General features: G+C 40.2%; 50 protein-coding genes (1 of these 50 running past the window's edge). 26 read left to right on the top strand and 24 right to left on the bottom strand.

The features are described from left to right. The 4 genes from ACTHN6_RS10815 to ACTHN6_RS10800 form a co-directional block, all read left to right on the top strand. Nucleotides 1-362: the 3' portion of a DinB family protein gene (locus tag ACTHN6_RS10815; RefSeq protein ID WP_440435775.1), read on the top strand. Its footprint begins 121 nt before the window's first position; the window shows 362 of its 483 coding nt (coding positions 122-483); the start codon falls outside the window, past its left edge; the stop codon is at nucleotides 360-362. Nucleotides 363-399: 37 nt separating this feature from the next. Next, nucleotides 400-1899, top strand: coding sequence for a lipopolysaccharide biosynthesis protein (locus ACTHN6_RS10810; protein WP_440435774.1), 1500 nt, complete (start codon nucleotides 400-402; stop codon nucleotides 1897-1899). 85 nt (nucleotides 1900-1984) lie between these two features. Next, entirely contained in the window at nucleotides 1985-2299 is a 315-nt protein-coding gene (locus ACTHN6_RS10805) for a DUF1360 domain-containing protein (RefSeq protein ID WP_440435773.1), read from the top strand. An 83-nt stretch (nucleotides 2300-2382) separates the two neighbouring features. Then, entirely contained in the window at nucleotides 2383-2652 is a 270-nt protein-coding gene (locus tag ACTHN6_RS10800; RefSeq protein WP_440435772.1) for a hypothetical protein, read from the top strand. A 17-nt stretch (nucleotides 2653-2669) separates the two neighbouring features. On the opposite strand, the gene ACTHN6_RS10795 is transcribed toward ACTHN6_RS10800, so the two are convergent. Further along, nucleotides 2670-3347, bottom strand: a complete 678-nt coding sequence (locus ACTHN6_RS10795; protein ID WP_440435771.1) for a C40 family peptidase — start codon at nucleotides 3345-3347, stop codon at nucleotides 2670-2672. A 209-nt stretch (nucleotides 3348-3556) separates the two neighbouring features. On the opposite strand from ACTHN6_RS10795, the gene dnaE reads away from it, so the two are divergent. From dnaE to ACTHN6_RS10775, 4 genes are all read left to right on the top strand, one after another. After that, a complete protein-coding gene (dnaE, locus tag ACTHN6_RS10790) occupies nucleotides 3557-7234 on the top strand; it encodes a DNA polymerase III subunit alpha (protein WP_440435770.1) in 3678 nt (1225 codons plus the stop codon). Nucleotides 7235-7550: 316 nt separating this feature from the next. Further along, complete coding sequence (locus ACTHN6_RS10785; RefSeq protein WP_440435769.1) at nucleotides 7551-8489, top strand: hypothetical protein; 939 nt, start codon at nucleotides 7551-7553, stop codon at nucleotides 8487-8489. 59 nt (nucleotides 8490-8548) lie between these two features. Beyond that, the gene (locus tag ACTHN6_RS10780) at nucleotides 8549-8989 is read left to right on the top strand and encodes an FKBP-type peptidyl-prolyl cis-trans isomerase (protein ID WP_440435768.1); all 441 of its coding nucleotides are present in this window, start codon (nucleotides 8549-8551) and stop codon (nucleotides 8987-8989) included. A 61-nt stretch (nucleotides 8990-9050) separates the two neighbouring features. Further along, the gene (locus ACTHN6_RS10775; RefSeq protein ID WP_440435767.1) at nucleotides 9051-10364 is read left to right on the top strand and encodes a D-alanyl-D-alanine carboxypeptidase/D-alanyl-D-alanine-endopeptidase; all 1314 of its coding nucleotides are present in this window, start codon (nucleotides 9051-9053) and stop codon (nucleotides 10362-10364) included. A 21-nt stretch (nucleotides 10365-10385) separates the two neighbouring features. Here the strand turns inward: ACTHN6_RS10775 and rnr are convergent, their stop codons facing one another. From rnr to ACTHN6_RS10745, 6 genes are all read right to left on the bottom strand, one after another. Beyond that, complete coding sequence (rnr, locus tag ACTHN6_RS10770) at nucleotides 10386-12383, bottom strand: ribonuclease R (protein WP_440435766.1); 1998 nt, start codon at nucleotides 12381-12383, stop codon at nucleotides 10386-10388. Between the two features lie 228 nt (nucleotides 12384-12611). After that, nucleotides 12612-13703 carry a tetraacyldisaccharide 4'-kinase gene (lpxK, locus tag ACTHN6_RS10765; protein ID WP_440435765.1) on the bottom strand — a complete coding sequence of 364 codons (1092 nt, stop codon included), beginning with the start codon at nucleotides 13701-13703 and terminating at the stop codon, nucleotides 12612-12614. Nucleotides 13704-13771: 68 nt separating this feature from the next. Further along, a complete protein-coding gene (gene bioD / locus ACTHN6_RS10760) occupies nucleotides 13772-14416 on the bottom strand; it encodes a dethiobiotin synthase (protein ID WP_440435764.1) in 645 nt (214 codons plus the stop codon). A 138-nt stretch (nucleotides 14417-14554) separates the two neighbouring features. Beyond that, entirely contained in the window at nucleotides 14555-15097 is a 543-nt protein-coding gene (locus tag ACTHN6_RS10755; RefSeq protein ID WP_440435763.1) for an RsmD family RNA methyltransferase, read from the bottom strand. Further along, on the bottom strand, nucleotides 15094-15906 hold the full coding sequence (locus ACTHN6_RS10750) for a DUF3822 family protein (RefSeq protein ID WP_440435762.1): 813 nt from the start codon (nucleotides 15904-15906) through the stop codon (nucleotides 15094-15096). Before ACTHN6_RS10750 ends, ACTHN6_RS10755 begins: the two co-directional genes overlap by 4 nt. Nucleotides 15907-16045: 139 nt before the next feature. Next, nucleotides 16046-16246 (bottom strand): hypothetical protein, encoded by a 201-nt coding sequence (locus ACTHN6_RS10745; protein WP_090653676.1) that lies wholly within the window; start codon nucleotides 16244-16246, stop codon nucleotides 16046-16048. A gap of 259 nt (nucleotides 16247-16505) precedes the next feature. Between ACTHN6_RS10745 and ACTHN6_RS10740 the strand changes: the two genes are divergently transcribed. The 3 genes from ACTHN6_RS10740 (at nucleotide 16506) to ACTHN6_RS10730 (ending at nucleotide 20766) form a co-directional block, all read left to right on the top strand. Then, the gene (locus ACTHN6_RS10740; RefSeq protein WP_440435761.1) at nucleotides 16506-18923 is read left to right on the top strand and encodes a TonB-dependent siderophore receptor; all 2418 of its coding nucleotides are present in this window, start codon (nucleotides 16506-16508) and stop codon (nucleotides 18921-18923) included. A gap of 136 nt (nucleotides 18924-19059) precedes the next feature. Beyond that, on the top strand, nucleotides 19060-19305 hold the full coding sequence (locus ACTHN6_RS10735; protein WP_440435760.1) for a 4a-hydroxytetrahydrobiopterin dehydratase: 246 nt from the start codon (nucleotides 19060-19062) through the stop codon (nucleotides 19303-19305). Between the two features lie 174 nt (nucleotides 19306-19479). Next, the gene (locus ACTHN6_RS10730; RefSeq protein ID WP_440435759.1) at nucleotides 19480-20766 is read left to right on the top strand and encodes an acetyl-CoA hydrolase/transferase family protein; all 1287 of its coding nucleotides are present in this window, start codon (nucleotides 19480-19482) and stop codon (nucleotides 20764-20766) included. A gap of 72 nt (nucleotides 20767-20838) precedes the next feature. On the opposite strand, the gene fusA is transcribed toward ACTHN6_RS10730, so the two are convergent. Together fusA and ACTHN6_RS10720 are read right to left on the bottom strand one after the other, a co-directional pair. Further along, the gene (fusA, locus tag ACTHN6_RS10725; protein ID WP_440435758.1) at nucleotides 20839-22989 is read right to left on the bottom strand and encodes an elongation factor G; all 2151 of its coding nucleotides are present in this window, start codon (nucleotides 22987-22989) and stop codon (nucleotides 20839-20841) included. Between the two features lie 166 nt (nucleotides 22990-23155). Next, nucleotides 23156-24700: an OmpA family protein gene (locus tag ACTHN6_RS10720; protein ID WP_440435757.1), complete on the bottom strand. Its 1545-nt coding sequence runs from the start codon at nucleotides 24698-24700 to the stop codon at nucleotides 23156-23158. 197 nt (nucleotides 24701-24897) lie between these two features. Between ACTHN6_RS10720 and ACTHN6_RS10715 the strand changes: the two genes are divergently transcribed. From ACTHN6_RS10715 to ACTHN6_RS10705, 3 genes are read left to right on the top strand one after another with little or no spacing between them, the layout of a single operon-like run. Beyond that, nucleotides 24898-25860 (top strand): polyprenyl synthetase family protein, encoded by a 963-nt coding sequence (locus ACTHN6_RS10715; RefSeq protein WP_440435756.1) that lies wholly within the window; start codon nucleotides 24898-24900, stop codon nucleotides 25858-25860. 10 nt (nucleotides 25861-25870) lie between these two features. Continuing rightward, the gene (recJ, locus tag ACTHN6_RS10710) at nucleotides 25871-27568 is read left to right on the top strand and encodes a single-stranded-DNA-specific exonuclease RecJ (RefSeq protein ID WP_440435755.1); all 1698 of its coding nucleotides are present in this window, start codon (nucleotides 25871-25873) and stop codon (nucleotides 27566-27568) included. A gap of 26 nt (nucleotides 27569-27594) precedes the next feature. After that, entirely contained in the window at nucleotides 27595-28656 is a 1062-nt protein-coding gene (locus ACTHN6_RS10705; RefSeq protein ID WP_440435754.1) for a glycosyltransferase, read from the top strand. A gap of 18 nt (nucleotides 28657-28674) precedes the next feature. Here ACTHN6_RS10705 and ACTHN6_RS10700 read toward each other — a convergent pair whose 3' ends face one another. Further along, nucleotides 28675-29244: a pentapeptide repeat-containing protein gene (locus ACTHN6_RS10700; protein ID WP_440435753.1), complete on the bottom strand. Its 570-nt coding sequence runs from the start codon at nucleotides 29242-29244 to the stop codon at nucleotides 28675-28677. 20 nt (nucleotides 29245-29264) lie between these two features. Next, nucleotides 29265-31706: a M1 family metallopeptidase gene (locus ACTHN6_RS10695; protein ID WP_440435752.1), complete on the bottom strand. Its 2442-nt coding sequence runs from the start codon at nucleotides 31704-31706 to the stop codon at nucleotides 29265-29267. Nucleotides 31707-31987: 281 nt separating this feature from the next. Here ACTHN6_RS10695 and ACTHN6_RS10690 point away from each other — a divergent pair, with 281 nt between their 5' ends. From ACTHN6_RS10690 to ACTHN6_RS10660, 7 genes are all read left to right on the top strand, one after another. Continuing rightward, nucleotides 31988-33247 carry a DUF4476 domain-containing protein gene (locus tag ACTHN6_RS10690; protein ID WP_440435751.1) on the top strand — a complete coding sequence of 420 codons (1260 nt, stop codon included), beginning with the start codon at nucleotides 31988-31990 and terminating at the stop codon, nucleotides 33245-33247. A 15-nt stretch (nucleotides 33248-33262) separates the two neighbouring features. Next, complete coding sequence (truA, locus tag ACTHN6_RS10685) at nucleotides 33263-34015, top strand: tRNA pseudouridine(38-40) synthase TruA (RefSeq protein ID WP_440435750.1); 753 nt, start codon at nucleotides 33263-33265, stop codon at nucleotides 34013-34015. Nucleotides 34016-34127: 112 nt separating this feature from the next. Continuing rightward, nucleotides 34128-34898, top strand: a complete 771-nt coding sequence (locus tag ACTHN6_RS10680) for an AMP nucleosidase (RefSeq protein WP_440435749.1) — start codon at nucleotides 34128-34130, stop codon at nucleotides 34896-34898. A gap of 34 nt (nucleotides 34899-34932) precedes the next feature. Continuing rightward, on the top strand, nucleotides 34933-35643 hold the full coding sequence (locus ACTHN6_RS10675) for a DUF4412 domain-containing protein (protein WP_440435748.1): 711 nt from the start codon (nucleotides 34933-34935) through the stop codon (nucleotides 35641-35643). Between the two features lie 402 nt (nucleotides 35644-36045). After that, a complete protein-coding gene (locus tag ACTHN6_RS10670) occupies nucleotides 36046-36234 on the top strand; it encodes a hypothetical protein (RefSeq protein ID WP_440435747.1) in 189 nt (62 codons plus the stop codon). Nucleotides 36235-36265: 31 nt separating this feature from the next. Continuing rightward, nucleotides 36266-36454, top strand: a complete 189-nt coding sequence (locus tag ACTHN6_RS10665; RefSeq protein ID WP_440435746.1) for a hypothetical protein — start codon at nucleotides 36266-36268, stop codon at nucleotides 36452-36454. Nucleotides 36455-36486: 32 nt separating this feature from the next. Then, nucleotides 36487-36681, top strand: a complete 195-nt coding sequence (locus tag ACTHN6_RS10660) for a hypothetical protein (RefSeq protein ID WP_440435745.1) — start codon at nucleotides 36487-36489, stop codon at nucleotides 36679-36681. 73 nt (nucleotides 36682-36754) lie between these two features. Here ACTHN6_RS10660 and ACTHN6_RS10655 read toward each other — a convergent pair whose 3' ends face one another. The 3 genes from ACTHN6_RS10655 to dnaG all read right to left on the bottom strand — a co-directional run bounded on the left by ACTHN6_RS10655 (nucleotide 36755) and on the right by dnaG (nucleotide 41471). Further along, nucleotides 36755-37633: an inositol oxygenase family protein gene (locus ACTHN6_RS10655; protein WP_440435744.1), complete on the bottom strand. Its 879-nt coding sequence runs from the start codon at nucleotides 37631-37633 to the stop codon at nucleotides 36755-36757. Nucleotides 37634-37801: 168 nt separating this feature from the next. Beyond that, nucleotides 37802-39430, bottom strand: a complete 1629-nt coding sequence (locus tag ACTHN6_RS10650) for a sodium/sugar symporter (protein ID WP_440435743.1) — start codon at nucleotides 39428-39430, stop codon at nucleotides 37802-37804. 121 nt (nucleotides 39431-39551) lie between these two features. After that, nucleotides 39552-41471 (bottom strand): DNA primase, encoded by a 1920-nt coding sequence (gene dnaG / locus ACTHN6_RS10645; RefSeq protein WP_440435742.1) that lies wholly within the window; start codon nucleotides 41469-41471, stop codon nucleotides 39552-39554. Between the two features lie 91 nt (nucleotides 41472-41562). On the opposite strand from dnaG, the gene ACTHN6_RS10640 reads away from it, so the two are divergent. Next, nucleotides 41563-42450, top strand: coding sequence for a DUF6263 family protein (locus ACTHN6_RS10640; RefSeq protein ID WP_440435740.1), 888 nt, complete (start codon nucleotides 41563-41565; stop codon nucleotides 42448-42450). A 79-nt stretch (nucleotides 42451-42529) separates the two neighbouring features. Here ACTHN6_RS10640 and treA read toward each other — a convergent pair whose 3' ends face one another. Next, nucleotides 42530-44038, bottom strand: a complete 1509-nt coding sequence (gene treA / locus ACTHN6_RS10635; RefSeq protein ID WP_440435739.1) for an alpha,alpha-trehalase TreA — start codon at nucleotides 44036-44038, stop codon at nucleotides 42530-42532. A 142-nt stretch (nucleotides 44039-44180) separates the two neighbouring features. On the opposite strand from treA, the gene rpiA reads away from it, so the two are divergent. Beyond that, nucleotides 44181-44864 carry a ribose-5-phosphate isomerase RpiA gene (gene rpiA, locus ACTHN6_RS10630; protein ID WP_440435738.1) on the top strand — a complete coding sequence of 228 codons (684 nt, stop codon included), beginning with the start codon at nucleotides 44181-44183 and terminating at the stop codon, nucleotides 44862-44864. Here rpiA and ACTHN6_RS10625 read toward each other — a convergent pair. Beyond that, nucleotides 44861-45016: a DUF1328 domain-containing protein gene (locus ACTHN6_RS10625; RefSeq protein ID WP_440435737.1), complete on the bottom strand. Its 156-nt coding sequence runs from the start codon at nucleotides 45014-45016 to the stop codon at nucleotides 44861-44863. The two genes, rpiA and ACTHN6_RS10625, sit on opposite strands and share 4 nt — an antisense overlap. Before the next feature lie 106 nt (nucleotides 45017-45122). Here ACTHN6_RS10625 and ACTHN6_RS10620 point away from each other — a divergent pair, with 106 nt between their 5' ends. From ACTHN6_RS10620 to ACTHN6_RS10610, 3 genes are all read left to right on the top strand, one after another. Further along, nucleotides 45123-46742, top strand: a complete 1620-nt coding sequence (locus tag ACTHN6_RS10620; RefSeq protein WP_440435736.1) for an amidase — start codon at nucleotides 45123-45125, stop codon at nucleotides 46740-46742. Between the two features lie 180 nt (nucleotides 46743-46922). Continuing rightward, nucleotides 46923-49352 carry an ABC transporter permease gene (locus ACTHN6_RS10615; RefSeq protein ID WP_440435735.1) on the top strand — a complete coding sequence of 810 codons (2430 nt, stop codon included), beginning with the start codon at nucleotides 46923-46925 and terminating at the stop codon, nucleotides 49350-49352. Nucleotides 49353-49499: 147 nt separating this feature from the next. Further along, nucleotides 49500-49820, top strand: a complete 321-nt coding sequence (locus ACTHN6_RS10610; protein WP_440435734.1) for a ferritin family protein — start codon at nucleotides 49500-49502, stop codon at nucleotides 49818-49820. Here ACTHN6_RS10610 and ACTHN6_RS10605 read toward each other — a convergent pair whose 3' ends face one another. The 8 genes from ACTHN6_RS10605 to ftsH all read right to left on the bottom strand — a co-directional run. After that, a complete protein-coding gene (locus tag ACTHN6_RS10605; RefSeq protein ID WP_440435733.1) occupies nucleotides 49821-50786 on the bottom strand; it encodes a polyprenyl synthetase family protein in 966 nt (321 codons plus the stop codon). A 66-nt stretch (nucleotides 50787-50852) separates the two neighbouring features. Continuing rightward, entirely contained in the window at nucleotides 50853-51488 is a 636-nt protein-coding gene (locus tag ACTHN6_RS10600) for an endonuclease III domain-containing protein (protein ID WP_440435732.1), read from the bottom strand. Nucleotides 51489-51895: 407 nt separating this feature from the next. Further along, nucleotides 51896-52738 (bottom strand): translation elongation factor Ts, encoded by an 843-nt coding sequence (gene tsf, locus ACTHN6_RS10595; protein ID WP_440435731.1) that lies wholly within the window; start codon nucleotides 52736-52738, stop codon nucleotides 51896-51898. A gap of 116 nt (nucleotides 52739-52854) precedes the next feature. Beyond that, nucleotides 52855-53751, bottom strand: a complete 897-nt coding sequence (gene rpsB, locus ACTHN6_RS10590; RefSeq protein ID WP_440435730.1) for a 30S ribosomal protein S2 — start codon at nucleotides 53749-53751, stop codon at nucleotides 52855-52857. 110 nt (nucleotides 53752-53861) lie between these two features. After that, on the bottom strand, nucleotides 53862-54251 hold the full coding sequence (gene rpsI, locus ACTHN6_RS10585; RefSeq protein WP_090653619.1) for a 30S ribosomal protein S9: 390 nt from the start codon (nucleotides 54249-54251) through the stop codon (nucleotides 53862-53864). A gap of 57 nt (nucleotides 54252-54308) precedes the next feature. Next, on the bottom strand, nucleotides 54309-54752 hold the full coding sequence (rplM, locus tag ACTHN6_RS10580) for a 50S ribosomal protein L13 (protein WP_440435729.1): 444 nt from the start codon (nucleotides 54750-54752) through the stop codon (nucleotides 54309-54311). A gap of 188 nt (nucleotides 54753-54940) precedes the next feature. Further along, nucleotides 54941-55576: a LutC/YkgG family protein gene (locus tag ACTHN6_RS10575; protein WP_440435728.1), complete on the bottom strand. Its 636-nt coding sequence runs from the start codon at nucleotides 55574-55576 to the stop codon at nucleotides 54941-54943. 33 nt (nucleotides 55577-55609) lie between these two features. Then, the coding region (gene ftsH, locus ACTHN6_RS10570; protein ID WP_440435727.1) for an ATP-dependent zinc metalloprotease FtsH at nucleotides 55610-57671 on the bottom strand (2062 nt) is incomplete at its 5' end.

The raw sequence follows: 57671 nt of genomic DNA, 5'->3' as shown, positions 1-57671 counted from the left end.
AAGCACCGGGGTTACCTTACAGCATCTGGCAAATAGCTGAACACATTCGCATCACTCAAAAAGATATTCTTGACTTTTCAGCCAATGAAAACTACAAAGAATTAAACTGGCCTGCCGATTATTGGCCGCATGCGGCAGTGCCGGAAAACAAGGCTGCGTGGGATAATTGCATCAAACAAATAAATGCCGACCTTGATGCTTTTATCGGGCTACTTACTAATTCTACCAACATATTTAAACCCTTCGAGCATGGCACAGGACAAAGCATGTTGCGGGAAGCAATGCTTATTGCTGATCACACCAGTTATCACACCGGAGAAATAATTGTGTTAAGAAGATTATTAGGTAACTGGAAAAATTAATTCACTTTTACGTAGCATTGCGCTTCAATTTTAATAGATGGCGGGTATAAGAAAGCAGACAATTCAATCCAGCTTAATTGTTTATTTTGGCTTTGCCGTTGGCGCTTTCAATACTTACCTCTATACAAAAAACGGCTCTTTTACTCAGGAAGAGTATGGCGTAACACGTTTGTTCATAAACTTTGCGCAAAACTTTTTTGCTTTTGCAAGCCTCGGTTCATTACCGGTTTTATATAAATTTTATCCATATTATAAAGATAATTTACCCGATAAAAAGAACGATCTGCTTACTTTGGTTTGCCTTGTATCATTAGCGGGCTGCATTTTGGTTTCTGCCTGCGGCATTATATTCGAACCGTATGTTGTAAGAAAATTTTCCGAACACTCCGGTTTGTTTCTTCCGTTTTATTTCCTGGTGTTTCCGTTTAGTATTGGCTTCCTGGTGTTTTCTGTTTTGGAAAGTTATGCCTGGGCCCTGCAAACATCTGTTATAACAAATGCTTTAAAGGAAACAGTTTTAAGGATCATTACTACCTTATTTATTGTGCTTTTTTATTTCCAGTTGATCAATTTCAATCAGTTCATGTACCTCTTTTCTTCGTTGTACATAATAATAGCTGTTATACTTATAATCTTTCTCTGGAAAACGGGCCGCCTGCATTTTTCATTCAGCATAAGCCGGGTTACAAAAAAGTTCTATAAAAAAATGCTGGGCCTTCAGCTCTTTGTTTTCGGAGGCGTTTGCATAAATGCAGTTGCTATTACCATCAGCGATCTTTTAATAGCAAGTAAGCAGGGTTTGGCAGATGCAGCTATATTCAGCCTGGCTTCTTATGTGGCCAATTTTATTGAAATACCGCAGCGAAGTTTAACCTCTATTTCAACCGGTGTTTTGTCAAGGGCATGGAAAGATAAAGATTTCGAAACTATTAACCGGGTATATCATCGTTCCAGCATTAACATGCTCTTGCTGGCCGTTTTTGTGTTTGGCAATGTTTGGCTGAATGTTGCGCAGGGCATTACTGTATTGCATATTCAAAACGAATATGCGGCGGGACTGGGTATTGTTCTTATATTGGGTATTGCCAAAATTATTGATGCAGGCACCGGTGTAAATTCGGTGATTATTACAACATCTACGTTGTGGAAATTTGAATTTTATACCAACGTTATCTTGCTGGCCCTGCGCATTCCATTGGCATATTTCTTTATTGAAAAATATGGTATAATAGGCCCGGCTTATGCAGAAATTATATCGCAGGTGGTATATAATTTTATCCGTTATGAATTTTTAAGAAGAAAGTTCAGCATGCAGCCCTTTAATACGGAAACCTTGTATGCTGTAGTTCTTGGGGTAATTGCCGTAGCAGGTACCTATTTTTTATTCAGTGGCATAGAAGGATGGACGGGCATCATCATCCGCTCTGCGTTATTTTCAGGTATTTTAATTGCCGGCATTTTTCTGCTCAAACTCACTCCGGATGCCATGCATTTGGTTGGCGTTGCAAAAACACGCATACAGGATTGGAAAAAATAATTATTCCTGCTTCCCCTGTATAAAAAGTTGCGATCAAATAAATAGTTACTTAGCTTAGTATTTAAACCTGCTGAAAAATATCCGGATGAATATTCTTTATCTTATTTTATCAGTTTTTGCCGTATGGCGAATAACACATTTATTGAACAAGGAAGACGGACCTTTTGATATAATCTTTCACATAAGAAAGAAAGCCGGCTATGGTTTTTTCGGAAAAATGCTGGATTGCTTTTACTGCCTCAGCATTTGGATAGCATTACCTTTTGGATTATGGCTTGGTACAAACTGGATTGAAAAGATCTTGGCCTGGCTGGCGCTTTCCGGAGCAGCAGCATTGCTGGAACAGGCAACATCAGGAAAAGATAAGGATAATGAAACGCCAACTTATTATGAAGATTAATGGTGTTATAGTTGTAAAACAAATTGATTGGTTGATTAGTAAGAAATAGTGAACATTAAATAAGAACTCAAAATATCTAACCTATGTGTAATTGTGGTAAAAAAAGAACCGCTTTTAAGCAACAACGAATAATTGATCCTAACCTGGCGGCTGTTGTGCCGCAACAAAGTTCTTTGCAAAGCATTCAGCCTGTAAAAACCGTTATGTTTCAGTATACGGGTAATACGGCGCTTTCCGTTATTGGCAATGTTACGCGAAAAAGTTACCGTTTTAGTTTTCCCGGCGATATTCAGCACATAACCTTAAGCGATGCTGCAGGGATGGCTGCAATTCCTGTATTGAAAAGAATTTAAATCTGATGTTGAGGATATCAATGCATTACTCTTCCTGCTCCCGCATATTTCCTGCCCCAATAGGCATCATTTAAATCGGTAATAGCAACGCCCGTGCTTGTAGCAGCATGAATAAATTTATAATTGCCCACATACATACCCACGTGCGTAATGGAGCGGCCGGTTCTAAAAAAAACCAGGTCGCCTTCCTCTAAATCCCTGTCTTCAATACGGGTGGCAAAAGTAAATTGCTCTTTGGCTGTGCGCGGTATATCAATACCATACACACTATGCAGCAATGTTTGGGTAAAGGCAGAACAATCAATGCAATCTTCATCATCTCCCCCAAGGCAATAACGTGTGCCCATCCAGTGGTCCATCTGCTTTAAAAGCGTAAGATTGTTAAGTTGTTCAACGGGCATATCAGTCATTATCGCATATTTTACCTGCAGCCAGTCGGCTTTTTCAAGGTTGAATGAAGAGCTGTTGCTATTTACAGATTTTGTGCTGCCCGATGCAGGAGACGAATGAACAATATAATTTGAATTTTTTTCGCCGGGCCTGATAGCAACTTCATTTAGAAACTTTGAAGCCGTTTTTTTTGAAGCCGTTGTTTGTGCTGCACTGGCGTTATTGCGTGAGGTGGTACGCTGCAGGCTTTTACAACTACTTAAAATTAACAGCAGGCTAATTATTTGTGTTAATCTTATTTTCATCGGCTGGACGCAATATAGAAATCCATTTCTAATAACAGCATTAAAGTGCATAAATTGTATGCATTTCTTTAACGATTTGCAAAATGTGGATAACCCTGAAAACGCCATTGCTTTATATTTAGGAAATTTGTTGGTTCTATTGGTAACAATTGATGGCCTGGTTGCCAACCGAAAAACAAGCATTCAAAAATCAGAAATCCGGAATAACCATGCAGTTTTCTCATCTTCATGTTCACACACAATATTCTTTGCTCGATGGTGCAGCTTCCATAAGTGATTTATATAAAAAGGCCGGAAAGCTCGGCATGCCTGCATTGGCCATAACAGATCATGGTAATATGTTTGGCGTGTTTGAATTTGTAAAACAGGCATGGAATAATACAAAGGTTGTTGGTAAAACAGCGGAAGGAAAAGATATTCTTGAACCTGTTGTAAAACCTATAGTTGGTTGTGAATTTTATGTAGTGGCCGACCGTCATCGTAAAACATTTTCCAAAGAGCAAAAAGATGAACGTTATCACCAGGTTTTATTAGCGAAAAATAAAAAAGGTTATGCCAATCTTGTAAAGCTTACATCGCTTGGTTTTATTGAAGGCATGTATAGCAAGTATCCGCGTGTTGATAAAGAACTGATTGAAAAATATCATGAAGGGTTAATTGCCACCACATGTTGCATCGGGGCTTATGTGCCCCAAACCATTTTGCATGATGGGGAAGAAACTGCGGAAAAAGAATTTAAATGGTGGCTTGATTTATTTGGCGATGATTATTACATAGAACTGCAAAGGCATAACATTAAAGAGCAGGAAATAATTAATAATACTTTGCTGAAGTTTTCGAAAAAATATAATGTGCCTGTTATTGCCACGAATGACAGCCATTATACAGACCGTGATGATTTTAATGCACATGATATTTTGCTTTGCATCAACACCGGTGAAAAACAAAGCACGCCTGGTTTTGATGATTTTGTGAACGATGAACTGCAAATAAAAAACCGTCGTTTTAAATTCCCGAACGACCAGTTTTATTTTAAAACGCAGGATGAAATGGCCGATTTGTTTAAAGATGTTCCGCATGCTTTAGACAATACACAAGCCATCGTAGATAAGGTTGAAGTATTGAATTTGAAGAAAGATATCTTGCTGCCTGCATTTCCCATTCCAAAAGAATTTCAAACAACAGACGACAGCAACCTCAATCAATGGAATTATCTCCATCATTTAACCTATGAAGGTGCAAGACAACGCTACAGCGAGATAACAGAAGAAATTCGTGAGCGGTTGGATTTTGAATTATTCACTATTAAAACAATGGGTTTCGCTGGTTACTTCTTAATTGTAAGCGACTTCATAAAAGCCGGCCGCGAAAAAGGCGTTTTTATCGGGCCCGGCCGTGGTTCTGCTGCCGGTAGCGTGGTGGCGTTTTGCATTGGCATTACCAATATAGATCCGATAAAATATAACTTACTGTTTGAAAGATTTTTGAATCCCGACCGTAAATCAATGCCGGATATTGATACGGATTTTGATGATGAAGGCAGGCAAAAGGTAATTGATTATGTAGTTGAAAAATATGGCAAAAACCAGGTGGCGCAGATCATTACTTACGGTACCATGGCGGCGAAGATGAGCATTAAAGATGTGGCACGTGTGATGGATTTGCCATTGGCTGAAAGTAACGCTTTGGCAAAGATGGTTCCCGACAGGCCGGGCACTGATCTTGGCCGTGTGTTAACAGCGCCGCTTACTTCAAAGGAGGCGAAAGAAGGAGAGAAATCAATTGAAGATAAAGAAGGATATGGCGCTGAAGAATTAGAGAACATTAAGCGGCTTCGGGAGATTTATAAAGGCAATGATATACGTGGCCAGGTATTGCGTGAAGCAGAACGTTTAGAAGGCAGTGTGCGTAATACGGGCATTCATGCCGCCGGTATCATCATTGCGCCAAAAGATCTAACGGAATTGATCCCGGTTGCAACAGCCAAAGATTCTGATTTGTGGGTTACGCAAATAGAAGGCAGCACAATAGAAGAATCCGGTGTTATTAAAATGGACTTCCTCGGTTTGAAAACTTTATCCATTTTAAAAACAGCGCTGGAACTCATCAAACAAAATCATAACATAGAAATTGATTTAGATAGTATTCCGCTTGATGACGAACAAACATTTTTGTTGTATCAACGCGGCGAAACAAATGGCACGTTCCAGTTTGAAAGCCCGGGCATGCAAAAATATTTGCGCGAATTAAAGCCGGATAAATTCGCTGACCTTATTGCAATGAACGCTTTATACCGTCCCGGCCCGATGGCTTACATTCCGCAATACGTTGCGCGTAAACATGGCAGGGAAGAAGTAACGTATGATATTCCTGATATGCAGGAATATCTCGAAGAAACTTATGGTATTACGGTGTACCAGGAACAAGTGATGTTGCTTTCGCAAAGAATTGCCGGCTTTACAAAAGGCGATGCAGATGTATTGCGCAAAGCAATGGGAAAGAAGGATCGCAAGACGCTGGACAAGATGAAAGGCAAGTTCATGGAGGGCGCTGTTGCCAAAGGCCATAATAAGGCCATTCTTGAAAAAGTGTGGACAGACTGGGAAGCATTTGCGCAATATGCATTTAATAAATCACACTCTACCTGCTATGGTTTTGTAGCCTATCAAACAGGTTATTTAAAAGCGCATTATCCAAGCGAATACATGGCGGCAGTATTGAACCATGCGGGTGCTATTGAAAAGATCACCTTCTTTATGGAAGAATGCAAGCGCATGGGTTTAAAAGTGCTCGGCCCTGATATTAATGAATCACTGAAAGGTTTTGCTGTTAATAAAAAAGGCGAAATACGTTTTGGGCTTGGCGGTCTGAAAGGTGTGGGTGAAGCAGCCATTGAAAGCATTATTGAAGAGCGTAATAAAAACGGCGCTTATAAAGATGTCTTCGATCTTATCAAGCGTGTTAACCAGCGTACCGTAAATAAAAAATCCCTCGAAAGCTTGGTGCATGCCGGCGCTTTTGATTGTTTCCCCGAAATACACCGGGCGCAATATTTTTATGCCATGCCGAATGATACGGTTACAGGTATTGAGCGCATTATAAAATTTGGCAACGTTTTCCAGGCTAATAAACAAACACAAACAAATACCTTATTTGGCGATTCGGTTATGCCTGCTATTGCAACGCCGGTTTTGCCCAACTGTCCCGAATGGTCGTTGACAGAAAAGCTGGATAAAGAAAAAGATGTTACCGGTATGTTTATGAGCGGGCACCCGCTCGATCATTTCAAATTTGAATTGAAGTATTATGGCATAATGAAACTTGCTGATTTTTGTGAGATAAAAGAATCCAATATGTTAGCTGCCGCCAATCGCGAAAAAAATATGCGCATCGCAGGCCTGGTTACCGATGCACAGCATCGCATTTCACGTAATGGAAAAAATTTTGGTTCAATGGTTATTGAGGACTTCAGCGGCAAAGCGGAACTAATGTTGTGGAGTGATGATTATGTAAAGTTTAAGAACTACTTAGAGAAGGGCAATAACCTGCTTATCTATGGTTATTTTAAGCCTCGTTATAATGGCGAAGATTATGAGTTTAAGATTGTGGCTATAAATTTATTGGAGACGGCCAAAATGAACCTTACACGCAATCTTGAAATATGTATTGAACCGGCTTCGCTTACCAGTGAATTTGTACAGTTCGTTGAGCATAATGTAAAAGCAAATCCTGGCAAATCTTCTTTAAAATTCAGGATAAGGGAATCGCAGGAAAACCTTGAAGTAGTATTAAATACAACTGATAAAGGTTTTACCATGAATGAAGAAATGGCTTCGTTTTTAATGGATAATCCCGATGTGGAAGTGAGTGTGGGGTTGTTTAACTGAGTTGATTTTTTGCTATTGAATTTGAAATTGCTTTTAACCTTTCATGAAAATATGAAAGATTGCTTGTTATTTTTTGTTGGCTAATTACAACATATATACTATGGCGACTTTGCGCCATACGATGCAAAAAAAATGCAGTGTTGAAAGAATATATTGATAAATCGAAACAGTAACGTGGTCAGTTGGTTGCTAAAATTACCAGGTCCGCGGCGGCATTTCGCAGAAAATTTATTTTAAACCAACTTATCCATATCCTTGTTATATTGCATAAGCATCTCTCCTCATAAAATTAATTTCACCATTAATTTTATTGGCTTTGGTTTATACCATCCAACATATTGCCGCTCAAAATCAATCAAAGAGAACAAGCAAATTCTTTAATAATAATCCACTTCAAAAAAAGCCGTTCTTTTCACCTGCATTACAATTAAAGCCGGCAGATGAAAAGGCTGAAGCAACGCCTGGTGTTCCTGAAGAAACAACTAAATATTTGGAAGAATTAAATCGTGATTTTGATGAAGCAAGAAAAAATCTATGCGAATTATCACGTGCGCTTTTTAAACAGGCAATCAATACCGGCAGTACAATAAACCGTGATACGCCAATGGCTTTGGATACATTTTCCAGCGTGGCTGCTAATTGCAGCGGCCTGAGCGGTTATATAAAACTTAAGCCCAAAAGCATTACTGAACCCGGCGTATATAAAACATACGAACATAATTATACAGATGATTATACCGGGTCAAAAGAAGGGCGGGACAGGTTTGATGCCAATGCCTGGCACCGGGCTGTAAAGCAGGGAACCAATGCCGGCACGAGGGAAGAGATTGCAGGTGTTGGTGGTTTTTATCAACGTTCCAATGATACGATTAACTTACCGAAAGATGCAACGCTTGGAAGCGCTTTGCATGAGAGCATGCATAGAATGTCGGGCAACCGGTTCAGGAGTTTTACAAGAAAAACCGATAACCCTGATTTTTTAAGCGAAGGCGCAACGCAATTTTTTACAGATAAAGTTTTAATGGATATAGGTCTGCCAAAGATGAGCGGCCATAAATATGGCAGCAATGTGGCAGCCATAGAAAATCTCGTGCGTAAAATGAATGGCAATTTCGATCCGCTGGCCAGATTATATTTCCAGGATGATATGGCAGCATTTCATGAAATTTTATTCCAGCTTCAACTGGCGCCTGACATGAAAACTATGATTGCCAATCCGGGCCAGAAAATATATGATGCAGTAAAAACGCAATAATTTTTATCAAAATAAACACCTTCATTTTTTATAATATTACCCGTTGCTGCATCCTACATTTGTTAAATAAATTTCTTATGAGTTTACAGGAAAAACTAAAAGCTATGCTACAGAGAAACACCAAAGAGCAGGAAGCTTTCCTGCTTGAAAACGCTTCAAAGGAAGGCGTTGTTACATTGCCATCCGGCCTTCAATACATGGTTATTACAGAAGGGAAAGGCGATAAGCCGGGACCATATACGATTGTAACCGTTCACTATGAAGGCAGCCTCATCAACGGCAAAGTTTTCGACAGCTCTTACAAACGGGGGCAGCCTGCCAGCTTTGGCGTGCACCAGGTAATTCCCGGCTGGACAGAAGCTTTACAGCTTATGCCGGTTGGCAGCAAATGGAAACTGTTTATACCCTCTGCATTAGGCTATGGTGCAAGGGGCGCAGGCGGCGCCATCCCACCGCACGCTACTCTTATTTTTGATGTGGAATTATTAAGCATGCGATAGACGATTTTATAACTGTTATTCGAAACATAGTTTTTATAACAGTTATTTTTTATTTTGCTGCATGCTAAAAAATTGCTTTGTATCCTGCTGCCTGTTACTCATTGTTTTTACGGCTTGCTCTCCGTCAAAAAAAATAAACCGGGCGCAGCAAAGTTTTTTGCAGGATGCTGCTATAAAAAATGCACATGCAGGCGTATGTATTTACGATGCCTCAGCTAATCGTTATATCTATAATTACCAGGGCGATCATTACTTTATGCCGGCAAGCAATACCAAGTTGTTTAGCTGCTATGCTGCGTTAAAACATCTTGACGATAGCATTATTGGCTTGCGTTATTACGAAACACCGGATAGCTTATACCTGCTGCCTACTGGTGATCCAACTTTACTGTATATGGATTTTACAAATAATCCTGTATTGAATTTTTTAAAAGCTAATAATAAACCGGTTTCTGTTGCGGATGCATATTGGAAAGAAGACCGCTGGGGCGAAGGCTGGAGCTGGGACGATTACAGGTATTATTATATGGCTGAGCGAAGCCCTATGCCTGTGTATGGTAATGTTGCCCACACAACATTTACACTTGACAGCCTGACACAGCAGGCGAATTTTTCACAAATCCCGGCGGTTACAGATGGTGTATCATATCATATCAGTCCCAATCTTAAAAGGCCTTCCGTTGTAAGAATGCTTAATTCTGATTCTTTCAACATTCATTATCCCCTGCAGAATATTAGCTGGACAGATGAAGTTCCTTTTATCACCAACGGTATTCATTCAACCGTAAAAATAATCGGCAACAATAAATGGACGATAAACAATAACCTGCCAACATCTTATTCCAACTATAAAAAGCTGTATTCACAGCCACTCGATTCTATGCTGAAGCCCATGATGTACCGCAGTGATAATTTTTATGCAGAACAAAGCCTGCTGATGGTAAGCAACGAATTACTAGGCTTTATGAATGATGCTGCTGTTATTGATACTTTATTAAAAACTGATTACAAAGATTTACCGCAAAAACCATCCTGGGTTGATGGCAGCGGTCTCAGCCATTTCAATTTATTTACGCCGGAAGATTTTGTTACGCTGCTTCTGAAAATGAAAAATGAATTCGGGCTGGAGCGCATACATAATATTCTGCCAAAGGGTAATACCGGCACGCTTGAAGGTTTATACGTTAATATAGGCGATAATATTTTTGGCAAAACAGGTACTATACACGGAGTAGTTGCATTAAGCGGATACCTAAATTGTAAAAGCGGCAGGCTGGTTATATTTTCTGTTTTAATAAATAATCATGCGGGCCGCGCCCAGGCTGTAAGAAAGGCCATTGAGCGAATGCTAACGAATGTATGGGAAAAGTATTAGGCGGAACTTTGTGCTGACAATTTATTTTTTGTTTTTCTTTTTCTGCTTCCTGGTTTTTCTGTCTGCACCTGAAGCATTATTATTCACCCACTCATAATCTAATTGTCTTTTATCAAGGTTGGCAGCCACAACACGTATGGTTACTTTATCGCCCATGCGAAATTGTTTGCCGCTTCGCCTGCCTACCAAACTATAATCGCTTTCAATATGCCTGAATTCATCAAAATTATTTAAATCCTGTATGCTTATCAAACCTTCGCATTTATGTTCAACTGTTTCTGCCCAAAAACCAAAGCGCGCCACGCCGCTGATCACAGCTTCAAATTCTTCGCCTAAAAACTGCTGCATAAATTCTACCTGCTTATATTTATTACCTGCGCGTTCAGCGTCCATTGCTGCCCGTTCCCGTTCGCTGCAATGCGCACATTTCTCATCCATCTTTTTATCTTCAATAGGTTTCTTTTTTAAGCAGCTTGCTACAATGCGATGCACCATTACATCCGGATAACGGCGGATGGGTGAAGTGAAATGGCAATAATCTTCAAAACCCAGACCATAGTGACCGATGTTCTCCGTTTTGTATGCAGCTTTTGCCATAGTACGAATGCCCAACTGCTCCAGCACATGCTGCTCCGGTTTCCCTTCAACATCTTTTAATAGCTGGTTAAAACTGGCCGCAATTTTTTCAGGTGAGCTCATGTTGAATTTATGCCCGAATTTCCTGGAGAATTCTACAAACGGCATAAGTTTTTCCTTGTCTGGTTCATCGTGCACACGGTAAGGAAATGCCACATCTTTTGTTGATGCCCTTATATCGCTTACATATTTGGCAACTGTTCTGTTAGCAAGCAACATAAACTCTTCAATCAGTTGATGCGCTTCCTTGCTTTCTTTTATTACGATGCCGATTGGCTTGCCATGTTCATCTAATTTAAAACGTACTTCCTGCGAAGAAAAATTGATAGCACCATTTTTAAAACGCTGCCTGCGCATTTTCTGTGCAATGCCATTCAGCAATAAAATCTCATCCTTATATAAACCTTCCGAGTTTTCAATTACCTGCTGTACATCTTCATAAGTAAAGCGGTGATCAGAATGAATAATCGTTCTGCCGATCCACATATTTTTCACCTCAGCTTTTGTGTTCATTTCAAACACAGCAGAGAAAGTATATTTATCTTCTTTTGGGCGTAACGAACATAAAACATTGGAAATATTTTCGGGCAGCATAGGGTTTACACGATCAGGCAAATACACTGATGTGGCACGTGTATAAGCTTCTTCATCCAAAGCAGAACCTTCCTTAACAAAATGGCTTACATCGGCAATATGAACGCCGATTTGATAAATATCTTTTTTTATTTTTTTGATTGATATAGCGTCATCAAAATCTTTTGCATCCACGGGGTCTATTGTAAACGTAAGCACATCGCGAAAATCTTTTCGCTTCTTAATTTCTTTTTCTGTTATATCGCCATTCAGTTGCCTGCTTTCTTTAACAGCTTCATCGGTAAATGATAAGGAGAAACCGTTTTCTGCAATTATCTCCTGCATGGCCATATTGTTTATATCTTCCTCGTTTATTACGCTTATTACTTCACCAATTGGTTTTTTGTCTTCAGCATTCCAGCGCACCAGCCGCACGCTTACATGATCCTTGTTTTTTGCACCATTTAATTTATCGAAAGGAATATAAAAGTCAGGCATGGGCTTGTCAGTATCTGCAATAAAGAATGCAGCTTTTGCAGATACCTGTAAAACACCAATGAATTCTGTACGATATCTTGAAACAACTTCTGTTATCTTACCTTCTTTTTTACCGGTTACAGGATGTTCTTTAAACACTTTTACGCGAACCGTGTCTCCATGCAATGCATTATTAAAACTGTCTGGCCTCACGAGCACATCACCGCTGCCATCGGCTATAACCACATAACCCAAACCGCTCCTTGCAATATCGAGCGTGCCTTTCAACATATAGGCCTGTGAAGACTGGTGCTTTGAATGTTTACGTTTCATCTTAATTTCATTGCTTTTACTTCATTAAATTATCACGCATTGCATGAGTTGATTGAAATTGTTTTGGGTGCCGGTAAATGAACTGATGGCATCTTCCTTGCGTGGCAATACTTCAACTCCATATCATTACTCATCCTGAACAACATTTACGCCGGTTTTATTTTTCATAGCTTGTATATTATTGCAGCAGCCAGTTCAATCAGTCCGTCAATATACGTTACATAGAAATCATATTGCGGTTTCAATATCATCTTTTTTAAAACTATTCACAAAGTCAGTAACTGTGTTGTTAAAAACTTCAGCGCTGTCAAATAAAAAAACCGGTTTCACAGGCAATACATATAGGGGAATGTTCAGCAGTTGTTCTTTAAATTTCAGCAGCCGCACCGCATCTTTTTCTGTTGTAATGATGAGCTTATTGTTTGATTGGATCTTCGTGAATTTTTTATTGATATCTTTTAAATCGTCAATTGAAAAGATATGATGATCACTATAACTCACTTCATCGTAAGCTGCGCTTATTTCTGATATGTAGTTCTTTAACGGTTGCGGATTGGCAATACCGTGAACCAATAAAACCTCATCGTTTAGCGAAACAGGCTTTTTATTTTTACTGATGATGTGATAAGGCGTTTGATACTGTATTGCTGTAAAGAAAACCCGTTGGTTTTCTAATGGATTTAACTGCTGAATAATTTTTTCTTTCTCAGCTGCTGAAAGATTTAGCGGGCATTTTGTAACAACAATTATATCGGCACGTTTGGCAGACACTTTCTGGTCGCGCAGATCGCCGGTGGGAAAGAAAAAATCGTCCGTATATAAATCATCATACACTGTTAGCAAAATATTTAATCCGGCTTTTATAGCACGGTGCTGAAATGCATCATCTAATATAATTACCTGGATACCCGGTTTATCATGCAGCAATTGTGGTATGGCTACAATTCTTTCTTCTCCAACGGCAACGGCTACATCAGGAAATTTGGTATAAAACTGCATGGGCTCATCGCCAATATCAATAGCATTTGTATTTTCATTGGCCAGCGCATAACCTTTTGTTTTACGTTTATAACCGCGGCTTAATGTTGCCGTTGCATATTTATCATGTAACAGTTCCAGTAAATATTCCACCATTGGAGATTTACCTGTGCCGCCTAATGAAAGATTGCCAATGCAAATTACAGGCAGGTTAAACGAGGCTGATTGAAAGATTTTTTTATTATAAAAAAAATTGCGAACAACAATCGCCAGGCCATACAATAAGGAAAACGGTAACAATAAAATGCGGAATGACCGCAGGAAGATTGCGTTTAAATTCATATTATTTGCCGGTAATGCAATAATCAAAGATACTGTAAAGGATATTTAAAGTAGGGGGAACAGCGGTATCAAAAAATCAAATTGCTTTTAAGTATTGCTGCCTGCTCTTTTACAAAGCCTGCGGTAACATTATTTGTAAAGGGCAATGAAGCAAGTTTTTTATATCCGCTCCATTGCACAATTTCATCTTCGTAATTCATATAATGATCATTAAAAACCCATCCTAATACATCAATATCATGCGCTTTGCAAACCTGTGCTGTCAATAAAGAATGATTAATACTGCCCAGGTAATTACGGCTTACCAGAATAACTTTTGCTTTTAGCTTTTTTATGAGATCAAGCACAAATTCATTTTCATTTAAAGGGACTATTAAGCCGCCTGCACCTTCAATAACAAGGTGGTGAGTTAAAGCCCGATTATTAATTATTTTTAAATACTCTTTTTCAATCTCACTTAAATCAATTTTAATGCCTTCCTCTCTTGCTGCAATATGCGGTGAGGCCGGAAGCTTTAATTTATATGTTTCAGGGTGAATGGTTGTATAGGAATTGCTGATTAAAGATTGAATGCAACTTGAATCTGTGCCGGCATCAAACCCGGCCTGCACTGGCTTCCAATAGTCTGCTTCCAGTGCTTCTGTAAGTATTGCAGCAGCCACCGTTTTACCAACATCCGTACCTGTTCCTGTTATGAATATTGTTTGCCCCATCTCCGAAAAGAGTTTTATAATTCAAAAAATATTATTCAAGGTATTTTAATTATAGGCTTTCAATGTATTCAATCTCACATTTATATAGTTTCCAGCGGGTAGCAAATATTGCTTTAGCCAGGCAACTTACATAACTCTTTATGGGGCGGGGGTAAAAAAGCTAAATAGGGTTGTTCCATAATTCCTCTTAAAACTAAAGCCTTTATATTTATCATAATCGTTGCGTGGTGTGTGTTCTAAAACAAAAAAGCCATCTTCTGCAATAAGGTTTTTTTCAACGATTATTTTGGGCAATTCATCAATCGTATTTAAGGCATAAGGAGGGCCGGAAAAAATGAAATCATATTGTTCGTTGCAGGCAGCAAGAAAATTAAATACGTCCATTTTTAAAACCTGGGCGTTTTCAATTTTAAGCAATTCAATATTTTTTTTAATGAAAGCATACATCGCCGCATCTTTTTCAACAATAGTAAGGTTTGAAGCACCCCTTGATGCAAGCTCGTAACTTATGCTGCCTGTTCCTCCGAAAAGATCAAGCGTTTTAGCGCCGTCAAAGTTTATTCTTGTTTGCAGAATATTAAACAGGCCTTCCTTAGCTACATCTGTTGTTGGCCTTGTATAGGGCATCTTTGAAGGAGGATGAATTTTTCTTCCGCCCAGTGATCCTGAAATTATCCTCATACAGCGTAATTTATATAAGGTGTAAAATAGTGAGCCGGGTATTCTTTAAACTCGTCTCCGGCAAAAGAGGTTTCATCAATATGGAGCAATTGAAACCCTTCAAGATACTGGTATAAAGTTTCGTAAAGTTTGGAAGTATTATTTATAAATCCGCCACATTGTATGGCTGCATTTTTTTCCACTTCATATTGCTTGCACAAATTCAAAATAAAATATAATACATCTTCAGGTGTAATGTATTCAGCTAAGTTTAAATAGTGCAGTTTATTTTGTTTAAATAAACAAATCGTAAAATAACGCGGATAAAAAAACAGGTAGATGATGTTTTTATCTGTATACTCCAGCGAATTTAATAAAGCAACAAAGGGATGTGTAAATGTTGCATATGCAAAACATTTTTTTGCAATATCCTGCTTATCATTTTCCAAACGCCAGGCTATGGTGCAGGGGGTAGCTTGTTCAGCAAATATAGTGGAGGCGGGCAGGCAGCCTTTAAGCAAATTAAAATTCTGCTGTAAAAATGCTGTATCATTTTTTTCTTTTGGAATACATAAAACTTCATCTGTATTCCAGAAGAAGCTGGTGCCGGCAACGGGCATCGTCAACAATCTTGAACGCAGTTTTGCATTATCGATAAGCTCTTCAAAATTCATCGATGAAAGATTGCTGTATTGAAAAAATTCAAAAGCCCTTAATACATTATCACCGGTTTTTTTGCACCAGCATGCAATATGTCGTTTGCCGTATTCAATAAATAACTGCACGTCATTCAAATCATCAGAATAAATGCTATATGTTTTTTGAAGCATCTGCAATGTTACGGAAGATTTTTATGTGCATAGCCAGCCAGCTTTTCAAAAGAATCATCAACTGTATAATGGTTTAAGGCAATTTAGAGAGCGTTTTTAGCATAATCAGTTTTGGTTACAGCTTTGCTGTTTAACAGTATTAATTCTCCGATGGAATATCACTGATATCCAAGGGCATAATATTATACGAAGCATCTATATTGGCTTTCCTGTAAATATCATTTTGAGTGCTGGCATATTCCTTTGCATTTTGCTCAAGCCAAAACGCCGAATCATTTCTCAAAATAGGTTTGCCATCGATAGTAAAGGCTTCGAAAACTACATAGATTTTCTTTTTCATAAGGTATCCGAGATTTTGAAGTTAACAATCAGGTACTATATTTTTTAAGGCATTAAAATTCCAAAATAGATACCATTTTACAATAGGAAATGTTAATTCTATTAACTTCTTATTCTTTTCAGGCATCGTTTGTAAAACTTCAATTATCGTTTAATAATATAATTATTCCTTTCCCGATTGCGTAAACTTGTTTCCCGATCTAATAAAGCTTATCACTCGTACAGGCAGAATTTTGCAGCCAAATTTATAGATGAGATATATGGATAAGCAATCGATTAAAAAGATATTCTTTGCAATTCTTTTAATTTTAACAGCGCATGGCGCATGGGCGCTGGATGAAGAGAATGAGGAAGGATTAGGCGGCATTAAGGGGAAAATTACTACTTCAGATAATAACCCGGCTGCTATGGTTTCGGTTAGAGTTAAAGACACCAGGAAAAACACCATTTCCGGTGAGGATGGTTATTTTATTATCCGCAATATTCAGCCCGGTAATTACGAGCTTGAGTTTTCTTTAGTAGGATATGAACCCATTTCAAAAAATGTAATAATTGTTGCTAATAAAACAGAAGATATTTCTGTGCAATTGCAGGTATCGGATAAACAATTACAGGAGGTAATTGTGAGAACGGGCAGCGGTTATAAAACCAACAGGCCTTCTTCAAGCCTTCGCGTTACAACATCCATTTTGGAATTGCCTCAAAACATACAGGTGGTTACGGGTAAAACACTGAAAGACCAGCAGCTAATCAGCATGAGCGATGGCGTTGTACGTAACGTAAGCGGGGCGGTAAGGCTTGAACATTGGGGCGATTTATACGCAAATATCACTTCCCGCGGTTCACAGTTGCAAGCTTTTAGAAACGGATTCAATGTCGTTAACTCTTATTGGGGACCGCTTACAGAAGATATGAGTTTTGTTGACCATATTGAATTTGTGAAAGGACCCGCCGGGTTTATGCTTTCAAGCGGCGATCCAAGTGGTTTATATAATGTGGTTACCAAAAAACCTACCGGCCAAACAAAAGGTGCTGCAGAAATCACATTGGGCAGTTACGATTTATACCGCGCAACGCTTGACCTCGACGGCAAGCTTAGCCGGGATGGGAAATTGCTGTATCGCCTTAATCTTATGGGCCAGAATAAAGGGTCTTTTCGTCCTGATGAATTCAATAACCGCTACAGCATTGCACCGGTTATTTCTTACCAGGTAGATGATAAAACAAAACTTACGCTTGAATATACTTTGCAGCATGCCAAAATGAGCGATGTAGGCTCTTACTATGTGTTTTCTACAAAGGGTTTTGCAACACTGCCACGGGATTTCACAACATTACCTCCGGGCCTTGAACCCACAACCATTGACGACCACAGTGTGTTTCTGAATATGCAGCATCAGTTAAATAAAAACTGGAAGCTAACCATGCAGGGCGCTTATTTTTATTACAAGCAAATAGGCTCCTCCCTATGGCCGACTGCAGTTAATGATGATGGCACAATGATAAGGAACGTAGCAAGCTGGGATGCCTTAAGCAATATGACTATGGCACAGGCTTTTGTAAACGGCGAGGTTTATACTGGCAATATTCGTCACCGTATTCTTGGCGGTATTGATATGAGCAATAAACAATATTGGGCTGATTGGGGACAGAGCTTTGATTTAGACAGCATTGGCGGCGAATTTAATACGCTCGATCCCGGTAACAGAATACCTCCAAACGGCTATCCATCTTTTGACCACAGCATGTCAACACTGAAGGAAAGAGCTACTGCCATTGGCGGTCTGCAAAATTCCCGTTATACGAGTGTTTATATACAGGATGAATTAGGCTTTTTTAACGATGTGCTTCGCTTAACGTTAGCAGGTCGTTACACTTATCTCAGCCAGTCGGCCTGGGGCGATCCGGCCGATGAGGCTAAACACTTTACACCACGCGCCGGTATTAGTGTTTCCATCAACAGGGAAACCGCTCTTTATGGTTTATATGACCAGGCTTTTATTCCGCAGGCTGCGGGCAGGTTAACCAATGGTGGTAAAGTAGAACCTTTAACCGGCAATAATATTGAGTTTGGTATAAAAAGAGATTGGGCTAACGGCAAATGGAATACGACATTAGCTGTATATCGCATTCTTAAAAATAATGAAGTAACAAGCGATCCCAATTCAAACCCTTCCAACCCAACATCTATTATCATTGGCCAAAAAAGGGCACAGGGTATTGAATTCGATTTGCGTGGTAAAATAACAGATGGCCTTAGCCTTATTGCAAATTATGCCTTAACAGATTCCAGGGTGTCTAAAGCTTCAAAAGATGGCGGTTTAGAGGTTGGCGATTATGTTCCGGGTTTTGCAAAACATACGGCTAATACCTGGCTCAATTACGAAGTGCAGGGTGGTGCATTGAAAGGTGTAGGAGCTTCCATAGGATTTACATGGCTGGCAGACAGGCATACTAATGATGATGTTTCTGATGCAGCGCACCTTAAACTGCCTGATTATTTTAAACTGGATGGCGGATTATTCTGGCAAGGCGATAAAATAAGAGTTACGGCAAATGTGTTTAATATGCTCAACAAATATTTATATAGCGGTTCTTATTATTCCTGGTCAGGCGCTTATTACTGGCAGGCAGAAGCTCCGAGAAATTTAAGGTTTAGCATTGCTTATAATTTTTAAAAACAAATAGTAGCGAAGTTTGACAGGCTGCCGGTCCCGGCGGCCTGTTTGTTTTTAATACATCAATATAATTTACCTTCAATTCATTATTTTACAGGTTGGTAAAAAAATTGCTGGAAATAAGAAAACAATAAGTATGAAAGTTCCCCGGGGCTGGTCTCAGAATGACAATACATTATATCGTAGAATTGAGTTTGATGATTTTTCTGAAGCTTTTGCATTTATGGTACGCGCAGCCATGGAGGCACAATGCATGAACCATCACCCGGCATGGAAAAATGTTTACAATGTAGTAGAGATATGGTTAAACACACATGATGCCGGTGATATTGTTACAGAAAAAGATATAGAGCTTGCTGAAAAAATAAGCGCACTTTTATAATCTCAGGGATTACGTGAAATTACCTTGTTATTGATTGATATTCGCTGATAAAGCATTCAATTATTCGCCTATAATAATTTCCATTTTATTAAATCAATAGCCTTATTTACAGCAGTAATGATGCTCGTCATATAAGAGTTATCGCTATTAAATATTTTTACAGCAAATTTTATCATGAAAATTCCAGTGCATTTTGTAACGCCTAAAGAAGCATTGTCTGTAATAAAAAGTAACCATCGTGTATTTATTCATGGCAGCGCACATACGCCTACCTATCTTTTAAAACACCTTGCTGGGGAAGCAGACAGGCTGCGTAATGTTGAAATTATTTCTATAAGCGTTTATGGCGATTTGCATATAAATAAGCCTGAGCTAAAAGATAGTTTCAGGCTTAATTCATTATTTGTATCGGCTGCGTTGCGGCAGGCGGTTAATGAAGGTTATGGCGATTATGTGCCTGTATTTCTCAGCGAGATACCAACCCTCTTCGACCAGAATATTCTGCCAATAGACGTGGCTATTGTACACGTATCACTGCCGGATGCGCATGGTTATTGTTCACTGGGTGTTTCTGTTGATATTGCCAAAAGCGCAATTAACAATGCCAGGTATATTATTGCACAGGTAAACCCGAATGCTCCGCGCTCACATGGCGACGGTATGATACATTGCAGCCGCTTTACATCAATGATTTATTGCGAAGATGCTTTGCATGAAGCGAATTTTTCAGAAAAATGCGGTCCTGAAACGCAGGTGATAGGAGAGCTGGTTGCCGGGCTTATTGAAGATAAAAGCACGCTTCAAATGGGCATTGGTGCCATACCCGATGCGGTATTAAGCTCGCTCACCAATCATAAAGATTTGGGCGTGCATACAGAAATGTGTTCTGATGGAATTATAAAGCTGGTTGAAAAAGATATCATAAACAATAAGTATAAAAAGATTCACCCAAGCAGAACTGTATCTTCTTTTGCGCTGGGTTCTAAACAATTGTATGATTATATAAACGACAGCCCTGCCTTTGCTTTTCTTGTAATAAATTATGTAAACGATCCGCATGTTATACGCCGTAACAATAAAATGGTGGCCATTAACAGCGCAATAGAAATTGATATAACCGGGCAGGTGTGCAGCGATTCTATTGGAACTTATCAATATTCCGGCGTTGGCGGCCAGATGGATTTTATGCGTGGCGCTGCCTTAAGTGAAGGCGGGAAGCCCATCATTGCTATTCCTTCCCGGACGGCGAAAGGCATTCCCCGTATTGTACCAATGCTTAAGCCCGGTGCAGGTGTTGTTACTACCAGGGCGCATGTACATTACGTGATAACTGAATATGGCGTGGCCTATTTATTTGGAAAAAATTTAAAACAACGTGCAAAAGCGCTTATAAACATTGCACACCCGGATGACAGGGAGGGTTTGGAAAAAGCCTGTTTTGAAAGGTTTAAAATGTTTTAATCTTTTCGCGTACACAAAAAAATAGGCCGACTTTATACAAGCCGGCCTATATGTGTGATTATGTAATGTTGATTAATCTTCTATTTTTACTTTGCCCTTGCTCTTTGCAATTACTTCTTCAGCAATGTTCGTTGGAGCAGGAGAATAGTGTGAGAATTCCATAGTTGAGGTTGCGCGACCGGATGACAATGAGCGCAACTGTGTTACATAACCAAACATTTCACTTAAAGGAACTTTGGCTTTAATAACCTGTGCGTTGCCACGGCTGTCCATCCCTTCCAATAAGCCACGCCGGCGGTTAAGGTCGCCTGTTACATCACCCATGTATTGATCAGGGGTAACCACTTCAACCCGCATAATGGGCTCAAGTAAAACCGGTTTAGCTTTTTTACCAGCTTCACGGAAACCGGATTTGGCACAAAGCTCAAAGCTCATGGAGTCAGAGTCAACTGCGTGGAAACTACCATCAAAGATGCGCACTTTCATGCTTTCCATGGGGTAAGCCGCCAGTACGCCTGTGCCCATTGAGCTTTCAAAACCTTTCTGAATAGCAGGTATAAATTCACGCGGAATGGAACCACCAAAAATGTCATTTATAAACTGGAACGATTTACCGGCATTTTCCTTCAGCCATTCTTGGTCTGCGGGGCCTATTTCAAATTGTATGTCAGCGAATTTACCACGGCCACCGGTTTGTTTCTTCAGCACTTCACGATGTTCAATGGTTTTGGTGAAGGCTTCTTTATAGGCAACCTGCGGATTACCCTGGTTTACTTCCACTTTAAACTCACGTTTCATACGGTCAACAATAATTTCAAGGTGTAATTCACCCATACCTGAAAGAATTGTCTGGCCTGTATCTTCATCAGTTTTTACGCGCAGTGTAGGATCTTCTTCCACTAACTTGGAAATGGCAAGGCCCATCTTGTCAACATCTGCCTGGGTTTTGGGTTCAACCGCAACCGAAATTACCGGTTCCGGAATAAACATATTTTCCAGGACGATAGGATTGTTTTCATCACATAATGTATCGCCTGTTTTTATTTCTTTAAAACCAACAGCAGCAGCTATATCGCCGGCCTCAATAAAATCAACAGGATTTTGCTTGTTGGCAAACATTTTCATAATACGGCTGATACGCTCGTTTTTACCACTGCGCATATTTCTTACATAAGAACCTGCGTCAAGATGACCGCTGTAACAGCGGAAGAAAGCAAGTCTTCCTACAAATGGATCAGTCATGATTTTGAAAGCCAATGCAGAAAAAGGAGCTTTTGGATCTGATTTTCGTGTAATTTCTTCTCCTGTATCCGGATCGGTACCCACTGTATCAGGAAGGTCAAGCGGAGAAGGGAGATAACGGCATACAGCATCCAAAGCAGTTTGCACACCTTTATTTTTGAAAGATGAGCCACACATCATTGGCACGATGCTCAAATCGATGGTTGCTTTACGGATTGCTTCATGTACTTCCGCTTCGCTTATTGTATCAGGATCATCAAAGAATTTCTCTAACAATTTTTCATCATATTCTGCAACAGCTTCAATTAATTGCCCTCTCCAATAATCCACGTCTTCCTTCATATCTTCAGGAATTGGGATTTCAGCATAGGTCATGCCTTCTGTAGCGTCGTCCCAAACTATACCCTTCATTTGGATCAAGTCAACAACTCCTTTAAAGTTATCTTCTGCACCAATTGGTAACTGTAAGGGAACGCTCTTGGCACCGAGCATTTCTTTTACCTGGGCCACAACATTTAAGAAATCGGCACCGGCGCGGTCCATTTTATTTACAAAGCCAATGCGGGGTACGCCATAGCGGTTTGCCTGGCGCCAAACGGTTTCGCTTTGAGGCTCCACACCGTCAACGGCAGAGAACAAGGCAATCAAGCCATCCAGTACACGCATAGAACGTTCAACTTCTACGGTAAAATCAACGTGGCCCGGAGTATCAATAATATTAAAATAATATTTTTTAGAATCAGCAGTAGGCTTTCCCTGCTGTGTGGGGAAGTTCCATTGGCAGCTTACGGCTGCAGAGGTAATGGTAATACCTCTTTCTTTTTCCTGTTCCATCCAATCGGTTGTTGCAGCACCTTCGTGAACTTCACCAATCCTGTGAATCATGCCGGTATAACGAAGAATGCGTTCCGTGGTGGTGGTTTTGCCGGCATCAATATGAGCAGCAATTCCAAAATTTCGTTGTAATCTTAAATCAGCCATATAAGTTATTATTAGTTATTTCATTTCAGCGATATTAAAATCCTGAAATTTTTTTGAGCGGCAAAGGTAATATTTTTTGGTGTTGCAGTTATATTTTAAAGGTTAATTAATTTCAATAAAAAAGCCGCTGAATTCAGCGGCTTTTTTATTATTTGAAAGATTATTATTAACCTTTTCTAAGATTTGGGTGAGGAGCGGGAACTGTGTTTGGACCTTCTTCTGTAGTCGGAACTAAATCTACAGTTGTTGCTGAGCCATCCATACCGTAAGTAAAGATAACGCGTGTTTCAGAAATACCTTGTTTTTCAGTAAGGTAAGTCTTGATAGCATTTACATGATCCCAGCTAAGCTGTTGAGCTCTCTTATCAGAAGCACCATAACCAACCAGTTTAACTTTACAAGTAGGATTAGCCTGTAATTGCTGAGCTACGTTGTCAAGTAAAGAAGTAGCAGTGCTGCTTAATTTAGCGCTGCCGCTCTTGAACTGTACGCTTGGTAAGCTGCCTATTGCGCAAACCGGAACTGCTGGCTGAATGTTCTTGCAGCATTCTGGTTCAGGACAAGTACCTACGCCGTCAGCATTAACAGGGAAGCAATTTTGAGGAGTAAGTTTTTCTTTGTCTTTGCAATCAGGAACGCCATCACCATCTGTATCAAGGCTAACACCTTTTACGTCAACTGCACAACCTGCAGGAGTGCTTGGTTCCATATCAAACTGGTCTGTTACACCGTCGCCGTCAGCATCAGGTAAAACAACCGGAGGAAGTTTCATGTGCTTTGGAGTGGCAACTTCGTTGTACAGGTAGTTGTTAGGATTAACCCACCATAAAGGTGCAGTGTGTGTAGCAGAGTTGCCAAGGTTAAATGCTATTTTAGCTGTAGAGAAAGCGAATTTATCTGCGCCGCCTCTTACAGAACCAGACTGGTTGATGTAACCGTCTAACATATCTATGCCTGTAAGCGGAGCTACGATTCTTTCTTCAACACCAAATGTAATTCTTGGGCTGATCCTGAAATCGATACCAGCACCAAAAGCTAAATTGTGATATAATGCCTGGTTTTTGTTGCCATTATCATCTTCATGGAAAGTAGAGATGAAGTTCTTTGAATCTTTCTGATAAAGATCGAAACGAACCGGTCCTGTTGCTGAGAAAATTCCATCATCAGGATTACCAGCGGCAACCTGAGAAGCAGCAATGCTGTAACCGGCAAATACATAATAGTTTACTTTAGGATTGCCTCTGAAAGAGCTGAGTGTGTTTAGTGAAGCAATCAAATCCAAGTTCAACATGTGCGTTGTGTTGGAGCTATACGGGATATAATTCCTATATCCAGGTATCTTTTGAATGCTGGCTACATAACCAACCCTGGTAGAGAATACATGGCTTAATGCGAAACGGGCTGCAACACCACCTGCAAATCCACCTGAATAACCATCAGCTAATATAGGGCGGTCGCCAATGATAATTGCATTGCCACCAAGTACTGATAATTCCCACATCCCGCGTGGCTTTGCCGGATAAGGATTCTGATAATTTACAAATTCGTTATACTGAGTTGTATTCGATACTTTACTAGAGTCATAAGCCCAGCTTGCATCGGTTGAACTTGTTGAAGACCCAGTAGTTGTTGTAGTACCATCTTGTGCATAAGATGAGATCTGCATTAGTCCTACAAGGGCTAAGAGCAATTTTAGCTTTTTGCTTACCATAGGTAAAATTTTAAATTGTTTAATGTTTCCCTTTAAAAAAATATAACCACAAAAGTACTCATTGATAATGAAATACCAAATTTTTGCTATCTATTTTCTTTTGATCAAACCGCTCTTATGACAAAAACTTTATTCATTATGCTGCATTTCCTTTACCAATTAGTTTTCCCATATCTTGCAACTGTTTGAAATTTTTAATGAAGAAAGCTATACAATTAATAGACCAAGATTTAACAAAGTTCGAAGAATACTTTAGCAAAGCCGTAAAAAGTAATGCTCCTTTGCTCGACAGGATTATGCAGTACATCGTGAAAAGAAAGGGCAAACAGATGCGGCCAATGTTTGTATTACTAAGCGCCAGGTTGGGAGGAGACATAACTGATACTACATACAGGGCCGCTTCACTGGTTGAACTATTACACACAGCCACATTGGTGCATGATGACGTTGTTGACGAATCTCCCGAACGGCGGGGTTTTTTTTCAATAAATGCGCTCTGGAAGAATAAAGTAGCGGTACTGGTGGGTGATTATTTGCTTTCCAAAGGTCTCTTGTTATCTCTGAACAATAACGACTATAAGGTATTACAAATACTTTCGGAGGCAGTAAGACAGATGAGCGAAGGTGAATTGTTGCAAATAGAAAAAGCAAGGAACCTGAACTTAAGCGAGGATATTTATTTTAATATCATAAAAGGGAAAACCGCCTCGTTGCTGTCGTCAGCCTGTGCGGCAGGAGCCAGCACTACCTTTCCTGATAATCAAAATATAGAAAAAATGCAACAATTTGGTGAAAAGGTAGGCATGGCATTCCAGATAAAGGATGATCTTTTTGATTATAGCAGCGAAAATGTGGGGAAGCCAACAGGTAATGATATAAAAGAAAAAAAACTCACTTTGCCGCTTATATATACTTTGAATAATTGTGAATCCAAACTCAGGAGAAAAATTATTTATATCGTAAAAAATGAGAACCGTGATCCTGAAAAAGTAAAATTTGTTATTAACACAGTTAACGAATGTGGCGGAATAGATTATGCAACACGTAAAATGCTTTCTTTCAGAGATGAAGCTTTGGCATTATTACATAGCTTTCCTGTAGCCGATACAAGAGATGCACTTGAAGATCTGGTTAGATATACCACCGACCGGCAGTTTTAGCCTTTGAATTATGCAAAAGCGATGGAACATATTACCCTTTGATGAAACTGCAACACTTCAACTGCAGCAGGCACTTCGCATAAATAATACAATCTGTAATATTCTTGTGCAGCGCGGTATTGACACCTATGATAAAGCACATGATTTTTTTCGCCCACAGCTTAACCAACTGCATGATCCCTGGCTGATGAAAGATATGCTGAAAGCAGTTACCCGCATTATCGCAGCTATCAGCAATAACGAAAAAATCCTGGTTTTCGGCGATTATGATGTGGATGGAACTACTTCCGTTGCCTGCATGTACCAGTTTTTAAAATCAATATACCCGCAGGTTGCTTATTATATTCCACATCGGTATAAAGAAGGTTATGGAATATCGAAAGCAGGTATTGACTTCGCTTATGAAAGTAAGTTTTCTTTGATTATTGCGCTTGACTGCGGGATAAAATCTGCGGAGCTTATTAATTATGCAAAAAAGCTTAGCATTGATTTTGTTATTTGCGATCACCATTTACCCGATGAAATAATTCCCGATGCAGTTGCGGTACTCGATCCAAAACAGAAAGACTGCAATTATCCTTATAAAGAATTATGCGGCTGCGGTGTTGGGTTCAAATTAATGCAGGCTTTAAGTGATGAATTAGGTCTTTCGTCAGATTATTATCTGAAATATATTGACCTGGTTGCTGTGGCCATAGCTGCAGATATCGTTCCTATAGATGGTGAGAACCGTATCCTGGCATTTCACGGATTGAAGAAAGTAAATGAAAATCCATCCGTGAGTTTAAAAGCCCTGCTTTCACTGGCGGGGATGCAAAAAAAAGTGCATATAAACAGCCTTGTATTTATTGTGGCGCCCCGCATAAACGCCGCCGGCAGGATGGATGATGCAAAAAAGGCTGTGCAACTGTTTATTGAGGAAGACTATGATAAGGCGATGGAATACGCCGAATTACTACACAACGATAATACAGAACGAAAAGAAGCCGACAGCAATATTACAGATGAGGCTCTAAGCTTAATTGAAAGCGATGCCATATTAAAACAACGCAAAACGACCGTTCTTTATAAAGAGCACTGGCACAAAGGCGTTGTGGGTATTGTTGCCTCAAGATTAATTGAAAATTATTACAGGCCTACTATTGTGCTTACAAAAAGCGGCGATATTATTGCCGGCAGCGCCCGCAGTGTGCCGGGGTTCAATTTATATGAGGCTATACATGCATGCAGGGAACACCTGCTCGGTTATGGCGGCCATTTTGCCGCTGCGGGCTTATCAATGCTGGAAGATAAATTGCCTGGGTTTATTGACAGTTTTGAGAAGGTTGTATCGCAAACTATTGCAGAAGAATTATTAATACCCGAAATTATAATTGATGCAGAGCTTTCTTTTAGTGAAATAAACTTTACATTTTTAAATATTATAGAGCAGATGGAACCTTTTGGTCCCGGCAATATGCGGCCTGTTTTTATTAGCCGTAATGTGAAAAATACCGGTTATTCAAAAATGGTGAAGGAAACCCATGTGCGGTTTGTGTTGCAGCAGCACGATAAAATATTAACCGGCATTGGTTTCAATATGGCCGAAAAATTTGCTTTGCTGGAATCAAACCTGCCACTCGATGTAGTTTATACCTTAGATATTAATGAGTGGAATGGAGAAAGAATGATACAAATGAAGATGATCGATTTTAAGTTGTCGGCATAATTCTTATTGCTCAAATATTTTTGCTTATGATGAAAGTTGTACATATAACGGAAGCCTTTGAAGGCGGCGTAATAGAATTTTTACGATGCCTTACCAACAGCACGCCTGACATTGAACATACTATAATTTATGGCCGTCATCATTTTTTTGAAAAAGCGCACAAATCATTTCCGGCTGATGTAAAGTTTATAGCCTGGCCCGATGTAAATACAAAAATTTCTCCCCGCAGCGATATAAAGGCTTTAAGGCATTTAATTAAAATTTTAAAAGATTTACAGCAAGTTGATATTATTCATCTTCATTCTGCAAAAGCCGGTATTCTTGGACGGATTGCCGCCAGGCGCACAGGCCATAAAAAGGTAATTTATGCGCCGCATGGGGCAACTTTCTTACGTAAAGATGTTTCAGCATTGGCACGAACCGCTTTTGCCACCATTGAAAAAGCAGTAAGTATTTTTCCTGCCAAAGTAGTTGGCGTTTCAAGGTCAGAAGCGGATGCCTATCGCCGCATCGGTATTCGGGCAAGCCATGTGAACAACGGAAAATTCTTTCCCGCGACACCTGAAAAAAAATTGCCCGGAGATATATTCACAATTGTAACTACAGGCCGTGCCATGCGGCAAAAGAACCCAGCTTTATACAATACAATTGCATCGGCATTTACTGATAATAAAAAAATTCAGTTTATATGGATAGGTGATGGCGATGAGCGTCAATTTCTTTCATCTCCTAACATAAAAATAACAGGCTGGGTTGACAGGCCTGAAGTTGAAAATAATCTTCGCAACGCGGATCTCTATATTTCAACCGCCTTATGGGAAGGCCTTTCTTATGCGGTACTGGAAGCTATGAGCATGCGGCTTCCGCTGTTACTTACTAATTGCCCCGGCAATAATGATCTTGTAGAGAACAGTATTAATGGATTTCTTTATAATTATCCCGCACAGGCCATAGATTTTATTAACCAGTATTTTAATAACCCTCAATTATTACGGGTGCACGGCGAAGCTTCTTACAGCATGTTGCAATCAAATTTTAGCGTGGAGCAAATGGCGCAGGGTTATCGCGAAGTGTATGCTTCAATGTAACATATAAGCCAACCGGTATTATTCAATAATAATATTGTATTTAGCCAAAAGGCCTGCAATATTCGCCAGTGAAAACCTCGCCTGTTTTATTTTATTAAGTTCAGGATTGATGGAATAATTATAAGACGTTGTTAGATCAGCTTTCTCAAGCACTGTATTTTCAAACTTTGCATTGAGAAAATTGCAGCCTGAAAAAACAGCGCCGGTTGCATCGCATTCTGAAAAATCAGCTTCCTGCAACCGGCAGTTTTTAAAAATAGTTTTTTTAATTGTTGTTCTATAAAAAGACGCGTTATCCAATATGCAATTATCGAAGCTGAAAGCAACGCCAAGTTTATTGCAGCCATCAAATAAAAGCCCGATCATTTTGCAACCTTGAAATTGTACATCCCTGAAATTGGTGCCATGCAATTGTACAAGGCTCAGGTTACAGTTAATAAACCTGCAGTCAATAAATGCTGTTTCAGAAAAATCAGCCTTTGATAAATCAATATGATTGAAACTGCAGTTTTCAAAACTGTTTTGTGCAAAAATGATATGCCTGCCTGCTTCAGCAGTAAAATCTTTGTCTTCAATAAAATCGCTCATACATATCGTATTACTGCAGCTTATTCTTTCATAGCATTGGCCACATAAGCCTGTACTTCACCACCTTTGGCCGCACCTATTTTTTGCAGTGCCTCATTTATATAGGGGTATAAATTTTCTTTGTAGGCAGATGGTATTTTATTCCTGAAAGCAACAACCTTATCAACGCCATTTTTTATTTGTTGTTCATCACTGAGTTTGGAAAGATAATTACAGAAGTAAGCTGTAAGGTTAAGCTTGGATTGAGTTGGCAAACCCTCATACTTTGTTACGATCATATCATAATCTGCAGGATTGCCGGTTAAGATAAAAATAGTGGTTACAATTTCATTCAAATCACCCCTGGCGTCCTCCGCATGTTTTGTTGCAAGCGAATAAGCGTTTGAAGGGTTGAGATTACTTAAGCCAATTAACGAAGCGCCGGCAACGCTGTAAGAAGAATCATTGATGCCTTTTTCAAACAAAGGCTGGTATTTAACATTGCGCAATGCTGCCAGCAAGGTTAAAGCTTTTGCTTTTGTTTTATTATCATTATCCGTTTGCGCTATGTGTTCAACGGTTTGCTGTAATGACGTATCTGCCATGGCATTCTCCACTTCACCCAGCCTGTCAAGCGTAAAACTCCTGATGCCATAATATTTATCATTCAGGCCAAGGCTTAAATCTTTCGTCATGTTTTTATCGGCAAAATATTGCAGCGCCTCCCGGCGGTCAAGATATAACGGCGCATACTTTAACTGTGCCCTGAAATTATCATCTGTTTTATGATCTATCTTTTCACAAAGCAAAGTTTTATCACCATCAAAATTGACAAGGTCCGGTTTGGTAGTATAGCTAAAAGTAAAAGTATCAACAGGGTTTTGTATCCAAACCTGGTGGCGCTCTTTAGTTGAACCATGATAAATATCAATATACACAGGCATCTTAAAAATTTGCTGTGTTTGATTCTGTTCAACAATTACAGCAACTGTATGTGCAGAATCGTTATATACATAATTAATATCCAGGATAGGATGGCCTTCGCCATAATACCATTCGTTCCAGAACCAGTTTAAGTCCTGGCCTGTTACACTTTCAAAAGCCAGGCGCAACTGTTGTGCTTCGCCGTTTTTAAATTTATTATCTGTAAGATATTTGTGCAGCGATGCAAAAAATGCATCTTCTCCTACATAATTGCGCAGCATATTTAATATACGGCCGCCCTTTGCATAGCTTACATCATCAAACATATCTTCTTTATCAGCATAATTAAAACGCACCAGCGTTTTGTTTTCACTGCCGCTGTTAAGATAGCTTTGCATGCCGGTATAATTTGTTTCATCACCTTTATCTTTCCCGTATTTGTGTTCATTCCAAAGCGTTTCGCTGAAATCGGCAAAGCTTTCATTCACGGTAAGATTGCTCCAGCTTTCGGTAGTAACCAAATCGCCAAACCACTGGTGGAACAATTCATGTGCAATTACATCTTCCCAGGAATTGCCATCTTTTAATTCACGTGCATTCTGGTAAGCGCCATCGCCATGCAATGTTGATGTGGTATTTTCCATGGCCCCGCTTACATAATCGCGCCCAACTATCTGGCTGTATTTCTGCCAGGGATAATCAATTCCTAATTTATCAGAATAAAACTTAATCATTTCAGGCGTATGACCAAAAATGCCACGTGCTACAGGCGCATATTCTTTCTCCACATAGTACGCTACTTCTTTTCCTTTATAGCTGTCTTTAACTATGCTGTAATCGCCAACGCCCATGAAAAATAAATATGGTGATTGCGGTAAATCCATCTTCCAGGTATCGGTGCGGGTGCCATCGTTGTTTTTCTTTTTGTTTACAAGAAGGCCGTTGCTGAGGGTAACATATTTATCTGGCACCGTCATGGAAATTTCATCCGTTAGTTTTTGATTGGGCTTATCAATCGTTGGCATCCATACAGAATTATGTTCGGTTTCGCCCTGCGTCCATATCTGGATTGGTTTGGTTGTATCTTTTCCCAGCGGGTTAATAAAATACAAGCCCTTTGCATCGGTTATGGCAGCACTTCCCTTTTCGCGCCATTCATTGGGTTTTGAAACGTAATCAATATATACCGTATAATTTTCATCTGCTTTATACGTTTTATTTAATTTAATGCGAAGGAATGTGCTGTCATACGAATATTTGAGCGGCGCTTTCTTTCCCTTTTCAAAAAGCGCAACTTCATTAATGTTCATGCCTTTGGCGTCAAGTATCAATGAATCTGTAGGATAAAAATGCGGGTGCGCTGTAAGCCATTCTTTTCCATACATGTAAGATTTGGCATAATCAAACCTTACATCAAGTTTTGTATGAACAAGGTCGTTCACCTTAGTGGCTTCGGCCCTGTAAATATTTCTCCAGGATGAATCGGGTTTTGTTGAATCGCTTTGGGCAAACGTTCCGATGCCTGCAAGCAGGAAAAGAATTAAGAGGCTTTGTTTCATTCGCATATTTTTTGTTTTTAATAGTCTTGTGAAACTCCGCCAATTAGTTGTTTTCCTGTATAAGAAAATATTATGGATCGTTTCATGTATGTTATTTTGTTGCCGCCAAGCACTCAATGTGCGGAAATGTAATTTTAGGGCAACAAAAGTAAAGGTGAATAATACATACATCAGATGTATAAATGGTTAAAATATGTGAGCCGGTGTTGGCAGTATAGGCGCAGCAGGTTTATTTTATATTAGTTTTGTGAGCGCAAAAAGCATTGTATAAATAGCATATCATGAGGTATCCCGTAAAACTTTCAGGATTATTACTCTTTTTCTGCATGGCTTGCCTGGCTGTTAAGGCCCAGCAAAAACATTTTATTTATGTGCAAAGTGAAGACCGGCAGCAGTTTGCGGTTATAATGGATGGCAAAGTATATAGCTCTTCAGACTATGGGTATGTTATCATTCCCAAACTTGACGATGGTGAATATAAGTTTACAGTAAGCTTTCCGCTAAACAAATTTCCCGACCAGGCTTTTAGCTGCACTATAAATAAAAAGGATGCTGGTTTTTTTCTTAAGAACGGGGCCAACGGATGGGCGCTTGAAAATATGCAGAACCAGAAATCATTAGAGAGCAGTACAGCGAAAGCCAATGACAATAATGCTTTCAGCGATATGCTTTCGGATGTGGTGAGCGATTCAACGCTTAACCAACCTGTAGTTACCGCTCCGCCTCCTGAAGCTGAGAAACCGGTTACCGATGCAGGCAATGATGTGGAAATTGCACCTGCGGCAACCGAAACAGTTGACGCGCATCAGCCTGAAAAAATTGGCGAATTAAAGGGAGACACGGGCACCAATCTCGTATTTGTTGATCAATCGCAAAGCGGCATTGATACCATCAGCGTTTTTATTCCTGCTGACCAGGAAGCAAAAATTTCTAAACCTGCAGAAGAAACTGCCGCCAACAATACGATTCCTCAAGACTCTTTAAAGGAGACAGCTTTTCAAAATACAAACCCTCCTGAATTAAAACAGGAAGCTAAAGCAAGCGAACCTGTTTTTCTGGATCATGATAAGCCTGCAGATACCGGCTCGGAGAAAACAACGTCTGACATCTCCAATCCTTTTTATAATGCTGAAGAAAATAAAACGCCTGCTACTTCAGCGCCGGTTGAAACAAATACAGAAGCTGCTGCACCCACAGAAAATAATAGCAATAATACAGTTGTTAATAATGCTGCGGCGGGCACACGCCAGGATTGCGATGATATGCTTTCTGATGATGCATTCAGCAAGCTTAAGCGCAAAATGTTTTCGCAGGATAACGACGATGCCATGGTGCGGTATGCTGTAAAATTTATAGGCAAAAAATGTATATCAACCGATCAGGTTAAAGCGCTTGGCAGTTTATTTTCGAGTGATGATGGCCGTTATAATTTATATGATGCTTTATATAAGTATGTGTATGATTATGGCAACTATGCGAGCTTATCCAGCCAGATTTTAGATCCATATTATAAAAAACGTTTTGCAGCATTGCTGCGATAACAACAAGCTGCAACCATGCCACGCTATTTTATTGAGGTCGCTTATATGGGAACCCGTTACAGCGGTTTCCAGGTGCAGTTAAATGCAAATACCATACAGGCTGAGGTGGCGCGTGCATTAAAAATTTTCTTTGGAAAGGAGTTTGAATTAACAGGTTCATCCCGCACAGATGCAGGCGTGCATGCCGTGCAGAATTTTTTTCATTTTGATACAGGCACCGAAATAAGCAGTAAAGCAGTTTACAGCCTTAACGCCATATTGCCTTACGATATAGTTGTAAAAAATATTGTTGAGGTTAAGCCGGAGGCGCATTGCCGTTTCAATGCAATTTCAAGAACCTACCATTATCATATAACCCGTTTTAAAAATCCCTTTTGCTTTGGCCGTGCTTATTATTACCCTTTTAAAGCCAATATAAATTTGTTGCAGGAATTGGCCACAGCCATTACCACATTTAATAATTTCACTTCTTTCTCTAAAAAGAAAACACAGGTTAAAACATTTAATTGCACAATTGAATATTCCCGCTGGATTTTTGAAGATAATAACTGGCGGTACGAAATAAAAGGCGACAGGTTTTTACGCGGTATGGTTAAAGGCCTTGTTGGCACCATGCTGAAACTTTCAAAACATAATAAAACCATAGCAGACCTTGCTGATATTTTTGAAAAGCAAAACCCTTCAGCAGCAGATTTTTCCGTTGCGTCCGACGGGCTTTTTTTGATGTCGGTTGAGTTTAAAGAAAGTATATTTCATAACCTGGTTTGAGCCGCCCGGCGCAATACACGTTGAATATAAATCCAGCATAGATTTTTGTTCCTGTTTCTGCTGGAAACTTTTATGGTGCATCTATGGCAATAATTAAAACTAATTTTGGTGCATGACTTCAAAACAGCAAATCGTTGATAACTGGCTGCCGCGTTATACAGGGCAATCATTAAAAGATTTCGGATCGTATATTCTTCTTACCAATTTCAGCAATTATGTAAAAAGCTTTGCTGAAATTTTTAATACGGAAGTTATCGGCATCGACAAGCCTTTTCAATGCGCAACAGCAGAAAAAATTTCAATCATCAATTTCGGGATGGGCTCACCAGGCGCTGCAACCATAATGGATTTATTATCGGCCATCAACCCAAAAGCCGTTTTGTTTTTAGGTAAATGTGGTGGCCTTAAAAAACGCAATAAGCTTGGCGATCTTATCTTGCCTATCGCTGCAATAAGAGGGGAGGGCACATCAAACGATTATTTTCCGCCGGAAGTGCCTGCCTTGCCAGCCTTTGCTTTGCAAAAAGCTATTTCAACCACCATAAGAGATTATCGCACCGATTACTGGACAGGCACCGTTTACACCACCAACAGGCGGGTTTGGGAACATGATGACGAGTTTAAAAATTATCTTGCTAAAATACGGGCGTATGCCATTGATATGGAAACAGCTACCATATTTACCGTAGGTTTCTATAATAAAATTCCTACCGGCGCTTTGCTGCTGGTAAGCGACCAGCCTATGATTCCTGAAGGCGTAAAAACAAGCGAAAGTGATAAAAAGATTACAGAACAATATGTGCAAAGACATTTGAACATAGGCATCGACAGCCTGAGGCAATTAATTAATAAACAGGAAACAGTAAGACACCTCCGGTTTTAATTTCTTTGTAAATTGCTATGCTAAAAATAAAATAATGAAAAACACTACATCTGTATGCAATTATGCCAAGAATATTGCAAACCTGTTTTTATTCATGTGCCTCTTCTTATGTATAAATGTTCAGGCGCAGGACAGCAAGGATTATAAATTCAGGCTTGGTATCACCTACAATACTTCATCGGGCGATAAAGCGCATGATATAAGTATGTGGTTATCTGATGATGCTTATACCGGCATTGAGGCTTCGGAAAGCGGTGGAAGTGCTTTCATTATTTTTAATATGAAAGATAAAAAGATGATTACTATAATGGAAGCGCAGAAAATGGCCATGATTATGGACCTTGGAAAATACCAGCAGATGATGGCGCAAAAGATGGAAGAAGCCGAAGATTCGCTGCCAAAAGTAAAGGTTGAAAAAACGGGTGTTACAGAAAAAATACTGGGATACAATTGCGATCAATATAAAATTACAGGCGATAAAAGCCAGACGCTTGTATGGATAACAAAGGAGCTTGGCAGCGGTTTTGCCGGTTTTTCAAAAAGCCTTATGATGATGCTGAATAATGGCCGGGGCAAGACGCAGGGCGCTTCTGTTCCTGACATCCAGGCTGCCGCAGATGGCGTGATGATGAAAATGGAAGCAACAGACCTTTCTTCCAATAAAGTAACAAAAATGGAAGCTACAGCCATTAATAAAGACGGGAAGGAAGTAAATATCAGTGATTATAAGATTATGAGTATGTAAACCTCCGTATTGTACTATTGCCTCGCTGTATTATAATCAGCCACAGACGCACAGGAAGTTTTGTGCATCCGTGGCTGATAAATTTTTATCAACCCTCACATTTTCACAGATAGTTTCTCCCTTTTTCCAGGCTTGCTTCATTTCTATTTGAAGATTCCTTTATCTAAAGTTTCCCTAGCCTTGGATTCTCTTTCATCATTTCATCAATTTATTTTACCGCTCATCACCGTTTTATAAAAGTATTTTTTTTATAAATTATTGGATATCAACACAAATTGTATATTAATAATACTTTCCACTGCACATTACCTAAAATAAAATAGTATTATGTTTTGCATAGTACTGAAAAATACCTTTATCTTTGTGATGTCAATTAATCAATAACAATAAAAAACAAAAAATATGAGAACAGAATTCATCAGCCTTTTTGCAGAATTAAATGCAATGGAGCTTGAAAATCTAACAAGGGAAACCAGGGAAACAATTGCTGCTGATGTACATGTTGAAGAGAAAAAAACTGTATTCACTGCAGCCAACCTCTGGAGCATTCACAACCGGAGGCGCGAAAGAACCTCAAGAAGGTATATGTAATCAAATTAACCAACCAATAAAATATTTTAAAATGAGAACGCAATTAACCAGCCTGTTTACAACATTAAACACCACAGCGCTTGAAAATTTAACGAGAGAAATAAAAGAAACCGTTGCTACCGGCATCCAGGTTAGAAATGTAAAACCTGTATTTACCGCAGCTAATCTTTGGAACATTCACAACATGCGGCGTGAAAGAACCTCAAGAAGGTATATGTAATCAAATTAACCAACCAATTAAAAATATTTTGTATGAGAACTGAATTCATTAACCAGTTTGCAGAAATGAACGCCTTGACACTGGAAAATTTAATAAAGGAAACAAAAGAAACTGTTGCTACTGATGTGCACGCTGAAAACACAAAACCTGTGTTTACGGCAGCAAACCTGTGGAACATTCATAATAAAAGAAGGGTAAGAGCGGGAGGAAGGATGTATGTTGCCTGATTATAATCCAGGCTTAAAAATTAACGGCGCAGCTTTAATGGCTGCGCCGTTTTTATATCCAGATTAATTTTACCTAAAGGCAAACTTCTTCAGGAAGATATTTTGCAATCAGGTCTTCATAATATGATTTCAATTCTGAAACAACCGGCGGTTTCGGGCTTTTGGAATATAAATCGTAAGGATTGAATTTCCGCACCCAGTCAAACATTTTGCGGTCATGGTCATTTAATAAATGATCATAAGCATTTTCGCGGTGCTGCGAATAAAAAGAATGATAACGTATCATGTACAGCGATGGTTCCGGCATATAATCTTTTACTATCTGGTATAAATATTCATCATGGCCCCAGCTCATGTGCACATTATCCAGGCCGCAACCATGTTCATAAACGCCATACTTGGTATTGTACCGTTCATCTTTACTATCGGGATTAGCGTCGAAAAATTCAGGGTAAACAATTTTATCGGAATGGGCGCAGCCAACAGGAAAAGTATCGCCCACCACGGCCCACTGCGGTTCGCCAAATAAGCACAGCACTTTGCCCATATCATGAATAAAGCCGGTGAGTATAAACCAGTCGGGATGTCCATCGGCGCGAATGGCTTCTGCTGTTTGTAATAAATGCTGCAACTGGTCCAGCTCAATATCGGGATCGGAATCATCAACCAGCGTATTTAAGAATTCCATGGCTTCCCAAACTTTTAATTTTTTGCGGTTGAACTGTAAAAAATCTTTCCGCTTTTCCATTACAAAATCGTAAGTCTGGTATTTATGGTTGAGGCGGTAAAATTCCCGCACCGTATCCCTGCCTGGATTATCGTAATTGCGAAATTCTTCTTTCGCTTTTGCAGGCGCATCGGCTTCGGGATAACGTTCCAGCACATCATCTTCCCATTGTTCTATGCTGTGCAACGGGCTAATTTCTTCTTTTGTGAAATTCGCAGCATTCATTATTTGATGTTTTTTAGTGCATAAAAATAGCTCTTTTTTGCAGATTAGTTTATTACTGCTCTCAGCGGATTTAAACCAGAATATATTAAAACACAAAGTTTCATTAAAAAGCTGCCCGATCTTAGCTGCGGCAATAATTTGTTTGTGCTTTTTGTAGTTCAAAAGGCATTACCAGAAAACAGTGTATAAAGCAGCAAGAATGCCAACAATAATTACCGAACCAATTATAAAACCAGGTGAGCAGCGAAACATGCTTGTATCAATTTCAAGCGCTTTAGGATTATGTTTCGTTTTCTTATCTGCAAGACTAATGAAGATCATAAGCACAATAATTATTACAAACACAATCGTCATGCGGTCAAGAAAGGGGTAATCCGGAAAAGCGCCATTTGTCCACACAGGTAAAAATTTAAGGATGGTTGAAAGTGGAATAGTTAACAAAGTTGCGGTTAATGCAGCAGCAGAATTAGTGCGTTTCCAGAAGAAACCAAGCAGGAAAATAGCCAGCACACCCGGTGAAATAAAACCAACATATTCCTGTATAAACTGGTAAGCCTGGTCGAGGCTTTTTAATGCCGGCGCCACAATGCCGGCGAGTATCATAGCTACAATAACGGTAAGGCGGCCCGTTAAAACAAGCTTTTTTTCTGAAGCATTTTTATTGATATATTTTTTATAAATGTCCAGCGAAAAAATGGTGGAAATACTGTTGGCTTTGCCGGCAAGTGAAGCAACAATAGCTGCTGTTAATGCGGCAAATGCAAGCCCTTTTAATCCATCGGGCAGCAGGTTCATTAATGTAGGATAAGATTGATCTGGTTTGATAACACCATTGCTCATCATTTCCTGCTGAAACATGCCGTTTTGGTGCATAACAAACATAGTGATGCCGGGAATTACGACGATTAAAGGAACGAGCAGTTTTAAAAATCCGGCAAATAAAATTCCGGAGCGTGCTGTTTTTAAATCTGCGCCTAATGCCCGCTGCACGATGTATTGATTACAGCCCCAGTAATTAAGGTTGTTGATCCACATACCACCAATTAAAACCGATAATCCCGGCAGGTCTTTATAATAAGGATTTGATTTATCAAATATCATGTGAAAATGCGAAGGCGCTTTTTCACGTATAATGCTTAAACCTTTTAATACATCTTTTCCAAAACCAAAATGTTCCGATACAAGGTTGAGAGCAAGAAAGGTTGTAACTAATCCACCCATAATTAAAACCAACACCTGTATTACATCGGTATAACCAATCACTTTCATGCCGCCAAGCGTAACAATAATCGAAAAAATACCGAGGCCGGTCATGCACCATTCAAAGCTTATTCCAGATATAGAATTTACGGCCAGCGCACCGAGATAAATAATGGAAGTGAGGTTAACAAACACATACACCAGCAGCCAGAATATAGCCATGATGGTGCTTACTTTATCGTTGTACCGCCGCGATAAAAATTGCGGCATGGTATAAATCTTATTTTTTAGATAAACAGGAATAAAGAAGATAGCAACAATTATCAGCGTGGCAGCGGCCATCCATTCATACGTTGAAATAGCAAGCCCTAATGCAAAGCCTGAACCGCTCATGCCGATAAAATGTTCTGCTGAAATATTGGATGCAATAAGTGATGCGCCGATTGCCCACCAGGTTAAAGATCCTTCGGCCAGGAAGAAATCTTTTGAATCCATGTGGGCAGATTTCTTTTTATGATATATCCAATAACCATAAACAGCAACAACAATAAAATAAATAAGGAATACAATGTAGTCGGGCGTTTTTAAATGATTCATCTGGGTGCAATCGTTGAATGAAAAAGGAAAGTAAATATTTTTTGAACAAATGCCGCCATAAATACAACGGCTTCAAATTACCGTTGAATTATTTATGTTGAAATAATCATGGAAGTAAAGATTATTTCAATATAACTGTACCAAGCTGTTGTGTAATTTCCCTTTCAATGCCCTTTAAATAACGGTGCACTTCCATTAATTGCCTTGTCTCATCCCAGTTGGTTGATTTTTCAATATCTTTTTGGTTCTGCTCAAACATTTTTTTAATCTTATGCAGCTTGAAATAACTCAGGCTCATGGCTACATCTTTACTGCTGTTGTCAACATTTGAAACCTGTATGTTCTCCAGCTTCTCATCCCAGCGCTGGCTTAATTCAAACGGAAATAAAGTTACGTTTACCACAAGGCTTCTTATCTTTTCTTCTTCATGGTACAACAATGTTTTAGCCGAAGGCTGCAAGCCCGTCTCATAATAATTTCGGAAAGTGTTATATAAATAAGCCATGTCGGGATTATCAAAACTGAATTGTTCAAGCTCTTTAAAAATATGTTCGGCTATGGTATGGACATCATCCCATTTGTTTAAACCATATTCAAGCAAAACACGCAGCACACTTTTTTCCTGCGCCTCATCAGGATGAAATAAGAGTGCTGTTTTATCTTCTTCAACAGTTGCAGTTTCTTCCAGGCCGGGAATAGATGCTGCCTGTTTCTTTTCTTCTTTGGCAACCTTGTCGTGAATAAATTTATTCACCAGGTTTATTAAACCGCTTTCATCAATCTTTAAAGCAGCGGCGCATTCATGTATATAAGCCTGCCTGCGTGTAAAATCTTCTGCGCGGTTAAGCTTGCTCAAGCTTTCAGCAACCTGGTTTACCGCTTCATTCTTTTTGGTTATATCATTGCCGGCTTCCTTCAGCAAAACATCTAACTGGAATAGAATAAAATCTTTTTTATTCTCAGCAATGAATTTTTGAAAAGCATCGGTACCAACTTTTTTTACGTAACTGTCAGGGTCTTCCTTATCCGGAATTAAAACAAGTTTTACGTTAAGGCCTTCTTCAAGCGCCATATCAAGACCGCGCATGGCCGCCTTCACACCCGCCGCATCGCCATCATAAATAATGGTAAGGTTATTGGTATATTTTTTAATGATGCGCAACTGGTCTGCCGTAAGCGATGTGCCGCCGCTGGCCACCACGTTGTCAATACCAGCCTGGTGCAGGCTGATAACATCGGTATAACCTTCAACCAGTAAACATTCATTGTTTTTATCGATGGAATGACGGGCAAAATAAGAGCCGTATAAAATTTTGCTCTTTATATAAATTTCATTCTCCGGTGTGTTGATATATTTTGGCGCCCTGTCTGCCTTGCCAATTACACGTGCACCAAAACCAATTATTTTCCCTGTATTATTATGAATAGGGAAGATGATGCGGCCGCGATAGTTGTCAAACAATTCTTCATTGCGTTCAACCAGCAAACCACTTTTCAGCAGCACTTCTTTATTGAATTGGTTTTGCAAAGCAGCCGTTGCAAATGCATTTCTTGCCTGCGGGTTATAGCCTAATTGAAATAGTTCAACTATCTTAACATCATAACCACGTTCTTCCAAATAAGTTAAGGCATGCGATTGCCCTTCTTCTGTGTGGAGCAATTGTTCGGTAAAGAACTTTTGTGCAAAATTGTTTAAGGCATGCAGGCTTTCGGCGGCCTGCTGAATGGTGCGGGTTTCATCGCTTACTTCTGTTTCCTGTATTTCTATGTTATAACGCTGCGCCAGCCATTTCAATGCCTCGGCATAAGAATATTTCTCATGCTCCATTAAAAAAGTGATGGTATTACCACTTTTGCCACAGCCGAAGCATTTATAAATTTCTTTTGACGGCGATACGGTAAATGATGGCGTTTTTTCATTGTGAAAAGGGCAGAGGCCGAGATAATTGGCGCCGCGTTTTTTCAGCTTCACAAATTCGCCCACCACATCAATTATATCAATGCGGTTTGTAATTTGTTCTATGGTTTGTGGTGCGATCATTGCCGTAAAAAATCAAAAATAACCATTCCCGTTTTGCTTTGAATCAAACAAAAAAAATTGGCTTAGTATTGCGGGTTAAAAATCAAAAAGAATGAAAAAAATATTTGCAGCGTTTGTTATAGTGGCATTATTTACGGCTGTTGATTCATCGGCGCAAAAACCTGTTGATCTTAAATTTAATTTAAAGAAAGGTGAAAATTATGCGTATGCTTCCACCATGGATATAGAAACAAAGGGGAATATGGGCGGCCAGGACGTGGACGTTAAAAATACAGTAGGCATATCTTATCTTTTTACCAATACGGGCGACAGCGCCGGCTGGAAAAAACTCAACTCCACCATAACAAGAATTCTTATGAATTTGAATGTAAGTGGAATGAGTATAAATTATGATTCTGATGAGCCGGCTGACAGCAGCGATATGGTTAGCGCAATGCTCGGCAAAATATTGGGCGCCATGAAAAACGGCCAGTTTATGTTTACCATAAATGAAAAAGGAGAGGTTGGGTCTGTAACCGGCTTTGAAGAAATGATGCAAAAGGTGACGAATGCTGCTTCCGGCGCAGGGCCCATGGCAAACATCAGTAATGCTTTTAGTGAAGACAATTTTAAACAGAACATACAGCAGTCGTTTGGCGGTTATCCCGGCAAACCTGTAAAACCAGGCGATACCTGGACGGCTGCTGTGAACACAGATGCCGGCGGAGCGCAGATGACATCGGAAAATACTTATACGCTTGAATCCGTGGAAGGAAACACGGCTATTGTAAAAGTTGATGCTAAGATTTCTTCACCTGTGGCAGATTCCACCGCCACTATTAACGGCACTTCCACCGGGAGTATAAAATACGATATTCCTTCCGGTCTTGCTATTGATGGTGATATGGATACCAACCTTGATATGAAAATAAACCAAGGCGGCCAGTCTATGCCAATGACTACGGATATTAAGATGAAGATTACCGGCAAGAAATCTTAAGCGGAAATAATCAGCACTCAATATTCAATATTCAATTTTTCAGTGATTATAATTGCATAGCGTATTGAATATTGAGTGTTTAACCATTATTCTCTTTTGTTAACCCATAGGTTTTTAAAATTTTCAACAGCACGCCATTCGTCCAGCCAAAGCCATCCTGCGATGGATATTCGCCACCACCTGCGGTAAGATGCGTATCTATTACGTTATATTTTTCCATCAGCTTGCCGGTGTTGCGGTAAACTTTTATATTCAGCATTGACCAGTTGTGTGCCAGCGTTGCTGCCAAATCTTTCTGGCCATAGTTATCCAGCCCTTTTATCGTAATCCATTGCAAAGGCGCCCATCCATTCGGCCAGTCCCATTGCTGTTCTGTATTGATAAGCGTGGTTACAACACCGCCATCTTTTAAAAAATCCTGCCGCACTATGGCTGCAGCTTTTTCAATATAATTTTCAGGTGGAATATTAAAAAAGAAAGGCGTAATGCCGGCAATTGTTTTCTGGTTATTTTGTTTGTTTTCACTGATGTTGTAATCATAATACCAACCATCCTTTTCATCATAGAAATATTGATTGATGACGGCTTTGCGTTGCGCTGCTTTTGCGGTAAAAGCTTCAGCTTCGTTTTCTTTTTTATGTAAGGCTGAAGCTTTGCTGATGGAAGATTCCAGATGATACAGCAGGCAGTTCAGGTCAACCGGGATAAGATTGGTTGTTTGAATGGTGCTGAATGTTTTACCATCTTTAAACCAGCGCCCGCTGAAATCCCAGCCGCTTTCACAGGCGGCGCGCAAATCGCGGATAAGCTGGCTGGCATCTGCATACTCATTTGATAAAGTAGAATCCTGCCGGTATGCTTCGGGGCGCGGGTTATCCAGTTGATCGTAATACCGGTTTAGCACAATGCCATTTTTTAATTGAACACAATGTTTGGTGGCGTGCGTTTTATCCATCCAGTAATCATATTCTTTCAGCATGGCCGGCAAATATTTTTTATAAACTTCATCACCCTTATGCGTTGCCAGCAATTCAATCATGCAGGAAAAATAGGGAGGCTGGGAACGGCTTAAAAAATAACTGCGGTTGCCGTTTGGAATGAAGCCAAATGTATGAATAAGATAAGCGAAGTTTTCAATCATGTCTTCAATAATATCCCACCGGTTGCTTTCTGCAAGACCAAGCATGGTAAAATAAGAATCCCAGTAAAACACTTCTCGAAACCTGCCGCCGGGAACAATGTAAGGATAAGGCAAAGGAATTAATGAACTGCCTTCAACGGGTTTATCTGCACTGCGTTGCAATACATTCCAAAGCTCTTCTATATGTTCAATCACGTTGTCTTTTATATCTGTACGATAACCCGCCGCGGCGGATAATGGAATGATAAAATTATCTGCTACAAATTTTTTAATGCTTTCAGCCGGGGGATTGGTTATTCTTAATTTTTCATAATCCGCTACAATCATTTCAGGCTCGCGGTTGGGAATGCAATCCACAAAAGTTTTATTGTCGGGAAAGATTTTTTTTAGCTGAACATCTTTAAAAAGATTTCCATATAAATCGTAGGGTGTTTGCATTAACAACATGTCCTTTATTTTTTATAAGATGGGAAGTTCATGGTTTTAAATCAAAACACAAGCCGAAATAAATTAACCTGGAAATGCTCAATATTTTATAAGCCTGATTTACATTTTTCGGTTGTTCCTGTTGCCTGTTTATCTTTACAGCATGCTTACACAAGATGAAATAAAACAACAGCTTGGTATTTATGCTGCAGATTTTATAAAGAATGATATGCTTATTGGCTTGGGTACAGGCACTACCGTATATTATCTTTTAAAAGAACTGGGAAAACGCAAACAACAGGGTTTAACTTTTACGGCCGTGTGTACATCACTTCAAACACAGGATATATTAAAAGCGGAAGACATGGATTTTATTTCGCTGGATGACGTTGACCGCTTGCAGCTTGCCATAGACGGCGCTGATGAAGTGGATAAAAACGGCAGCCTGATTAAAGGGGGAGGCGGCGCTTTACTGCAGGAAAAAATTGTGGAAGCAGCGGCAGATGAACTAATAATTATTGTGGATGAAAAAAAGAATGTGGAAATGCTCGGCGCTTTTCCATTACCGGTTGAGGTAATTACATTCGGCTGGAAACAGGTAAAGCAAAAAATTGAATCAACATATAATATAGAAACCCGGCTTAGAGAAAAAGATGGCAAGGTTTATTTAACCGATCACCGGCATTATATACTCGATTGTTTTTTTAATACAATCCCTAATCCCGAACAACTAAATACTGACCTTCATTTAATGCCCGGTGTTGTTGAAACCGGCTTGTTTGTTGGCATGGCCAATAAAATTATTACAGGCCATTCAGATGGCAGCATTACGGTAAGGAATATTTAAAACCTGCCCTTTATTAGTGATAAAATAAACAGGATTATAAAAATAAAAAACAGGATGCGTGCAATATCAGTGGCGCCTGCTGCAATATTGCCAAAGCCAAAAATGGCTGCAATAATGGCTATCACTAAAAAAATAACTGTCCAGCGTAGCATAGCATAAGGTTTTAAGTGAATAATAATTAGCCTATCTAAATATATACCAATATTTACAGGCTGCACCCGTTGCATTTCTGATTATCTTTATTGCCAAACGCAACCAATGCAGAGAAGAAATTTTTTAAAGCATACATCTGTAGCCGGGTTAGTATTTTCTCCTGTTTTTAAAACTTCCTCTTCTGTTGCTGTAGAAAAAAATACTCCGGAAAACAACATCGATGATTTTGAACTGGATGAAGCCACCATCGATATGCTGCAGCAAGCCATGCAGTCAGGAAAATATACATCACGAAGAATAACGGAGCTGTATTTAAAAAGAATTGAAGCCATTGATAAAAACGGACCAAAACTTAATGCTGTCATCGAAATTAATCCCGATGCATTAAAGATTGCCGGGGCTATGGATGCGGAACGCAAAGCCGGTAAAATACGCGGCCCGATGCACGGCATTCCCGTGTTGATAAAAGATAATATCAATACAGGCGATAAGATGATGACAACTGCCGGGGCGCTTGCTTTGCAGGGCAATTATGCTGCTAAAGATGCCTTCATCATTCAGCGATTAAGGGAATCGGGCGCAGTGCTGTTAGGCAAAACCAATTTGGGCGAATGGGCTAACTTTCGTTCAACACATTCGTCAAGCGGGTGGAGCAGCCGCGGCGGGCAAACGCGTTGCCCATATATTTTGGAAAGAAGCCCAAGTGGTTCAAGTTCCGGTTCGGGCGCCGCAGTGGCAGCTAATTTATGCGCAGTTGCCATTGGCACAGAAACGGATGGCTCCGTTGTTTCACCATCATCGGTTAACGGCCTCGTTGGCATAAAACCAACGGTGGGTTTATTAAGCAGGTCGGGCATTATTCCCATATCTGCAACACAGGATACAGCCGGGCCAATGGCAAGAACGGTAAAAGATGCAGCGATTTTATTAGGTGCATTAACCGGTATTGATGAAGAAGATGCTATAACTAAAAACAGTATAGGCAAAGCGCAAAAAGATTATACCGTTTACTTAAAAGAAGATGCTTTGAAAGATAAACGCATTGGCATTGAAAAAGCTTTTTTAGATGGTAACAAACAAGTGGTGGATATATATAAATCGGCTGTTGATATTTTGAAACAACAGGGCGCAGTTATTGTTGAAATAGAATTAAAGAAAGCTTTAAACGATTTGAACGATGCTGAATTCACCGTGCTGCAATATGAGTTTAAAGACGGCGTGAATAAATACCTTTCCTCCGCCAATGCAAAAATAAAAACGCTGAAGGAGGTAATTGATTTCAATAAGCATAACGAAGCTGCGGCTATGCCATTTTTTAAGCAGGAAATATTGGAAATGTGTGAAGCAAAAGGTGATTTGAATTCGGGTGAATATAAAGAAGCTTTATACAAGAACCTGTCATCAAGATTAATTATTAATAATATGCTAAGCGAACATAAGCTCGATGCTATTTGCGGTGTTACCAACGGTTTATCGTGGTGCATTGATTTGATTAATGGTGATTATGATGTAGGTTTTTTTTATTCAACACCGGCGGCCATAAGCGGCTACCCGCATATAACGGTGCCCATGGGACTCGTGCATCATTTGCCAATTGGATTGTCGTTCATAGGCGGCGCTTATACCGAGCCGCAACTTATTTCAATGGCGTATAGCTTTGAACAGGTCACCAAAAAAAGAATAGCGCCAACGTTTATTGCCAACAGTATTTCCATGCAGGCGTAACAAACTTTATTGTTCGCTTTGCCAACATAAACTGTACGAAACCGTACAGTTTTTTTATTTAAATGTTTTCAAACAGTTGGTTTTGAATATGTTTTTACAATGGTACAACGGTTGAAATAAAACAGCCTTGTGTGATCGGGTAACCAGAAAATAATTTGTCAGAATCAGAAATAGAAATTTATGTTTAAAAATTATCTGCTTCTTGCCTTGCGGAATATGCGCAAAAACAAGCTGCATACTTTTATTAATATTGGCGGAATGACAGTGGCTTTTGGCTGCAGCATTTTTATACTGCTCATGGTACATTATCATTTTTCGTTTGATAAATTCCAGGAGAATGAAAACAACATCTTTAAATTATACAATTATACTATCGGCCCCAATGGTGAAGAGTTTGGAACCAGTATGCCTTACCCCATAACGCCTGCACTAAAGCAGGAAAATATCGGTATAATAAAAGCCACCCGTATAAAGAACGGCGGCAAGCTGGTACGTTATAAAGACAAGATGCTTGACATGAGTACCAGGTTGGTGGATGATGATTTCTTCAGCATGTTTAGTTTCCCGGCGGTGAAAGGCGCGCAGGTTAACCCTTTAAGTGATGTGAGCAAGGCCGTATTGTCCGAAGATGCCGCAGGTAAATTGTTTGGCAAAGAAGACCCCGTTGGCAAAACGGTTGAAGCAAAGATTGGCGGCAACTGGTACAACCTTACTGTTTCTGCAGTTGTAAAGGATTTTCCTACCGCATCAACCATAAAATTTTCTTTGCTGGCCAGGTCGGAAATAGACCCTGAATATGCAGCCGATAAAAATAACTGGGATAATCAAAGCCATGATGTATATGTGCAGATTGCCGGCAACACCACGCAGCAGCAGGTAGAAGCAAGGTTGAGAAGTTTCTTAAATAAATACCGGCCGGTCGATGCAGCGGATATGAAAAGGAATGGTTACAAACCTGATAATAGCGGTGATTACCGGAGCCTTCACCTGGCGCCTTTATCGCAAATACATTTTATGCCGGCCATTAGCAATTCAAGTGCGGTTAATAAATCGTTTTTATACATATTAATTCTGATAAGCTGCGTCATTATTTTAATAGCCTCTTTCAATTTTGTAAACCTGAATGTTGGCCTTTCTTTTACGCGCACTAAAGAAATCGGCATTAGAAAATGTCTTGGTGCCGGCAAGCGCGAAGTGTGGCTGCAGGTATGGGGCGAAAGCTTTTTAATGATAGCTATTTCCATGCTTTTAGGCGTGGGCCTTGTAATACTGCTGATACGCAATTTCAGCGCAACATTTGATAATGTTTTACAGCCCGGCATGCTGTTAAGCCCGGTTATTATTTCCATACTTTCTGTGCTTGTTATAGTAGTGTCGTTTATTGCATCAGGTTATCCTTCAGCCATTATGGCTAAATTAAAAACGGTAGAAGTTTTAAAGGGAAAGATAACTGTGAAGCGGCCCGGGGCATTGCGCAACGCATTAATCGTTACACAATTTGTTATTGCAATCGTACTTATTTGCAGTACCATCATTATTTTCCAGCAGTTTAATCACCTGCGTACGGCGCCGCTGGGTTACAATACCACATCCATTATAAGCATTCCTTTAAAGAGAGAGGAGAAAGGAAAAGATATAACAGCCAAAATGCGTTTATTGCTGGCATCACAATCATCCGTAATAGCCGTAAGCGGCGCCAGTTCCAATATTGGAGTAGGGGAAGATGGAAGCACTTCCACATCTGTAACCTGTTTCAGTTATGGCGACAAAACCATATGCGGGCAGGTGTTGGATGGTGATTATGATTTCCTTAAGACACTCGGTATAAAACCTGTTGCAGGCCGCGATTTTTCCACGCAGTATGCGGCTGATACTTCATCGCTTTCCGTTATTGCAACAGAAAGTTATATAGCACAGTTTGGTGAAAAGAATGTGGCGGGGTTTTCTTTTTATATGGATGGTGATAGCAGTAACCCTAAAATGCATGTGGTTGGCATAATCCCGGATTTCAGGATTAAATCAATCAACCAACAGCAGCGTCCACTTATCATACACCTAAATAACGATAAAACCATTGATTATGCCTGGGTAAGGGTAAACACCGGCAACCCTATGGCAACAATGGACCTGGTTAAGAAAGCTTACGCGCAGGCGGAGCCCGGTGCTGAATTCAAGGGCTCTTATGTAAATGAAAACGTTGACCGCATGTATAAAGATGAACGTATAATGGCCAACCTGTTTTCGTCTGCCGCTATTATCGCTATCATACTTTCCTGCATGGGTTTGTTTGGCATTGCTTCTATTATTATACGCCAGCGTGTAAAAGAAATTGGTGTGAGAAAAGTATTGGGTGCCTCTGTAAGCGGCATTATTACATTGGTGAGCAAAGAGTTTTTGAAACCGGTAATCATTGCATTTTTAATAGCTGCACCACTGTCGTGGTGGATGATGCATACATGGCTGCAAAACTATGCTTACCGCATTAAGGTTGAATGGTGGGTATTTGCCATTGCAGGCTTTGCTGCTTTATTGATTACGATGATAACCGTGAGTTTTCAATCTATCAAAGCTGCGCTGGCTAACCCGGTTAAAAGTTTAAGAACGGAATAATTTTGTTTGAACAGGTATTGGGGAGATTGTTGAATAAAAGAAAACATCGCCAAAAGCCCTAAAGTTTTACTGTAAACTTCAGGGCTTTTTTGCAAGGCACAGTGTTTGTTTGAAAGAATACATTCCTAATTTAAAATATTATGAATAATGGGTTTTGATCAATACCATGAACCGGCAAATGAATTGCCTGAAGAAACAAGAACCTTTGCACGCATGATAGCCTCGCTGGCCGAAGAAGCCGAAGCCATTAACTGGTATGAGCAACGCATTGCAGTTGAAAAAAATCCGGTAGCAAAAGCTATTATGAAAGATGCGCAGAAAGAAGAATTCAAGCATTTTGGAATGGACCTTGAATTTTTACTGCGCATGAAGCCCGTTTGGAAAGAAATCCTGCAGGGCATTCTTTTTAAGGAAGGCAGTATTGTAGAGCATGCGGACGATGCCGAAGATAAGGCGCCCGACCAGTAGTTAATAATCGCGTTGTATAAGAAACTCCGCTATTTCAAGTAAAGGTTTTTTTCGTGACGACAGCACCGCAATTTCTTCCAGATGAAAAAGCGCTTTATCAAAATATTGCTGTTTTAATTGTTTCGCCCAGTCATCTGCATTGCAATCGCGGAATATTTTTAAAACGCGCTGCACTTTATCTTCAGCATCATTATTCAGTAAATCGGTTAGTTCTTTTTGCCGGCTGCCGGTTGCCGTTTGCAAAGCATGAATAAGCAGGAAGGTTTTTTTGTTTTGTTTAATATCGCCGCCGGCAGCTTTACCAAACTTTTCCGGATCGCCAAATGCATCAAGATAATCATCCTGCACCTGGAAGGCTATACCGAGATTTTTTCCAAACTCATACAAATGATTGCAGTTGCCTTCCCCCGCGCCGCCTATAATAGCGCCCATCTGCAGGCTGGCCGCAAGCAGTACTGAAGTTTTCAGTTCAATCATCTTTATATAATCTTCCAGCGAAACGGTTGTAAGTTTTTCAAAATCCATATCAAGCTGCTGGCCTTCGCAAACTTCCTTTGCCGTTTTGCTAAACAGGCTGATAATAGGTTTTATATAACCGCTGCTAATTTTATTCAGGTATTCATACGCCACCACCAACATCACATCGCCGGCAAGCAAAGCCGTGCTGGAACCGTATTTGTTATGCACGGTTTCAAAGCCGCGGCGCAGCGGCGCTGCATCCATTATATCATCATGAATTAAAGTAAAATTGTGAAAGAGCTCCACAGCCGTTGCCACCTGCCAGGCATCTTCATGAATTTCATCAAACAATTCATTGCCCATTAAACACATAACCGGGCGAATGCGTTTGCCGCCAAGCCCGAGAAAATAATCGTTGGCAGCGTATAAAGATTCGGGCTGTTTGGGAAAATGCGGTTGGCGGAAGCGTTGTGCAAAAGCCGCAGATAATTCTTTAAATGAAAACATGGGCGAATTAAGAATGAAAAATCCAAAAAGAAAAATTTGTGTTTTTAGGCCGGCTTGCAAATATTATCAGCCTGCCTGCTTCACCACTTCGTTATAATAACGGCAAACGGATTTCATTAAGCAGATTTCGCATTTTGGTGTGGGCCTGCATATTTCCCTTCCGAGGAATGACATGGCCATGCCCGCATCCCATTCAGATTTTGGCAAAACATCCATCATTTGCTTTTCTATTTTTTTAGGATCGGCACCAGTGGCAATGCCCAACCTCGGCGCCACACGCACCGTATGCAGGTCAACCATAATGCCTTCAGCGGGCTTGCCGCTTTCACGAAGAATAACATTGGCTGACTTTCTTCCAATACCGGGCAGTGCCGTTAATGCATCCAGGTTATAGGGAATATTTTCATCGGCTTTAATAGTGTCCGCAATCTGCAAAAGCCATTGCGCCTTTTTTTCACTGTTGCGCACACCCTTAATAAAATGCTGCAAATCATCTGCGGTGGCTTTTGATAAAGCCGTCATATTTGGATAAGCCTCAAACAGGGGCGGTGCAATTTTATTGATGTGTTTATCTGAATCCTGCGCCGATAAAATAACCATCACAATTAGCTGGTAAGTGGTTTTGTAGTCGAGCGGGTGTTTTTCATTTTTATATTTTTTCAAAAGCGGTTTAACGGCCTCCGGCCAGTTGATATTTCCCATAAAGTTATTTTTATAAAGCTAATAAGGTTTTGATTGGACAATTATGCAAACATATGGAGTTTGCGCTATAGCCGGAAAAGGATCGAAAGGATCAGGAAAAGGATTGGAATGATTGAAAAAAGGATTAAAGCAATCGAAAAAAGGATTGAAATAATTGGAAAAAGGATTAAAAGTATTAGGAAAAGGATTGAAATGATCGAAAAAAGGGTACGTTTTCCCGGTTTCAGGGTATAATTATTGAATAAAGGTACGATTAATCAATAGAAAGGTATGTTTTTAGAGAAAAAGGGTATAAATGAAGGCTTTTAAGGTTGAAAAATTCGCTAAAAAAGTATGAAAACCTAACTAAAAAAGGGAACGATCAATCGTTCCCTTTTTTTAAAATGTAGTATTGCAACTTTTTAAGCTTAGCCTAATGCAACACGCTTAAACTCTATTACTTTAAGGTCTTTATCTGTTTCTTTCAGGTAATCTTCAACTGATTTGCCGGCATCTTTCACAAAAGCCTGGGCCAGTAAAGTTTGCTCTTTAAAGAAAGCATTCAATTTGCCCTGGGCTATTTTAGAAAGCATATCATCTGTTTTACCAGCCATTTTAGGATCCTGTTTCATTTGATCAATCGCAATATTCCTTTCACGTTCTATTGTTTCGGCAGGAACAGAGCTTTGATCAACCGCTACCGGGTTCATGGCAGCAATCTGCATGGCCACATCTTTGCCTGCTTCGGCAGCTTCTTTATTCAGGCCAACTAAAACGCCCATGCGGTAAGCACCGTGTATGTAAGAAGCCACAAAAGGGGCGTCCACACGCTCGAATTTTGTGATACCTATTTTTTCACCGATAGAAGCCAGCTTGTCATTCACTAAATCTGCAACCGTTGCTTCACCGGCTTTTGTTGCGTTTAATTCTTCCAGGCTTTTTACATTGTTATTGATTGCTGCATCTGCAATGCTTTGTGCAAAGGCAACAAAGTCTGCATTTTTGGAAACGAAATCTGTTTCGCAGCTTACGCAAACGATGATACCTGTTTTATTATCATCGGTGGTTTTCGCAATCACAACGCCTTCTTTTGCTTCACGGTCGCTGCGTTTTGCAGCCACTTTCTGGCCTTGCTTGCGCAGCCAGTCGATGGCTGCTTCAAAATCACCGTTTGTTTCTGTTAAGGCTTTGCGGCAATCCATCATACCGGCGCCGGTTGCCTGGCGCAGCTTATTAATTTCTGCTGCTGATATTGTTACTGTAGTACTCATTGTGCCCTCCTTCCTCCCTAAAGGGAGGTAATAAAAGTCTCTAATAAATTAGAGCGTGTTGAAATATATTTATGAACAGTAGCGGTTTACCTTGCTCCCTTTTATGGGATGGGGGATTATCTTCCTCCGCCACCGGGTGCAGGCCTGCGACCACCACTTGGTACACGGCGTTTAGTTGGGCCGCCACCTCTTTGCCTGTCTCCACCACCTTCACCACGACGGCGACCGCCTTCAGATTCGGCTTCAGCCTGTAAACGGGCGGCTTTCTTTTCAGCTTCGTTATCCACTTCTTCAGTTGCAGACTCGTCATCTTTTGCTGCCTGGCGTTCTGCCAAACCTTCGGCAATGGCAGCCGTTACATAGTTGGTGATGATAGCGATTGATTTAGTGGCATCATCATTCGCAGGAATCGGGAAATCAATTTTATTGGGATCGGAGTTGGTATCTACCATTCCAAAAGTTGTAATGCCCAGGCGTTTTGCTTCAGCCAAAGCGATGTGCTCGTGGCCAATATCAACAATGAATAAAGCTGCGGGCAAACGGCCAAGCTGTGCAATACCGCCCAATACTTTTTCCATCTTGTCTTTATCGCGGGTTAAAGTAAGGCGTTCCTTTTTTGTAAGGCTTTCTGCGCTGCCGTCAGCAAGCATTTTTTCAATGCTCTGCATTTTCTTAACGCTTTTACGCACGGTGTTGAAGTTGGTGAGCATGCCGCCCAGCCAACGTTCTGTTGCAAAAGGCATGTTTACGCGGCGTGCACATTCGCTAACGATTTCCTTAGCCTGTTTCTTAGTAGCCACGAACATTATTTTTTTGCCGCTTTTAGCAATTTGCTTTAACGCGGCAGAAGCCTCCTGTAAGGAATCAACCGTTTTGTTGAGGTCAATAATGTGAATGCCTTTCTTTTCAGCAAAAATGTAAGGCAACATTTTTGGATTCCACTTCTTACGCAGGTGGCCAAAGTGCACACCGGCTTCGAGTAATTGCTGTTGTAACGAAGTGTTTTGTTCCATTGTTATTCTTAGCTTTTGGCTATTAGCTATTAGCTATTAGCTTGTGTTTGAGATATAGTTGTTTTATATGCCGGCTAACAGCCAATGGCTAATAGCTAACGGCTTTGGTATTAACGTTTAGAGAACTGGTAGCTGCGTCTTGCTTTCTTATGACCGAACTTCTTACGCTCAACACCACGGGGGTCACGTTTTAAATGACCTGCAGCTTTTAAAGCCGGGCGGTATTCAGGATTGATTTCCAGTAAAACGCGGGCAATGCCCAGTTTAGCTGCTTCTGCCTGGCCTTTTACGCCACCGCCGCTTGCATTGATAACCACATCAAATTTATCAAGTGATTCGATGGTTTTTAAAGGCGCTTCCACCTGGTTTTGCAGGTATGGTAAAGCGAAATATTCTTTATAGTTTTTGTCGTTTACCGTAATATTACCAGTGCCTTTTGAAATAAAAACGCGGGTAACGGCTTCTTTACGGCGGCCTACGGCATTTTTTTGTTTTTCCATTTTTTATAAGCTTTCAGCTTTCAGCCATCAGCCATCAGCTAACGGCCAACAGCTTATTTAGAATTTAAACTCTTTTGGTTGCTGTGCAGTGTGCGGATGTTCAGCGCCAGCATACACAAATAATTTTTTATACATCTTTCTGCCCAAACGATTTTTTGGCAGCATGCCCTTTACAGCGCGTTCAATAACGGCTTCGGGCCTGCGTTTTAAAAGGTCTTTTGCACTTTCTTCCCTTAAACCTCCGGGGTAGCCGCTGAAGTTCTGGTAAACTTTATCTTCCAGCTTGTTGCCGGTAAATCTTACCTTATCTGCATTGGTTACAATTACGAAATCGCCACAATCAACGTGGGGCGTGTAGTAGGCTTTATTCTTGCCACGCAATACTGTTGCGATCTTAGAACACATGCGGCCTACGGTTTGATTGGTGCCGTCAACAACGTACCAGTTACGCTGTACGGTAGCCTCGTTCGCATGCTTTGTTGTGAAATGTAGTTTGCTCATTTATTTGTTTTTTGTTGCCCGCCATCCCGGGCTAGATTTTTTGGAGCGCGAAGATGCGTAAAATTGACAGTATAAAAAACAAAAAGAGTGTTTATTTTTTAATGCAGGCTTGTAATATGTTGATTTTCAGTAAAAATTTTGAACTGAAATTTAGCTATACTTGTAATTAGTTTGAAAAATGCCTGGTTTTACCTGCTTTCTACCAGAAAACAAAACACTTCTTTCGGGCCGTGCACACCGGTCACCAGCGTTTTTTCTATATCTGCCGTGCGGCTTGGGCCGGAGGCGAAAGTGATAAGTGAAGGTGTGCCGGAAGGATATTTTTTCTTTACTAATTCAAAGCCATCTTTTAAATCAAATACAAGCTGGCTGGTATAAGCGATACAGATGTGAACAGGTGCATAAACGCTGGATGTTCTGCCGGTTTGCGCACTGCTTAAAAGCATGCTGCCTGTTCTGGCAATTAAACATTCGCAGCTTGTTATGGATGCATCGCAATCTGCCAGGTTAATGCCGGAAGCTAAGTCCAGATGCTGGCGGGTGAATAATTCCCTGATACTTTGTTCGTTCACAAAAAGCTTTGTCCATTGCCTTGTGCCAAATAATGTTTGTAATTGCTGAACAAGTTCTGCTTCATCGGCACAAAAAGAAAAACGGCCTTGCAGGGCGGCAAAGTTTTCAGCAAACTGCAGTTCAAGTTCGCCCTTATTGATAAAGAAAGCCTGGTTTTTGGAGGTTTCCTCAAAAGGCAAAGGCACCGGTTTTGCCAGTGCCTGCTTTATTTTTTTTAAAATATTTTCCCTGGAGGATGATGCTGTTTTCACGTACATCAAAATTTATACCTGTGAATTCGAGGATCAGGAAGTTGCCTGTTTGGGCGCCGGCTGCGTAATGCTGGGATCGTAAGGCGGTACGCCGGCACTTATTGCGCCCTGGGGATGTTCATTCAACTCTTCCTCTTTTTCTTCTTCTTTATGTTCGCCAAATGGCCGTTTGCCTATCAGTGTTTCCACATCGCTCTGGAATAAAACTTCTTTTACCAGTAATTCTTTTGCAAGAGTTTCCACTTCGTGCTTTCTTTCAGTAAGCAGTGCTTTTGTTTTTGCATAAGCGGTTTCAATCAGTTTCCTCACTTCTTCATCAATCATTTCCCCGGTTTTTTCACTGTAGGGCTTGGTGAAAGAATTATCCGCTGCAGGGTCGTAAAAACTTATGTTACCCACTTTTTCATTCATGCCATAAACGGTTATCATGGCATAAGCGGTTTTAGTTATCTGCTGTAGGTCGTTTGATGCGCCGGTAGAAATCTTTCCGAAGAAAATTTCTTCGGATGCCCTTCCGCCAAGCGTCATACAAAGCTGGTCCATTAACTGGTCGGTATTATATAAATATTGTTCCTTGGGTGTGTATTGCGCATAACCCAATGCAGCCGTACCGCGGGGAACGATGGTAACTTTTAATAAAGGATAAGCATGTTCCAAAAACCATCCGCAAATAGCGTGGCCCGCTTCGTGGTAAGCAATGATCTCTTTTTCTTCGGGCGAAATAATCTTATTCTTCTTTTCCAGCCCGCCGATAACCCTGTCAATCGCATCCTGGAAATCGCTCATCTCCACCATTTCCTTGCCTTTGCGGGCAGCAATTAACGCGGCTTCATTGCACACATTGGCAATATCAGCGCCGGCAAAGCCAGGCGTTTGTTCTGCCAGTTTGAAGATATTGAGTGTCTGAGAAACTTTGATCGGTTTTAAATGCACACGGAATATATCTTCCCTGCCTTTTACATCGGGGCGGTCAATTGAAATCTGGCGGTCGAAACGGCCGGGGCGCAACAGTGCAGTGTCCAATACATCCGGGCGGTTGGTTGCAGCCAGGATGATAATCCCGCTTTCGCCACTGAAACCATCCATTTCCACCAATAACTGGTTCAATGTATTTTCTCTTTCATCGTTGCTCACGATTGCATTTCTGCCACGGGCACGGCCAATGGCGTCTATTTCATCTATAAATATAATACAAGGCGCTTTTTCTCTTGCCTGTTTGAAAAGGTCACGTACGCGGCTGGCGCCCACACCCACAAACAGCTCAACAAAATCTGAACCGCTCATACTGAAAAACGGTACTTGTGCCTCTCCGGCCATTGCTTTGGCCAACAATGTTTTACCGGTTCCGGGAGGGCCAATAAGCAAAGCGCCTTTTGGAATTTTACCGCCAAGCGCCGTATATTTTTTGGGATTTTTAAGGAAATCAACAATTTCCATTACTTCCACCTTAGCTTCATCCAGACCGGCCACATCGGTAAAAGTTATATTTACTTTGGCGCCTTTATCAAACAACTGGGCTTTTGATTTGCCAATATTGAAGATGCCGCCGGGACCGCCGGAACCGCCACCGCCGCCAACTTTGCGCATCAGCAAAACCCATAACCCCACGAAAAGCAAAACAGAGATAATGGTATTGGCAAAAGGACCGAACCATTCGCCTTCATCATATACGTTTTCCGGAACTTCGGGAATATTATTGTCTTTATAAAATTGTGCGAGGCTGCGGTTAAAACTTTCCCAATCACTTACCCTGAATTCAAATAAAGGTGTTGCGGACGGGTCTTTTGTAAGCGGTTGCTTAAACTGTGATTTATAATATTCTTTGCTGAGGCTTTCAGATTTAATATAAACGCGAACAAGTTCTTTGTTCCTCACCTTATCAATTTTTGAAACATCGCCATCTTTCAGCATTTTTTCTTTAAAATCCTGTTCGGTGGTAGTGAGTATATCGGGGCTGTTAAACTTAAATACATTTACAGCAATAAGCGTTATTGCCACGATTGCATAAATCCAATATATACTGAAACGCGGGCCACGACGCGGCGATTTATCTCCATTCCCTTTGTCGAAAAGATCCGGTTTATTCTTGTTGTTA

This window comes from Parafilimonas sp. (assembly GCF_051953455.1).
In the GTDB taxonomy this organism is placed as follows: Bacteria; Bacteroidota; Bacteroidia; order Chitinophagales; family Chitinophagaceae; genus Parafilimonas.
This window is presented reverse-complemented; position numbering and strand designations above follow the sequence as displayed.

Coding starts and splice junctions, on each gene's coding strand:
- ACTHN6_RS10810 (WP_440435774.1), top strand. CDS start 400: ATGGCGGGTATAAGAAAGCAGACAATTCAATCCAGCTTAATTGTTTAT.
- ACTHN6_RS10805 (WP_440435773.1), top strand. CDS start 1,985: ATGAATATTCTTTATCTTATTTTATCAGTTTTTGCCGTATGGCGAATA.
- ACTHN6_RS10800 (WP_440435772.1), top strand. CDS start 2,383: ATGTGTAATTGTGGTAAAAAAAGAACCGCTTTTAAGCAACAACGAATA.
- ACTHN6_RS10795 (WP_440435771.1), bottom strand. CDS start 3,347: ATGAAAATAAGATTAACACAAATAATTAGCCTGCTGTTAATTTTAAGT.
- dnaE (WP_440435770.1), top strand. CDS start 3,557: ATGCAGTTTTCTCATCTTCATGTTCACACACAATATTCTTTGCTCGAT.
- ACTHN6_RS10775 (WP_440435767.1), top strand. CDS start 9,051: ATGCTAAAAAATTGCTTTGTATCCTGCTGCCTGTTACTCATTGTTTTT.
- rnr (WP_440435766.1), bottom strand. CDS start 12,383: ATGAAACGTAAACATTCAAAGCACCAGTCTTCACAGGCCTATATGTTG.
- lpxK (WP_440435765.1), bottom strand. CDS start 13,703: ATGAATTTAAACGCAATCTTCCTGCGGTCATTCCGCATTTTATTGTTA.
- bioD (WP_440435764.1), bottom strand. CDS start 14,416: ATGGGGCAAACAATATTCATAACAGGAACAGGTACGGATGTTGGTAAA.
- ACTHN6_RS10755 (WP_440435763.1), bottom strand. CDS start 15,097: ATGAGGATAATTTCAGGATCACTGGGCGGAAGAAAAATTCATCCTCCT.
- ACTHN6_RS10750 (WP_440435762.1), bottom strand. CDS start 15,906: ATGCTTCAAAAAACATATAGCATTTATTCTGATGATTTGAATGACGTG.
- ACTHN6_RS10745 (WP_090653676.1), bottom strand. CDS start 16,246: ATGAAAAAGAAAATCTATGTAGTTTTCGAAGCCTTTACTATCGATGGC.
- ACTHN6_RS10740 (WP_440435761.1), top strand. CDS start 16,506: ATGGATAAGCAATCGATTAAAAAGATATTCTTTGCAATTCTTTTAATT.
- ACTHN6_RS10735 (WP_440435760.1), top strand. CDS start 19,060: ATGAAAGTTCCCCGGGGCTGGTCTCAGAATGACAATACATTATATCGT.
- ACTHN6_RS10730 (WP_440435759.1), top strand. CDS start 19,480: ATGAAAATTCCAGTGCATTTTGTAACGCCTAAAGAAGCATTGTCTGTA.
- fusA (WP_440435758.1), bottom strand. CDS start 22,989: ATGGCTGATTTAAGATTACAACGAAATTTTGGAATTGCTGCTCATATT.
- ACTHN6_RS10720 (WP_440435757.1), bottom strand. CDS start 24,700: ATGGTAAGCAAAAAGCTAAAATTGCTCTTAGCCCTTGTAGGACTAATG.
- ACTHN6_RS10715 (WP_440435756.1), top strand. CDS start 24,898: ATGAAGAAAGCTATACAATTAATAGACCAAGATTTAACAAAGTTCGAA.
- recJ (WP_440435755.1), top strand. CDS start 25,871: ATGCAAAAGCGATGGAACATATTACCCTTTGATGAAACTGCAACACTT.
- ACTHN6_RS10705 (WP_440435754.1), top strand. CDS start 27,595: ATGATGAAAGTTGTACATATAACGGAAGCCTTTGAAGGCGGCGTAATA.
- ACTHN6_RS10700 (WP_440435753.1), bottom strand. CDS start 29,244: ATGAGCGATTTTATTGAAGACAAAGATTTTACTGCTGAAGCAGGCAGG.
- ACTHN6_RS10695 (WP_440435752.1), bottom strand. CDS start 31,706: ATGAAACAAAGCCTCTTAATTCTTTTCCTGCTTGCAGGCATCGGAACG.
- ACTHN6_RS10690 (WP_440435751.1), top strand. CDS start 31,988: ATGAGGTATCCCGTAAAACTTTCAGGATTATTACTCTTTTTCTGCATG.
- truA (WP_440435750.1), top strand. CDS start 33,263: ATGCCACGCTATTTTATTGAGGTCGCTTATATGGGAACCCGTTACAGC.
- ACTHN6_RS10680 (WP_440435749.1), top strand. CDS start 34,128: ATGACTTCAAAACAGCAAATCGTTGATAACTGGCTGCCGCGTTATACA.
- ACTHN6_RS10675 (WP_440435748.1), top strand. CDS start 34,933: ATGAAAAACACTACATCTGTATGCAATTATGCCAAGAATATTGCAAAC.
- ACTHN6_RS10670 (WP_440435747.1), top strand. CDS start 36,046: ATGAGAACAGAATTCATCAGCCTTTTTGCAGAATTAAATGCAATGGAG.
- ACTHN6_RS10665 (WP_440435746.1), top strand. CDS start 36,266: ATGAGAACGCAATTAACCAGCCTGTTTACAACATTAAACACCACAGCG.
- ACTHN6_RS10660 (WP_440435745.1), top strand. CDS start 36,487: ATGAGAACTGAATTCATTAACCAGTTTGCAGAAATGAACGCCTTGACA.
- ACTHN6_RS10655 (WP_440435744.1), bottom strand. CDS start 37,633: ATGAATGCTGCGAATTTCACAAAAGAAGAAATTAGCCCGTTGCACAGC.
- ACTHN6_RS10650 (WP_440435743.1), bottom strand. CDS start 39,430: ATGAATCATTTAAAAACGCCCGACTACATTGTATTCCTTATTTATTTT.
- dnaG (WP_440435742.1), bottom strand. CDS start 41,471: ATGATCGCACCACAAACCATAGAACAAATTACAAACCGCATTGATATA.
- ACTHN6_RS10640 (WP_440435740.1), top strand. CDS start 41,563: ATGAAAAAAATATTTGCAGCGTTTGTTATAGTGGCATTATTTACGGCT.
- treA (WP_440435739.1), bottom strand. CDS start 44,038: ATGTTGTTAATGCAAACACCCTACGATTTATATGGAAATCTTTTTAAA.
- rpiA (WP_440435738.1), top strand. CDS start 44,181: ATGCTTACACAAGATGAAATAAAACAACAGCTTGGTATTTATGCTGCA.
- ACTHN6_RS10625 (WP_440435737.1), bottom strand. CDS start 45,016: ATGCTACGCTGGACAGTTATTTTTTTAGTGATAGCCATTATTGCAGCC.
- ACTHN6_RS10620 (WP_440435736.1), top strand. CDS start 45,123: ATGCAGAGAAGAAATTTTTTAAAGCATACATCTGTAGCCGGGTTAGTA.
- ACTHN6_RS10615 (WP_440435735.1), top strand. CDS start 46,923: ATGTTTAAAAATTATCTGCTTCTTGCCTTGCGGAATATGCGCAAAAAC.
- ACTHN6_RS10610 (WP_440435734.1), top strand. CDS start 49,500: ATGGGTTTTGATCAATACCATGAACCGGCAAATGAATTGCCTGAAGAA.
- ACTHN6_RS10605 (WP_440435733.1), bottom strand. CDS start 50,786: ATGTTTTCATTTAAAGAATTATCTGCGGCTTTTGCACAACGCTTCCGC.
- ACTHN6_RS10600 (WP_440435732.1), bottom strand. CDS start 51,488: ATGGGAAATATCAACTGGCCGGAGGCCGTTAAACCGCTTTTGAAAAAA.
- tsf (WP_440435731.1), bottom strand. CDS start 52,738: ATGAGTACTACAGTAACAATATCAGCAGCAGAAATTAATAAGCTGCGC.
- rpsB (WP_440435730.1), bottom strand. CDS start 53,751: ATGGAACAAAACACTTCGTTACAACAGCAATTACTCGAAGCCGGTGTG.
- rpsI (WP_090653619.1), bottom strand. CDS start 54,251: ATGGAAAAACAAAAAAATGCCGTAGGCCGCCGTAAAGAAGCCGTTACC.
- rplM (WP_440435729.1), bottom strand. CDS start 54,752: ATGAGCAAACTACATTTCACAACAAAGCATGCGAACGAGGCTACCGTA.